Source organism: Planococcus lenghuensis (assembly GCF_001999905.1).
GTDB lineage: Bacteria > Bacillota > Bacilli > Bacillales_A > Planococcaceae > Indiicoccus > Indiicoccus lenghuensis.
Map to the genome: position 1 here is coordinate 515,001 of NZ_CP019640.1, position 56,977 is coordinate 571,977.

Genomic DNA, 56,977 nt, shown 5'->3' on the forward strand with positions numbered 1-56,977 from the left:
ACCGTATCACGCGAGTGATGCACGTGATTCTTTTTAATTTGAGGTTAAGTTAGAAAGGGCGCACGGTGGATGCCTTGGCACTAGGAGCCGAAGAAGGACGGCACTAACACCGATATGCTTCGGGGAGCTGTACGTAAGCGACGATCCGGAGATTTCCGAATGGGGAAACCCCCCGCCTGTAATGGGGCGGGATCCATGCGTGAATTCATAGCGCATGAGAAGGCAGACCCGGGGAACTGAAACATCTAAGTACCCGGAGGAAGAGAAAGCAAATGCGATTCCCCAAGTAGCGGCGAGCGAAACGGGAACAGCCCAAACCAAGAGGCTTGCCTCTTGGGGTTGTAGGACACTCAACAGTGGAGTGATAAAAGAAGCGCATAGCTGAAGCGGCCTGGAACGGCCCGCGATACGCGGTAACAGCCCCGTAGGCGAAATGCGCTTCTCTCCCGAGTGGATCCTGAGTACGGCGGAACACGTGGAATTCCGTCGGAATCCGGGAGGACCATCTCCCAAGGCTAAATACTCCCTAGTGACCGATAGTGTACCAGTACCGTGAGGGAAAGGTGAAAAGCACCCCGGAAGGGGAGTGAAACAGATCCTGAAACCGTGTGCCTACAAGTAGTCAGAGCCCGTTAATGGGTGATGGCGTGCCTTTTGTAGAATGAACCGGCGAGTTGCGATTCCTTGCAAGGTTAAGCCGAGAAGGCGGAGCCGCAGCGAAAGCGAGTCTGAATAGGGCGAATGAGTAAGGGGGCGCAGACCCGAAACCAGGTGATCTACCCATGTCCAGGGTGAAGGTGAGGTAACACTCACTGGAGGCCCGAACCCACGCACGTTGAAAAGTGCGGGGATGAGGTGTGGGTAGCGGAGAAATTCCAATCGAACCTGGAGATAGCTGGTTCTCTCCGAAATAGCTTTAGGGCTAGCCTCAAGCGAAAGAGTCCTGGAGGTAGAGCACTGTTTGGATGAGGGGCCCATCCCGGGTTACCGAGTTCAGACAAACTCCGAATGCCAGTGACTTGTGCTTGGGAGTCAGACGGCGAGTGATAAGATCCGTCGTCAAGAGGGAAACAGCCCAGACCGCCAGCTAAGGTCCCCAAATATCCGTTAAGTGGAAAAGGATGTGGCGTTGCTTAGACAACCAGGATGTTGGCTTAGAAGCAGCCATCATTTAAAGAGTGCGTAATAGCTCACTGGTCGAGTGACACTGCGCCGAAAATGTACCGGGGCTAAACGGATTACCGAAGCTGCGGACTGTTCGTATGAACAGTGGTAGGAGAGCGTTCTAAGCCGCGTTGAAGCCGGACCGGAAGGACCGGTGGAGTGCTTAGAAGTGAGAATGCCGGTATGAGTAGCGAAAGAAGGGTGAGAATCCCTTCCACCGAATGCCTAAGGTTTCCTGAGGAAGGCTCGTCCGCTCAGGGTTAGTCGGGACCTAAGTCGAGGCCGAACGGCGTAGACGATGGACAACAGGTTGATATTCCTGTACCACCTCCCCGCCATTTGAGCAATGGGGGGACGCAGGAGGATAGGGTGAGCGTGCCGTTGGTTGCGCACGTCCAAGCAGTGAGGTGGGGAACGAGGCAAATCCCGTTCCCACAACCACCAGGCTGTGATGGCGAGGGGAAGTATCCCCGGAGTCCCTGATTTCACACTGCCAAGAAAAGCCTCTAGCGAGGCGGGAGGTGCCCGTACCGCAAACCGACACAGGTAGGCGAGGAGAGAATCCTAAGGTGTGCGAGAGAACTCTCGTTAAGGAACTCGGCAAAATGACCCCGTAACTTCGGGAGAAGGGGTGCTCTTTTGGGTGAACAGCCCGAGAGAGCCGCAGTGAATAGGCCCAGGCGACTGTTTAGCAAAAACACAGGTCTCTGCAAAACCGTAAGGTGACGTATAGGGGCTGACGCCTGCCCGGTGCTGGAAGGTTAAGGGGAGCGCTTAGCGCAAGCGAAGGTGCGAACCGAAGCCCCAGTAAACGGCGGCCGTAACTATAACGGTCCTAAGGTAGCGAAATTCCTTGTCGGGTAAGTTCCGACCCGCACGAAAGGCGTAACGATCTGGGCACTGTCTCAACGAGAGACTCGGTGAAATTATAGTACCTGTGAAGATGCAGGTTACCCGCGACAGGACGGAAAGACCCCGTGGAGCTTTACTGCAGCCTGCTATTGAAGTTGGATACAGCCTGTACAGGATAGGTAGGAGCCGAAGAAGCGTGAGCGCCAGCTTACGCAGAGGCAATGGTGGGATACTACCCTGGCTGTATTGGACTTCTAACCCGCCGGCCTTATCGGCCGGGGAGACAGTGGCAGGCAGGCAGTTTGACTGGGGCGGTCGCCTCCTAAAGAGTAACGGAGGCGCCCAACGGTTCCCTCAGAATGGTTGGAAATCATTCGCAGAGTGCAAAGGCAGAAGGGAGCTTGACTGCGAGACAGACACGTCGAGCAGGGTCGAAAGACGGGCTTAGTGATCCGGTGGTTCCGCATGGAAGGGCCATCGCTCAACGGATAAAAGCTACCCCGGGGATAACAGGCTTATCTCCCCCAAGAGTTCACATCGACGGGGAGGTTTGGCACCTCGATGTCGGCTCATCGCATCCTGGGGCTGTAGTCGGTCCCAAGGGTTGGGCTGTTCGCCCATTAAAGCGGTACGCGAGCTGGGTTCAGAACGTCGTGAGACAGTTCGGTCCCTATCCGTCGCGGGCGCAGGAAATTTGAGAGGCGCTGTCCTTAGTACGAGAGGACCGGGATGGACACACCGCTGGTGTACCAGTTGTCTTGCCAAAGGCATCGCTGGGTAGCTATGTGTGGCCGGGATAAGTGCTGAAAGCATCTAAGCATGAAGCCCCCCTCAAGATGAGATTTCCCATTACGTTTACGTAAGTAAGATCCCTCAAAGACGATGAGGTGGATAGGTTCGGGGTGGACGCATGGCGACATGTGGAGCTGACGAATACTAATCGATCGAGGACTTAACCAAAGAAAAGCGCAGGTGGCCACGCAAGGCCCGACCGGCGTAGAGACGGCCCATGGCGGAAATCCTGATTTCCAGAATGGGACGGCTTACGACCCGAGGGCCTGGCCACCGAGCTAGACACCACAGCATTTCAATGTCGGTTATCTAGTTTTGAGTGAACAAGCACTCAACCAAATAAGTCCAGTGATGATGGCAGAGAGGCCACACCCGTTCCCATCCCGAACACGGCAGTTAAGCTCTCTTGCGCCGATGGTAGTTGGGGGCTTCCCCCTGTGAGAGTAGGACGTCGCTGGGCAATTAAAAGCAGACCCGAAAGCATTTCGCTTTCGGGTCTGCTTTTTTGTTTTTTGAATGCAGAAAAAGATAGCCTGCTAAATTTTTAAGCGGCCTGATGGTAATGACTAATCTCATTTTTTCTTCAGTTTCCCGTTAGTTTCTGCGGCGCTCGGTTCAGTACAATATTCACTGCGTTTGATGGAGACCTGACTATTGCCGGGGTGTTGCCATGAAAAGAAACGGCTGGCTTTATGCATGCTGTTTTTACGATGCCGGATTATCGGCGCCAAGGACATGTTGCCAGTACAATTCATCAAAGCTTCATTTGCTTTCGGGAATGTAGGCATGCTCACGTTGCACTTAATATCTTTACGGAAAATTGGCCTGCCCACCGTGTATGTGAAAGCTTAAGTTTTCGCCAAGTGAAAGAGACATGGATGCTCGGAGAAGAGTGAGAGGAAAGTTGAATTCCTTCCTACTTTTCATGAAAAGCCTTGCAGAATTATACGGAAATGATATAATTAGATTTGTCGCTTACATGCAATGAAGCAGTAAGATATGAGAGGTCCCGTGGTGTAGCGGTTAACATGCCTGCCTGTCACGCAGGAGATCGCGGGTTCGATTCCCGTCGGGACCGCCATTTATAAGAAGAGATTGACACAGCGCAGATGCTGTGTTTATTTTTTTGAAAAATTTTTGAATCCCGGAGGAAACTCCGCTACACTATGAACAGAATCGCTAAAGGGGTTTTGTGAAATGATTTATACGCTGAACGTACATTCGCCGGAAGAAACAAAAGCAATGGCTGTGAAGCTCGCTTCATTTCTCAGCCCGAAGGATTTGATTACTCTAGAGGGCGATCTAGGTGCCGGCAAGACCACGTTTACAAAAGGGCTGGCACAAGGACTCGGCATTAGCCGCAACGTCAATAGCCCGACATTCACTATTCTGAAGCAGTATGAGGGGCGGCTGAAGCTGAATCACATTGACGCTTATCGTTTGGAAGACAGTGATGAAGATATTGGCTTTGATGAACTGTTTGAAGAAAATGCGGTAATTGTCGTGGAGTGGGCGCAATTCATTGAAGAATATCTGCCGGCAAAGCGACTGGAGATCCGGATTGCCCGTGAAGCAGGCGATACCCGCCGCTTCTCGTTTCATCCGTTCGGTGAGCGATATGAATTTCTCTGCAAGGAGTTAATGAAATGATTTATCTTGGCATTGACACATCCAATTCACCGCTGACTGTCGCGCTGGTGAAAGATGGTATAACTTTAATAGAAGAAACTTCAAACCTGAAAGTCAATCACTCCCTGACTGCAATGCCGGTCATTGAAGAGTTGCTGAAGCGCGCTTCGCTTACTCCCGACGAATTGACGCATATTGCCGTTGCAGAAGGCCCCGGCTCGTATACAGGCGTCCGGATTGGCATGACGATTGCCAAAACGTTGGCTTGGACATTAGACATTCCGCTTGTTCCAGTATCGAGCTTGAAAGTGCTGGCAGCGAACGGTGAAAAGTTTGCGGGTATAATTTGTTCAGTTATCGATGCAAGGCGGGGGACTGTATTCGCCGGTCTGTACAAAGGAACAGATTTGCAGCCGGTTGCTGAAGAGCGCCATCAGGAGCTGGCTGATCTGCTGGCTGAATTACAAGAGCTGGATGAGCCGGTTCTATTTACCGGACCGGACATTGCTTTACATGAAGAAGCGATTCAGACAGTTCTGAACGGACAGGCGCACTTCATTGAGCTGGATCGCCGCCTTCCCCGGGCTTCTGTGCTTATTCGGCTTGCCCGGCAGGAAGCAGCAGTGGCGGCACATGAGGCAGTACCGGAATATCGTCGGCTGGCAGAAGCGGAAGCAAAGTACTTACAGGCTCAGAAGGGTTCAGCCAATGAGTGAAAATGTGATATACCGGGAAATGACAGCAAGGGATATCGGACAAGTGTATGCCATTGAGCTGCAGTCTTTTACTATTCCTTGGACGCGGGATGCCTTTTATCATGAAGTCTTCTATAACGATAATGCGCTGTATCTTGTTGCGGAAGCCGATAAACGGGTTGTCGGTTATTGCGGAATGTGGCTGATCCTGGATGAGGCCCATATAACGAATGTGGCGATTCTGCCGCAGGAACGCGGCAAAAAATTGGGGGAAGGCCTCATGCGCGCTGCCATCCAAGCAGCGAAAGAGCAAGGGGCCCGGCATATGACCCTTGAAGTCCGTGTCAGCAACGAAACAGCACAGAATCTATACAGGAAACTCGGATTCATTGAAGGCGGAGTCCGAAAGCGCTACTATACAGATAACTACGAGGATGCACTCGTGATGTGGGTGACTTTTAATGATTAATGATAGATATATACTTGGGATTGAAACCAGTTGTGATGAAACAGCGGCATCGGTTGTGAAAAATGGGACTGAAATTATTTCTAATGTGGTGTCGTCTCAAATCGACAGTCATAAACGCTTTGGCGGAGTTGTGCCGGAAATTGCTTCCCGTCATCATGTGGAACGCATCACAATGGTGATTGAAGAAGCCCTTACGCGAGCGGGCATGAAGCCGCGCGAACTGGACGCTGTGGCAGTCACGGAAGGACCTGGCCTCGTCGGCGCATTGCTGATTGGGGTAAATGCAGCAAAGGCGTTTGCGTTTGCCAATAGTCTGCCGATTATGGGTGTTCACCATATTGCCGGTCACATTTATGCCAACCGGCTAGTCCAGGAGATGGAGTTCCCGCTGCTAGCACTTGTTATTTCAGGAGGGCATACGGAACTTGTATATATGAAAGAACATGGCAGTTTCGAAGTGATCGGTGAAACCCGGGACGATGCGGCGGGGGAAGCGTATGACAAAGTCGCGCGGTCTCTGAACTTGGCTTATCCAGGCGGACCGCATGTAGACCGGCTTGCACAGGAAAGTGCAGAAGCGGTACAGTTTCCGCGGGTCTGGCTGGAGGATGGTTCGTATGACTTCAGTTTCAGCGGACTGAAATCAGCTGTACTGAATCATCTCCATAATACCGCTCAGCGGGGGAAGAAGTAAATCCGGCGGCAGTGGCCTGCGGTTTCCAGGAAAGTGTTGTGGAAGTCGTAACGGCTAAGACAGTGCGGGCTGCCGAACACTATAATGTTAAACAGGTAATTGCAGCCGGCGGCGTTGCGGCCAATAAAGGACTTCGTTCCGCGCTGACTGAGCAGTTCAGCAGTAAAGGCATCCCGTTTTATATCCCGCCGCTGCCGCTCTGTACGGATAATGCGGCAATGATTGCAGCAGCTGGTGCAGTGATGTTTGATAAAGGCATCCGCAGCACTATGGCGATGAACGGCCGGCCGGGACTGATTCTAACTTCGTGGCAATAGAACGGATTTTCCATTTACATTCAGTAAACGGAAAATCCGTTTTTTTCACTTCCGTTATGTATTCTATTAATAGAGAACATTTGTACTTATACACATTTTGTGAATAACTTGTGAATAACTTTTAAGCCTTTATGCCTAAATTCTATATATTGTGTCAAGCATTTTCTGAAAAAATGTGTATAACCCTATCTTTTCCTGTGGATAATGTGGAAAACTCTGTTGATAGCTGATTTTATAACAAGTTGCCTGTGGATAACTTTTCGGCAATAAAAAATTTTTGAAAAGGTCTTGACCCATATATTGAGGTGGTGTCTTGGCAAGTAGTGATTGGTGGGGGAGGAAGGGCCGATTTGTACGGAAATAAGTAGCTTGAGGGAAGAAAAAAGATGGATTTTGAGCAGAATGGGGGTATTGACGGTGAAAACCATCAAAAAAACTGCATGCTGGGTGCATGCAGTCAGTCTGTAAATTGTTCCAATTCTTCCTGAAGTTCCACCCAGCGCTCTGTCTGCTCGTCGTGTGTAGTTTTCAGCTGTTCAAGTTCCTGCTGCAGCGGCAGCACGCGCTCATGATCCTGAAACACTTCAGGCTCACAGAGCTGGAGTTCCACAGCAGCAATCTGACTATCGAGTTCTTCGATTTCAGCTTCGATGGCTGTCAGCTGCCGGCTTAGCTGCCGCTCCCGTTTCTGCTGCTCTTTGTCGAGACGGCGGGACGTGGCGGCTGGAGCGGTGGCAGTCTGCATAGTTTCCTCTTCCAATGCCAGAAGTTCTGCTGCTTCTTGCTTTTTCTCCAAATAATAATCGTAATCCCCGAGAAATTCTTCTGTTCCTTCAGGAGACAATTCCACGACTTTAGTGGCAATGCGGTTCATGAAATAGCGGTCGTGTGACACAAACAAAAGCGTACCCGGATAATCGATCAATGCCGCCTCAAGCACTTCTTTGCTGTCGAGATCCAAGTGGTTGGTCGGTTCATCAAGAATCAGCACATTCGCTTTTTGCATCATGAGTTTAGCAAGCGCCACCCGGGCTTTTTCACCCCCGGATAGCGAAGCGACAGACTTCAACACGTCGTCACCGGTAAACAGGAAACTGCCGAGAATCGTCCGGATGTCTTTTTCGGGCGTCTGCGGATAATCATCCCATAACTCATTCAGCACCGTTTTATTGCCTGCTAAATTGGCCTGTTCCTGTTCATAGTAGCCGATTTTCACGCCGGTGCCGAACTGAACAGAACCATTGAGCAGCGTATCATCACCGACCAATGCCTTCAATAGCGTCGACTTGCCGACCCCGTTCGGGCCCACCAGTGCGAGGCTGTCCCCGCGATACAGCTTCAGCGAGACATCTTGAGTCACCGGTTTGCCTTCATAGCCGACAGCAGCATCGTTGACCACCAGGACGTCATTGCCGCTCTGTCTGGCAATCGTGAAGCCGAAGCGGGCTGATTTTTCATCGCCTTCCGGTGCATCCATCCAATCGGTCTTCTCGAGCACTTTGCGCCGGCTCTGGGCCAATTTTGTCGTGGAAGCCCGCACAATATTGCGCTGCACGAAATCCTCCAATTTGGCCTTTTCTTCCTGCTGCTTATCGAATTGCTTGCGGTCCAGCTCATACTGCTTCGCTTTTTCCGCTAAGTAGCGGCTGTAATTGCCGGTGAATTTCTTTGTGCGGCGCCTGGATACCTCATAGACAATTGTGACGACCTGGTCGAGGAAATAGCGGTCGTGCGATACGATCAGCAAGGCACCCGGATAGCTTTTCAAATACGATTCGAGCCAGCGGAGCGTTTCGATATCCAAATGGTTCGTCGGCTCATCAAGGATGAGCAGCTGGGGCTTTGCGAGCAAATGCTTTGCGAGCATCAGCCGGGTTTTCTGACCGCCGGACAGGGAAGCGACCGGCTTGTCATAGTCTTCCGGGTAAAACTTCATGCCATGGAGCACAGCGCGGGTATCCGCTTCATACTGATAGCCGCCTGCATCCTTGAAGGCATGCTGCAGGGCATCATATTCAGCCATGACTTTGCTGTTTTGCACCGGATCCCCGTAGATATCCGGGTCTGCCATCTGCATTTCAAGTTTCCGCAGCTGGGCTTCCTGACCGCGAAAATGCTCAAACACAGTAATCATTTCATCCCATACGGACAATTTGGAATCAATACCTGAATGCTGTTCGAGATAGCCGATGGATAGATCTTTCGGTATGATCAGTTCACCGCTGTCATATGACAATTCACCGGCAATGATTTTCAATAATGTCGATTTTCCGGCACCGTTCCGGCCGACGAGTGCAACGCGGTCCCGGTGCTGAACTTCCAATTTGGCGCTGGCGAGAATTTCTTCCGCGCCGAATGATTTCTGGATGTTATTCACTTGTAAAACGATCATCCGGTTCACCTCGATTCTTTTTCAAGTTTAGCCGAAGTATTGCCGGTCTGCAACGGAGCGGCTTTACAGAACAGGGTGTGTCGGGTAAGATAGTAACGATTTGAACCAACCGCAGGAGGGTGTTTTCCTTGTATGAAGTTCCAAAAATCCCACAGGCGACTGCAAAGCGCCTGCCGCTGTATTACCGGTTTCTTCAGAACTTTTCGAATGCCGGCAAAATCCGTGTATCCTCCCGTGAACTGAGTGAAGCAATGAAAATCGACTCGGCGACGATCCGCCGGGACTTTTCACAATTTGGTGCATTCGGGAAAAAAGGGTACGGCTATGATGTGCAAGAGCTGCTGCAGTTTTTCCGGAGCATTCTGGACCGGGATGAAGCCACGAATGTCGCGCTGATCGGGGTCGGAAGTTTAGGCAGCGCCTTTTTAAAATATAATTTCCATCGCAATCACAATACGAAGATTGTGCTCGCATTCGATACAGGAAGCCCCCATGCAGGGGAGAAACGGAGCGGTATTTTCAGTTTTCATCCGGATGTCCTTGAGGAAAAACTGATTGAACACAGCATCGAACTGGTCATTCTGACGGTGCCGGCAAAAGCCGCACAGCCGCTCGCAGACCGGCTTGCCGGTACGGATATTAAAGGGATTCTCAACTTCACACCGGTGCGGCTTGATGTGCCGGACCGAATCCGGATTCATACAATCGATTTGTCTGTCGAACTGCAGACATTAATTTATTTTATCCACCAGCAAGAGACGTGACATCCTCTCGGCACTGAAGTACCGAGCTTCCAGTGGAAACACCTGAACAGGTGTGGGGGCGGCTCACTCGGGCGGAGCGCCTGTCTCGCGACAGTCGCCGTGTTGGTCCATTTCTGACCCGCCGTCGTCATGACCGCCGTACCTCGTGCCATGCGAGGCTCCCATGTCGGATCGTACCGCATGGGCACCTGGTCTATCACGAAGGACACGATTCTTCGCTACACCGCCAGGCTCGTGCGTGCTGCGATGTTCGCCGCGGCGTTCAAGTCCGCGTGGTTCGTGTGGCCGCATTGCCGGCAGCTGAATTTTTCCTTCTGCCGATTCGCCTTTTCTGCGTGGCCGCACCGGAAACAGGCCTGACTTGTTTGGTACGGGTCGATGTCCACGACGGGAATCCCGAACTTCGCCGCCCGTTCCTTGATAAACTGCTTCAGCTGATAAAACGCCCAGGAATGGATCGTTCGGTCCGCGCGTTTCTGGCTGCGGCACGTCGTGCGGATCGCGTCCAATTGTTCCAGTTTGATCAGCGGCGAATCGAATTGCCGGGCGAAATCGACGATGTCGTTTGCGAGCTTTCGGTTGTAGTCGTTCATCCAGCGGCTTTCTTTTTTACCTGTGCGTTCGATGGCACGCGGTGCCTTTTTCTGACCGAGAGAACGGCGCAGGGAACGAAAGTGACGGCGGATGTATCCGATCTCTTTGCCCGAAAAGAATTGGCGTTTTCCGCTGATGGGTTCCGAGAGAACAGCCACATGGCGAAGGCCCAAATCAACACCGACGGATGTGCAGTCGGCTTCGATGATCGTCTTATCCTGCAGATCGGAACTTGTCTGGATCGGGATGGCGGCATACCAGTCCCTGCCTTTGCGGAGCAGCGCCATCGTTCCGCGGAATTCCCGGTTGTCCTTTGTGAGGAACGGGAAGAACGTCTTCACGTCGGCGCTTTCATGTACAGGCAACGCTTTTTTGCCGGTGTTGCTCGTGAAGGCGATGTGCCAGCGGCCGTTCTTTTCGACGCTGTTCCAGTTCTGGTTATTGATGCTGATCCCGAGCGAGCTTCGGAATGTCGGCAGTTTCTTCGCCGCCCCGTTCTTGAAGTCCGCGACCGCTTTCCTGGCGCGTCGGATGGCTTCATTCCGGATGGCGGATTTCAAATCGGCCGTCACGTTGGCGGATGATAGTTTTTCGCCGTTATGGAGCCGCCCGACGCATTCGTTCACGCAGGAAGGAAGCATAGGCTTTCTGCTCGTCGATGAATTGCTTGTGCTTTCGTTTTGTCAGGGTCTTCAGCCGAACCAGAATCGTTTTTGTGGCCATATTGTTTTTCACCTCCCTGCTTCCAATATACCAAACATATGTTCTAAAAATCAGCAACAAGCGATAGTTCCACAAAGAACCGTTGGCATTCATCACGTCAGTGAAATAACGTGCATTCTGCCAATTTATTCGTAAAAACGTCACATTTGCCAAACCGCTGCAAATAGCCAAAGCTGCCCGTATACGGTAGAATGAAACCATACTGTTAGGAGGTGTCCGTTATGATGCCAGGCCCGCTTAGTTTGATTATTATTGCGATTGTTGCCCTGATCATCTTCGGTCCAAAGAAACTGCCTGAATTCGGAAAAGCATTCGGTTCATCGCTGCGTGAGTTCAAGAATGCCACCAAAGGGCTGATTGACGACGAAGACGAACCAGTGAAGAAGAAAGACGACCAAAAAGAAGTAAAGTAAGGATGTCATGTTAATGAAGCAAAACGATATGACGCTGGTCGAACACATAGAGGAATTGCGAAAACGGCTAGCGATCATAGTCGTTTTCTTTCTGTTGGCGCTTGTCGGCAGTTTTTTCCTGGCAGGTCCGCTGATCGAATTCCTGCAGTTCAACGACCATGCGGAAAATCTGGAGCTGAACGCGTTCAAGATCACCGATCCGCTCCGGATTTACCTTCAAGTCATGATGGTGCTCTCTCTCATTATAACGTCCCCGGTCATTCTGTATCAGCTGTGGGCATTTGTCAGCCCGGGGCTCCTGGATCAGGAACGGCGGGCGACACTGAGCTACATTCCATTTTCCGTTCTGCTGTTTCTCGGCGGAATCGCTTTTGGCTATTTTATCTTGTTTCCGTACGCCATCGGGTTCATGCTGCAGATTTCAGACAGCATGGACATCGTGGAAACGATCGGCATCACCGAATACTTTACGTTTCTGTTCCAGATGACCTTGCCGTTCGGTGTGGTATTCCAGCTGCCCGTGCTGATGCTGTTCCTGACGCGACTCGGCATCCTGACGCCGATGCAGATGGTGAAGTCACGCAAGTACGCGTATTTCATTCTTGTTGTCGTTGCGGCGTTCATCACACCGCCGGATATCTTTTCGCATCTCATGGTCACCGTGCCACTCATCCTGCTGTATGAAATGAGCATTGTGATCGCCCGGGCCGGCTACCGCAAATTCCTGCGGGCCGAACAGCAGCAAGTAATCGAAGAACAACAGGAAGAGGCTGTCCTCAAACGCGGATAAACGCGTGAGGGACAGCCTCTTTTTTCATTATTGCAGCCGCTGAATTTCCTCCAGCTGCCGCATGAAATTTTCAATCCGGTCAATGTTCAGCTGAATGAGCATAACATAACTGTTTAAGAGCACATGTGCAATGATCGGCGTCAGGAGCCGCTTTGTCTTCTGATACAGGAATGCCAGAATCAGACCGGTGGTGAAATACAGCAGCAGGTGAACGAATTCCATATGGACGGCAGCGAAGGCGAGTGCACTGATCGCTGTGGCGAGCCAGAAATTCATCGTCTGATTCAAGGAGCCGAAAATGACACGCCGGAAAATCAATTCTTCCAGAATCGGGCCGAACAGCACGACGGCGATGATCATGATGGGTGCAGCCGCCGCAACCATTGCAATACTGGCTGTATTTTCAGAGCCGGGTTCAATGCCGAAAGCCACTTCAATGATAGCGGCAAGCGACTGACCGACAAGGAGCAGGAAAAAGCCGAGCACACCCCAGCCGATGGCAGCCCAGATACTGGATTCTTTACCTTGCCAAATATCAAAGAAACGCTTATCGCGGAAAATCAGGAAAATGATGACGAGCAGACCAAGCCCGAACGTGATGAATGTGACCCAGCCGGCTGCTGCAAACCGGGCAGCTTCCGCGCTCAATTCCTGGCCAAGAAAATAATTGTGGAGCGGGATAATCAGGAAGATTCCCGAAAGCTGGGCGATGAAATAAACAAGCAAAACATACAGCGCCGTGCGCCGTTTCCGTCTGGGAGAATATTGTTTAGCCATGTGTGATTCCTTTCCTGTCTAAAGTTCTTTTCTTTCATTGTAGAGGTTTCACAAGAGAGCCGCAAAGATAAAAAATTTTTCAGCTTCCCGCTTGCAAATGGAGAATGAAATCAGTAAACTGATAATTGGATTAGCACTCACGACTAAAGAGTGCTAACAAACTTACATTCATTAATTTTGAGGAGGGTGTTTCAATTGTTAAAACCATTGGGAGATCGTGTTGTCATCGAGCTCGTCGAAGCGGAAGAGAAAACTTCCAGCGGAATTGTCCTGCCGGGTTCAGCCCAGGAAAAGCCGCAAGAAGGAAAAGTCATCGCAGTCGGAGCCGGTGCGTTGCTGGATAACGGACAGCGCGGTGAAATGGAAGTTAAAGAAGGCGACCGGATCATCTTCTCGAAGTATGCAGGAACTGAAGTGAAATCTGACGGCAATGAATATTTAATCTTACGCGAAAGTGATATTCTCGCAGTACTCGGTTAAGAATACGAACCAAGACAGGAGGAATTGAACATGGCAAAAGAAATTAAATTCTCAGAAGACGCACGCAGCCTGATGGCGCGCGGTGTGGATCAGCTCGCAAACGCAGTGAAAGTGACACTCGGACCAAAAGGCCGCAACGTCGTGCTTGAAAAGAAATTCGGTTCACCGCTTATCACAAATGACGGGGTGACGATCGCGAAAGAAATCGAGCTTGAAGATGCATTTGAAAACATGGGTGCGAAGCTTGTAGCGGAAGTTGCATCGAAAACAAATGATATCGCCGGTGACGGTACGACAACAGCAACAGTTCTGGCACAGGCGATGATCCGTGAAGGGCTGAAAAACGTAACAGCAGGTGCGAACCCTGTCGGCATCCGTCGGGGAATTGAACTTGCAGTCGAACGCGCGCTTGGCGAACTGAAAGACATTTCAAAGCCGATCCAGGGCAAAGAAGAAATCGCGCAGGTCGCGGCTATTTCATCCGGTGACAACGAAGTCGGCCAGCTGATTGCTGAAGCGATGGAACGCGTCGGCAACGACGGCGTTATCACGATCGAAGAATCGCGTGGTTTCACGACTGAACTGGATGTCGTGGAAGGTATGCAATTCGACCGCGGCTATGCATCTCCTTATATGGTAACAGATTCTGATAAAATGGAAGCTGTTCTTGAAAACCCGTATATCCTTATCACAGATAAAAAAATCGGTAACATCCAGGAAGTGCTGCCGGTCCTTGAACAAGTTGTCCAGCAAGGCAGACCGCTTCTGCTCATCGCGGAAGATGTGGAAGGCGAAGCGCTTGCGACACTCGTCGTGAACAAGCTCCGCGGCACATTTAACGCAGTGGCAGTCAAAGCACCTGGCTTCGGCGATCGCCGTAAAGCAATGCTCGAAGATATCGCAGCCCTCACAGGCGGCGAACTGATCACGGAAGACCTTGGACTTGATCTGAAGTCTGCGGATGTATCGCAGCTTGGACGCGCAGCGAAAGTTGTTGTAACGAAAGAAACAACAACGATCGTGGAAGGTGCCGGCGAGTCCGATAAAATCGCAGCCCGCGTCAACCAGATCCGCGGCCAGCTGGAAGATACGTCTTCTGAATTCGACAAAGAAAAACTGCAGGAGCGTCTGGCGAAACTGGCCGGCGGTGTTGCGGTCATCAAAGTCGGAGCAGCGACTGAGACTGAACTGAAAGAACGTAAATTGCGCATTGAAGACGCCCTCAACTCAACACGCGCAGCGGTTGAAGAAGGAATCGTCTCCGGTGGCGGTACCGCCCTCATTAACGTGTATAACAGCGTGAATGAGCTGGCAGAAGCACAGGAAGGCGACGTGGCAACAGGCGTGAAAATCGTTCTGCGTGCCCTTGAAGAGCCAGTGCGCCAGATCGCAGACAACGCAGGTCTTGAAGGCTCCATCATCGTGGACCGCCTGAAGCGCGAAGAAGTCGGAACAGGCTTCAACGCAGCGAACGGCGAATGGGTCAACATGATCGACGCCGGTATCGTCGATCCGACGAAAGTTACGCGTTCTGCACTGCAAAACGCAGCATCTGTTGCAGCGATGTTCCTCACAACTGAGGCAGTCGTCGCAGACATTCCGGAAGAAAATGCAGGCGGCGGTATGCCTGACATGGGCGGAATGGGCGGCATGATGTAAGCCATTCTTTAAAATTTAAAAGCGTCAATTCCACGATCAGTGGAGTTGACGCTTTTTTTGCATAAGGAAACAAATCGTTTAGCCGGCGGCATATGAAAGAGACGGCCGAAAAGTAACAAAACGAATTAGAGTTGTACAGCTGAAACGTGTTCAGAGCCCGCCGCTTTTCATAAACGCGGGACTCATGTAAACTGTATAAGGTTAAGAAATAATGAAATGCTGTTACAAAGCTATTGAATAATTCTGCGTTCCAATATAGAGATAACAAGAAAGTCCGGATGAAGACCTGGCCTTGCATCCTCTAATGAAAGGATAAGATTTCGACTATGAAAGAGAATTTTTGGCGTGATCTGCCGCGTCCGTTTTTTGTGTTGGCACCGATGGAAGATGTGACGAATGTTGTATTCCGTCATGTAGTGGCTGCAGCAGCGCGGCCGGATGTGTTTTTTACGGAGTTTACGAATACGGAAAGCTATTGTCACCCGGAAGGAATCTTCAGTGTGCGGGGACGACTGACGTTTACAGAAGACGAGCAGCCGATGGTGGCGCATATATGGGGCAATAAACCAGAGCATTTCCGGGACATGAGTATCGGCATGGCGAAGCAAGGCTTCAAAGGTGTCGACATCAATATGGGCTGTCCGGTTCCGAATGTGGCTTCAAAAGGAAAAGGCAGCGGGTTGATCAATTATCCGGATAATGCTGCTGATATCATCCAGGCAGCGAAAGCGGGCGGCTTGCCGGTCAGTGTGAAGACGCGTCTCGGCTATACCGACGTGGATGAATGGCGCGGCTGGCTGCGGCACGTATTGGAGCAAGACGTCGCCAATCTGTCGATTCACCTGCGTACCCGAAAAGAAATGAGCGCCGTTCCTGCGCATTGGGAACTGATTCCGGAAATCATGGAACTTCGGGATGAAGTGGCGCCGGATACACTGATCACAATTAATGGAGATATTCCTGATCGCCAGACCGGCCTGGAACTGGCCAATAAATACGGCGTCGATGGCGTCATGATCGGCCGGGGGATTTTCCATAATCCGTTCGCTTTTGAAAAAGAGCCGAAAGAGCACAGTCCCGAGGAGTTGTTTGATCTCCTGCGGCTGCATCTTGATCTGCATGACAAGTATTCCACAGACATCGAGCCGATTGCATTCAAACCGCTCCGCCGCTTCTTTAAAATTTATGTCCGTGGCATCCGAGGAGCCGGGGAATTGCGGAATCAATTGATGCATACCGAGTCGACGGATGAAGTCCGGGCATTGCTGCAGGAATTCGAAGCTCTAAGCAGCGTATAAAGCGTGGCTGAAGTGACAGGAGAATAAGAGAGACTATCCATGGATTCATGAAATCCAAGGGTGGTCTTTTTTGCGTTAATTGGAAGTGGGGTTATCATGAAGCAGGAAATCTTTTACCAAGTGTCGAAAGGGGAGTGGGAGGTGATGCACAATGACGAGGACAGATAACACCGTGGGAACCATGCTTCAAATTGCAGGAATTTTGATTGTGATCATTAATGCATTCAGAGCGCTGTTTGCCTTCAGCGTCTTCGGAGGCACCGTCGCTTTCGAGATATTTTTACAGGGAGTCATGTTTGGCGTACTCTTCATCGGTTTCGGAGAAGCCCTGAAGCTTCTGCAGGGATTATTCAATCAAGGGGAACCGGAACCCCCGCAAGTGGTGAAACCGCTGGCGGAAGGTGAAAGACTGGTACATAAAACGGATGAAAACGAAGTATCGGCAGCTGTGAAAAACCGAGTCACGGAGTTTTACGCGAAGCGGGGATTAGCCGTTGATGAAGTCGAAGGGACGCCATATGAAGGATATGTAATCGTCCACCGGGAGGGGAACCGGGATATCGTCGACCTGAACGGTTTCAAACCGGAAATCTTAGCTGCTTCAGAAGTAGAGCGACATCCCGATTTAAAAGAGCTCTGACAGTCGCGTAAATAGTATACTTATATTGTTTCCACATTCCGGCATCCTCTTTTTTGGAATGTGGATTTTTTTGGTAATTTCGAGGTGTTCGAGTATCAATAATTCTTTCTTAGTCCGTCAAGCAGTATTCCTTGCCTCCCCGCTGCATTACCACTATAATACGAGAGGCCGAACCCCTTCAGTAAAGAAGAGGGGCTTTATTTTTTGTTCAAAAATGATGGCGCATTGTGTACTCCGTGTTGACTGAATGCTTGGGTTTAGAAAGACCCGTTTTGAAATAAAAGTTTGAACGCAGTCATTTTGTAACCAGAAACATATGGAAGATGGGAGCGGTAAAGTGAATAAAGCACGTAATTTAGCGATCATTTTCGCTGCAGCGATTCTCCTCGGTGTGGCGTTTAACTTATTTTTACTGCCGCACGAGATTTTGGCGGGCGGCATCACTGGGATCGCGATGATTTTCAGTTTGCTGACACCGATCAACGGGGGGTTCTGGCTCATCGTCCTGAACATCCCGATTCTCATCCTCGGCTGGATGAAGCTCGGTAAAGCGTTTATTGGCTACAGTGTCTTTTCAGTTGCTGTGACATCTATTGCGATGTTGTATATCCCGGTAATGAAGATAACGGACGACGTTCTGTTATCATCCGTTTTCGGCGGTGTTCTGGTCGGTGTCGCAGCTGGTGTCATCGTTCGATTCGGCGGCTCGACAGGCGGCTTCGATATCGTTGGTCTTTTATTGACAATGAAGCGGGATCTTCCGCTCGGCGCGCTTGTGTTCGTGCTGAACAGCGGCGTGGTCTTCATTTCCGGTTTTATCTTTTCGTGGGAACTTGCCATGTATACGATGGCTTCGATTTATATTTCCGGCCTGGTTGTTGACCGGATCCACACACGCCATATCAAACTCACACTGATGGTTGTGACATATAAGGGCGAAGCGGTCAAAAAGGAATTGCTCGATAATCTGTATCGCGGAATCACAGTGGTGGACGGAGAAGGCGCTTATTCAGCAGCAAAGCTAAAAGTGCTGTACAGTGTCATCAGCCGCTATGAGCTTTCTTATGTCCGCCCGTTAATCAAAAACATCGACCCGCATGCATTTGTCAGTGTCAGTGAGACGATGGAAGTTATGGGGAATTTCAGAAGAGACAGTAACTTTCAGAAGAAACAAATCAGTTAAAAGAAGCTGCGTCAGAATTTTTCTGGCGCAGCTTTTTCCGTGGTGTAGACCGGTAAGTGCAAACTGACGTTCACCGGCAACAATTCAGAAGCCGGTGCGTCATCATTCAGGCATTTTCACGGGTCGGACAATGACAAAACGACATCTCCCGAATAAGTAAAAAGGAGCCATGCGTCAGTATCAAACTGACGCATGGCTTTCTTTTCTACTTTTTATTGTTAAATTTCTATGCTTTTAATGGTTATTGAACTCTTACTTCTGAACCGATTTGAAGCGTGTACGGATCGATGCCAGGGTTCAAATCATATAATTCATCGAGTGTCAGGTTCTTGTGCAGGTTGGCAATGCTGTACAGCGTTTCACCTGGCTCTACGGTGTGGTACATTTCCGTACTGTCAGGCGTGCCGCTGACTCTTACTTCTGAGCCGATCTGAAGATTGTACGGATCGATGCCAGGGTTCAAATCATATAATTCATCGAGTGTCAGGTTCTCGTGCAGATTGGCAATGCTGTACAGCGTTTCACCCGGCTGAACCGTGTGGAATGTTTCCGTGCTGTCAGGAGTGCCGCTGACTCTTACTTCTGAGCCGATCTGCAGATTGTACGGATCGATGCCCGGATTCAGTTCATACAATTCATCGAGTGTCAGGTTCTTGTGCAGGTTGGCAATGCTGTACAGCGTTTCACCCGGCTCTACTGTATGGAACGTTTCTCTTGTGCTGCCAGGAGTGCTGCTAATAATCACTTCTGAACCGATTTGCAGGTTATAAGCGTCAATTCCCGGATTAAGGGCATATAAGTCATCTACGGTGATATCTGGACGCTCTTGGGTAATGCCCCATAATGTATCTCCGGCTTCAATTGTAAATGTGTGACTGTTGGCTAATGCTCCGCTTCCGCCGGCAAGCATTCCTAAAGCGAGGGCAGGTGCTAAGACTTTTGAAACTTTCTTCATCTTAAGATCTCCTCCTTTTTTAGGTCTCTATTCAACGTATACCTCTCATTCTCTGTATAAAACATAAATCGGTATAATAAATAGTTCTAAATAAATGGTTTAATTTTCTATTAAGTAGTACAATAATACTTATTAAACTATTTGGAATTATTTTATTATAACAATTGCGTTAAGTTTGGTAAAATACCCGAAAAGAAAGGAAGTGTGCAGAATGGCAACAGAAAAGCAGTACCGGGTCATTTATCATTTAGGTGGGGAAGTGAAAGCCGTCGATCTCGTGAAGGCGGATACTGCTAAAGAAGCAGCTTGCAATTTGGATTGCGGTGAAACGAAAACATTTATCGGTGAAAACAATGTATTTTATAAATTTCGTATGGAAGACGTAAAAATGATCAGCGTCGAAAAACTTGAAGACGATAATTCTGTTGGCAATAAAGCATTTCTATAGAATGGATGCTGAACCGGGAACTGCTATGAGGATGTCCTGCCGATTGGCAGAGGCGATTGAAAAGAAGGGATACGCTCCTTGAAAAACCGTTTATCGGAAAATAGCTTGTGCTGTACCATGAACTGGGTGTTCATGGTATTTTTTTATGCGTATTTCTACGCGTCTAACGGTGAATGCATCAGCGTCTCATCATGTCTTGCGCCGCCTGGCAGTAAATTCAACCATCTTTAATCGGTTTAAGCAAGAACCGGCACCTATCGGATGGAATAAAGCATAGAATTAACGAAATATGATGAAGAATGCTAAAACTCCTTCTTTTCGGGCTTATATTGTCCCTTCTAATTTGTTACTATTGTCATAACACGGAATAAAAATTAAAAAATTCAAAAATTATCGGGGGGATTCAATGGCAACCAGTTATGTCCTCACAGGATCATATGCCTCTAAAGAAGAAGCGGGAATCAAATTATGGCAATTCGAGGAATCTGACGGCACATTGACAGAACTTCAAGGAATTGAAGGAGTGGAGCGGCCATCATTCATCGCTGTCCATCCAAACAGGATGAGCTTTGTTACTGCGAGTGAAACAGCTGATGGAGAGCTGGTTGCCTTTCGCTTGTATGGTTTTGAAAATGAAGTGTCGGAAATCAACCGGCAAAAGACAGGCGGCGATCATCCGGCACACGTCTGTATTGATGAAGCCGGCGAATGGGTGCTGTCGGTCAATTACTCCGGTGCGACGGTCAATGTCTTCCCGCTCCACGGAAACGGATCGATCGGTGAAATGACTGACGCCGTCATACATAAAGGACAAGGACCGGATAAAGAGCGGCAGGACGCGGCACATCCGCATTCCGTCCGGCAAATTCCAAAGACCAATCTCTTTTTGGTGGCGGATCTTGGAACAGATCGCATCATGTCTTACCGTCTTGACCGGACGAATGGGAAATTATCCTTGGTTTCCCGAAACCGGACAGCGCCGGGCGCCGGGCCTCGGCATATGGCGTTTCATCCGTTTGAATCGATTGTATACGCACTCGGCGAATTAGATTCAACACTCACGGTTTATAAATGGGACAGAGAAGGCGTGCTGAATAACCTGCAGGCAGTTCCGCTATTGCCGGCCGATTATCAAGGCGACAATACAAGTGCTGAAGTGACTGTGTCGAAAGACGGGAAGTTTGTCTATGCATCCAACCGGGGGCACGACAGTATCGCGGCTTTCACCGTGCAGGAAAATGGAACGCTCACACCATTGGCTTTCACAGCAAGCGGCGGAGCTGGTCCGCGTCATTTCACGCTCATCCCGGGGCAGCCCTGGCTGATCGCAGCCAACGAAAAGTCCGATTCACTTGCCGTGCTCCGGATTGACCCGTCCGGTGTGCCGCAGCCTGCAACGCTTGCTGTTTCAACAAAGGCGCCTGTCTGTGTCCGGGTAGTCGGCTGAATGGCATGGGAGGACCATGATGTGACTTGTCGAGTATGTCGGTACAGGGAAGGACTTTCCAACGCTTGATAGAAGTAAGTAAAGAGAAATGGCAGGTGACGGAGGTGAGAGCGCTGAACAAACGGGAACATTCATTGACTAAGAAAAAACTGGAAGAGTTCCATGATGGAAAGATGCTGGATGCTTATTTGTATTTTGGTGCATACGTCAGCGGTAACGCAACATCATTCACAGTCTGGGTGCCGGATGTGCGGAATGTCAGTGTCATCTGCACTGCGCCTGATGAAGGGCGTGAACAGCACGTTCCAATGGAGCAGCTGCCGGAGGACCCGACGATTTGGCGGGTTGAGATCGACCGGCAGCTGTCCGGGTTCACCTATGAATATGAAATTGAAACGAATGAAGGCGAACGGCTGCGAAAAACGGATCCGTTTGCCCGGGCAGCGGAGTACCGGCCGCAAACCCGGTCTATCGTGAGGGGAGCGCCGGAACACCGATGGTCTGAAGCGGCACTCAGGCAGAAGGAAATACAGAATGACAATCATCTGGAAAAACCGATGGCCATTTATGAAGTGCATATCGGGACATGGAAACGGAAGGCGAATGGTGACTTCCTGACATATAAAGAATTGGTGGATGAGCTGATTCCCTACGTCAAAGAACAGGGATTCACGCATATCGAGATTATGCCAATCACTGAGCACCCGCTGGATGAATCGTGGGGCTATCAGACAACCGGTTTTTTTGCCGCCACAAGCCGTTTCGGAACCGAAGATGAATTGAAATACTTCATCGATAAATGCGCCCAGCATGGCGTCGGTTTATTTCTGGATTGGGTGCCCGGTCATTTTTGTGTGGACGCTCACGCATTGGCAAACTTCAATGGCTCCCTGCTGTACGAGGAACCGCGGCCGGCCCGCCGGATGAATCCGGATTGGGGGACGCTGAACTTTGACGTGCAGAAAGGGGAAGTGATCAGTTTCATTTTCTCAAGCGCCCATTACTGGCTGGAGGAATTCAAATTCGATGGCGTCCGGATGGATGCGGTTGTGAATCTGCTGTTCATCCCGAATGTCCGGGACAGGCCGCATAACGATGAAGGAGCCGACTTTCTCCGAAAGTTGACTACCGCATTGCGTGAACGGCATCCGGATAAGCTGCTGATCGCGGAAGATGCCTGGCATTTTCCCGGAGTGACAAAAGATGTGGCGGAAGGCGGTCTCGGGTTTCATTATAAATGGAATTTCGGCTGGATGAATGATGTTCAGCGCTATATGGAAGCGCCGCCTGAAAAACGTCCGTCGCTGCATGAGAAGATCAATTTCTCGCTGATGTACCATTACGAAGCCCGGTATATCTCCACGCTTTCCCATGATGAAGTCAGTGCCGGGAAAGGTTCGCTGCTGCACAAGATGGCCGGCACATTCGAGGAACAGCTGCAGCAGCTGCGCCTCCTGTACGGGTTCTGGATCACGCATCCGGGCAAGAAACTATTGTTCATGGGCCAGGAATTCGGTGAACCGGGCGGCTGGGAAGGCCGGAAGCCGCTGGACTGGGAAGCGCTCGAACAGCCGGAATTCCAGCAGATGGCGGCTTTTATAAGAGAATTGCTGGCGTTCTACAAAACGGAACCTGCGCTGTTCGAGCTGGATGATGAACGGCGGGGATTTCAATGGCTGGACGCAGATAACGCAGAACAAAGTGTCGCTTCTTTCATTCGCCGCGGCCATAACGAACCGGATGACTGCATTGTCATCTGCAATTTTTCCAACCAGGACTATCCGGATTTTCCGGTGGGACTGCCGGCTTCCGGGACTTATGAGGAAGTGTTCTCTACCACCAGACTGATTTCTGAAGGAAACGAAAGCCGAGGGATGAATAAGACGCACGCTAAAAAAATTCCGATGCACGACCAGGCTTACTCCATGGTAATTGATCTTCCGGCATTATCCATGAGCGTCTGGAAACGGCAACAGGACGGGAGTGAACGCAATTGACAAGCAAAATGGTCGCAATGCTGCTGGCCGGCGGGCAAGGAAGCCGGCTGAAATCCCTGACGTACGATGTGGCAAAACCCGCAATCCCATTCGGCGGGAAATACCGGATCATCGACTTTCCGCTATCGAATTGCACCAATTCCGGCATCGAGACAGTGGGCGTGCTGACACAGTACGAACCGCATCTTCTCCATGCGTATATCGGTCTCGGAACTCCCTGGGATTTGGACCGCCGCCACGGCGGTGTCACCATCCTGCCGCCTTATGCGGAGATTGAGGGCAATAAATGGTATGCCGGCACGGCGAGCGCCATTTATCAGAACCTCAAGTTTCTGGATGCGGCGGACCCTGATTATGTGCTGATTTTGTCAGGCGATCATATTTACAAGATGGATTATGATCTGATGCTCGATTTTCATAAAGAGACACAGGCGGAAGTGACGCTGTCTGTACTGGAAGTACCGTGGACTGATACCCACCGTTTTGGTGTCATCAATACGGATGAGCAGATGAACGTACTCGAATTCCAGGAAAAGCCGAAGCAGGCGAAAAGCAATCTCGCATCGATGGGTGTATATATTTTCAATTGGCGGACGCTCAGAGAATGTCTGATCGAGGACAGCAAAAAAGAGGAATCCTCCCATGATTTCGGCAAGGACATCCTGCCGGTTCTGTTGAAAAACGGCTCGAAGATGATGGCTTATCCGTATAAAGGCTACTGGAAAGATGTCGGAACTGTCGAGAGCCTGTGGGAAGCGAATATGGACCTCCTCGATTCTCATTCCGGACTGAATTTGAATGATCCGGCATGGCGTATCTATTCGTCGAATGTTCAAATGCCGCCGCACATCGTTACGGATACAGCGCTGCTCCAGGATTCCGTCGTGAATGAGGGGTGTGTCATTGCAGGCGAAATAAACCGATCCATCATTTTCCGGGACGTCAAAGTACAAGAAGGGGCGGTCCTGTCGGAATGTGTCCTCATGAATGGCACGGTCATCGGCAAAGGAGCCAAACTGAACAAAGTCATTGTGCCGCCTAACTTGAATGTACCGGATCATTTTGAGATCAGTGACCAGCAGGACGAAGTCATTTTGATGACCCAGGAACGGATCGATGAGTGGAAAGGAAGTGGCGGAAAATGAGCATGATGGCAGTAATTGACGCATCGGTTAAACTGTCCGGGATGGATGACTTGGCAATGAATCGGACAATCGCTTCAGTTCCGTTTGCCGGGCGTTACCGGCTGGTTGATTTCCCATTATCCAATCTGGTGAATTCGAATATTACGTCTGTCGGCGTTTTTGCTTCTTATCCGTTTACATCGCTGATGGATCATATTGAAATGGGCAAGAGTTGGGACCTTGACCGCAGACGGGATGGGCTGCGGCTGCTGCCGACTGTCCAGCACGGCGCCGGCATCATGAGTGTCGGGGCATTTGCCTCTTTTGAAGAACATATCCAATTTTTCAACAAAAGCAAGCGGGATTATGTCGTGATTACGAATCCATTTACCGTTTGCCAGCTTGACTATGAAGATATGCTGTCGGTGCATAAGCAGTCGGGTGCGGATATTACGGAAGCAGTGAGTGACGGCGTTCAATTGAAGAGCTATATTTTATCCAAGCCATTGTTCCTTGAATTGATAAGCAGTTATAAGGATAAGCGGGTCATCAGCATCGAAGATATCGTAAAACTGAAGAAAAAGCCATATACGTATGGACAGTATCATTACAAGGGCTTTTTCGCTGTCATCGATTCGGTTGAGCGTTATTTTGAAGTGTCAATGGCGCTGCTTGATGAAGAAAACTGGCGTTTGCTGTTCCGGGCGGATCGGCCGGTGTACACGAAAGTGAAAGATGAACCGCCGACGCGCTATATCAAAGGCTCAGACGTGAAGCGCTCGCTCGTTGCCAATGGCAGCACGATCCGGGGTGACGTAAAAGGCAGTATCATCAGCCGGGCGGTGATCATCCGGGAAAACACGAAACTGCAAAGCTGCATCATCATGCAGAAATCCTTGATCAGCGAAAATTGTGACTTGGCATTCGTTATTGCCGACAAGGAAGTGATCATTGAAGAAGGGGTCTCTCTTCATGGAACGGCTGAGCAGCCGATCGTTCTCCGTAAAGGCGACCGGGTGACAAAGGAGGATTCCCGATGAATATCGTCATGGCAGTGGCGGAATGCGTCCCTTTTGTGAAGACCGGGGGACTTGCCGATGTGGCAGGAGCACTGCCGAAAGCATTGGCCAGGCTCGGCCACAACGTAACAGTCATTCTGCCGAAATACAGCCTGATTCCTGATGAACTGCAGCAGCAATTCACGAAACAAGATGAAGTGAAATTCGAATTTAAAGGGAAGCAGGCAAGTGCTGGCATATTTGCATATGAATCAGAAGGTGTTGGATACCTGCTGCTGGAAAATGATGAGTATTTTGCACGGGAAGGAATCTATGGACAGCCGGATGATGCCGAACGGTTCGCTTTTTTAAACCGGGGGGTGCTGGCAGTACTGCATTCCTTGCCGCTTCCGGCGGATATTGTGCACGTCCATGACTGGCATACAGCAATGATTCCGTTTTTACTGCAGGAAGATCAGCAGTATGCCGGGCTGAACGAAGGTCTTCAGACGGTGCTTACGATCCATAATCTGCAGTTTCAGGGAAATTTCCCGCCGGAGACCTTTACCGCAATTTATGGAATGGACAGCCAATACCTGAATGACGATGCGGTGTTGTGGCATGGGAATTTATCCATGCTGAAAACGGGGATTCAATATGCGGATAAAGTAACGGCGGTCAGCCCGACATACCGCGATGAAATTCTGACGGACCAGTACGGGGAAGGGTTGCAGCAAGTACTTCGAGCGCGGCAGGATGACCTGCTGGGTATTGTGAACGGTCTTGATACCGATGCGTATGATCCGGCAGCGGATCCGGCGATTGAACAGACATATGATGCATCATCCGTTTCAGCGGGCAAAGCGGCGAACAAGCAGGCGCTGCAGCGCCGGTTCGGACTACCGGAACAGCCGGACACGCCGCTGATCGTCATGGTCTCAAGGCTATCCGGACAGAAAGGGATCGATGTGCTGGAAGATACGCTGCCCGAGTTAGTGGAAAAAGAGGATTTGCAAGTGATCATCCTGGGTACAGGAGAAGAACGATATGAGCGGTTTCTGCGTGGGTTGGCGGCAGATCACCCGGATAAAGTGTATGCTTATATTGGGTTTGATGAAGCGCTTGCGCATCTATTGTATGCCGGTGCGGATATCTTTCTGATGCCATCCCATTTCGAGCCATGCGGTCTGAGTCAGCTCATATCGATGCGATACGGAACTGTGCCGGTTGCCAATAAGACCGGGGGACTGCAGGATACCGTGACCGAATACGATGAAGGAATGCAGACCGGGAATGGATTTTTGAGCGATTTTTCCCGTGGCCGGACATTCAGCGGAACGCTAAAGCGGTGTCTGTCGTTCTACAAGCAGCCGGAAGATTGGCGAATGATCCAGCTGAATGGCATGCGGGGAAATTACTCGTGGCCGCGTTCCGCTGAGCAGTACGCGAAGCTCTACGAACGCATAAAACAGACAGAGGAGTGACCGAATGTTCGGTTCGAAAGAAGAATTCAAGGAACATTTCATGAGGCGGTTCGAACAGCAGACAGAAGAGCAGTCGCCACAAACGGCATATGCTGTATTGGGTGACATGCTGCGTGAACACATACAGGAAGATTGGGAACGGACGAATACACGCTATGCGGAACACAAGGACAAGCAATTGTATTATTTTTCAATCGAGTTTTTGATCGGGCGACTGCTCGGCCAGAACCTGCTGAATCTGGCGTGCTATGATCTGGTCAAAGAAGGACTGGACGAGCTTGGATATGATTTGTCGGAGATCGAAGAATTTGAACCGGAACCGGGTCTTGGAAATGGCGGACTCGGCAGGCTGGCGGCCGGCTTTCTGGATTCGCTCGCTTCCCTGCAGATGCCCGGCCATGGCTGTGGCATCCGGTATAAAGGCGGCTTGTTCACCCAGCACATTAAAGATGGTTTTCAGACGGAGCAGCCAACCGACTGGATCCGGGAAACCGGCAGTCTCGACGTCAGACGGGAAGACCTGGCGCTGGACATTCCATTTTTCGGGCAAGCCGGAACTGCAGAGAATGCAGAGTGGGTAAAAGCCGTACCATACGACATGCCCGTTGTAGGTGCAAATGGCCGTACAATCAATACACTTCGTCTGTGGCAGGCGGAACCATCAGATCGCCCGATACCATCGACTAAAACGATGCAAATATATGAACGGGAAACAGCTGCCATTTCCGACCGGCTGTATCCGGATGATTCGCTGGACGAAGGAAAGATCCTTCGGCTGAAACAGCAGTACTTTTTGTGCAGCGCATCGATCAGAACCATCTTAAAAGAGCGTCAGTTTGAGATCCGGGAATTGCCGGATCGGGTAGCGATTCAAGTGAATGACACACATCCGGCGATGGCAGTGCCGGAATTGATGCGCGTGCTGCTCGATGAAGAGGGACTGGACTGGGATGAGGCATGGGCGATCACGACCCGGACCATCTCCTATACGAATCATACAATCCTTGAAGAAGCGATGGAAAAATGGGACAGTTACTTGATTGAAACACTGCTCCCGCGAATCTATCAGATTATCGAAGAAATCGACCGGCGCTTTAAGGCAAAACTGGCCACCCAGCAATTGAGCACCCATGACCGGCATAAATTATCGATCATCGAAAATGACCGGGTCAAAATGGCGGTACTTGCGGTTGTCGGCAGTTATAAAGTGAATGGCGTCGCCAAACTGCATACGGAAATTCTGAAGCAGCGGGAAATGAAAGAACTGCACGAGCAATTTCCGGATAAATTTCATAATAAAACGAATGGAATCAGCCATCGCCGCTGGCTCATGAAGGCCAACCCGGAACTGGCGTCGCTGATTACCGAATCGATCGGATCCGGCTGGGTCACCGAGCCTGAGCGGCTGCGGGAATTGGACCGGTTCGCAAAGGACCAGTCCTTCCATGCGTCATTCGAGGCAGTGAAACGGCAGAAAAAAGAGCAGCTGATCCGGCACGTTGAGCATATTTCCGACAGTCCGATTGATCCCGATTCGATCTTTGATATCCACATCAAGCGGATTCATGGTTATAAGCGGCAGCTGATGAACATTCTGCACATCCAGATGCTGTATGACCGCATCCGTCAGGATTCCTCGTTCCGTCCGTATCCGCGCACCTTCTTTTTTGGCGGGAAAGCCGCACCGACTTACGATTTTGCCAAGCAGGTTATCAAGACGATCAATACAGTGGCACATAAAGTGAACAGCGATCCGCTCGTCAGGCAGCATGTGCATGTGGTGTTCGTGGAAAATTATAACGTGAGTAAGGCGGAGCAATTGATCCCTGCGGCAAACGTCAGTGAACAGATCTCCACCGCTTCCAAAGAAGCATCCGGCACCGGCAATATGAAATTCATGATGAACGGAGCACTGACATTAGGTACGGTTGACGGGGCCAATGTCGAGATTTTCGAGCAAGTGGGTGAGGAGAACGCTTTTCCGTTCGGATTGCTCGCAGAACAAGTAATGCAGTTTGAGAAGGACGGGACATACGATCCGCAGGAAATCATCCGACACGATCCGGAAATCCGGCAAGTCATGGCTGAATTGACGGGAGGTCAGCTGACAGACGGTATTGAAAACAGCAATTATATCATCCGGCAGCTCATTGACCGGCGTGATCCTTTTTTCGTACTGAAAGATTTAAGAAGTTATATGGCCGTGCATGATCAAATGCTGATGGCTTACACAGAACAGACCCGATGGACCGAAATGGCCATCAAAAATGTTGCGGCGTCCGGCTATTTCTCAAGTGATCGGACCATCCGTCAATATGCTGAGGAAGTTTGGCATTTGGACCGCCGGAGTTGAATTTCGAAAGGACGGGAAACATGGCGCGTGAAGCTTTTTCCAATACCGATCTGAAAGACTATAAGGCAAGCGGAACGCTTGCCGGGAAAGTGGCGATTGTAACAGGCGGCAGCAGCGGAATCGGACAGGCTGTCGCCATTGCCTATGCAAAAGAAGGGGCGAAAGTGGTCATCGGCTATTTGGACGATGAGGAAGGTGCGGATGAAACCATCAAGATCATCGGGCAATATGGCGGTGAGGCCAGGGCATTGAATGGTGATTTGGGTAAATCAGGGAATTGCGACAAACTGGTGCAATTTGCAATCGATGAATTCGGTCAGCTTGATATTGTTGTCAATAATGCCGGTTATCAATACCCGCAAACGACCCCCCTTGATATTACAGATGAGCAATTGCTGAAAACATTCGAAATTAAAGCGTTCGCCATGTTTTATATGACACGGGCTGCCCTTCCTCATTTGAAAAAGGGGGCGCGAATCATCAATACAGCGTCCATTAATGCTTACCGGGGCCATTCCGATTTAATCGACTATGCAGGCGCGAATGGTGCCATGGTGGCGATGACCCGCTCGCTCGCCCGGCGGCTGGTGCGGGAAGAGATTGCCGTGAATGGCATCGCGCCCGGGCCCATCTGGACCCCGCTTATTCCAAAAACGTTCGGTCACTTGAATCCGGACGTGGCGGATGATTTCGGGGAAGACGTGCCGGCAGGCCGGCCGGGTCAGCCTTATGAGCTGGTGAAGGCATTCGTTTTCTTGGCGGATCCGCAGAACTCATACATGACCGGCCAATTCCTGCACATGAACGGCGGCGACTATATGTCGACGTGATGAAAGAGGCCTCCAGTTGTCATCTGGAGGCCTTCTTGAGATAGATGCAATTTCCTTTATTTAGCAAAGTGTGCTATGATAGGCTCATCACCGAAACGTGGGGTTGTGTAAGTGAAAGTTGATTGAACGTAAAAATTAGAAAAAAAGCGAAAACCCCGTTATCGTAATTGTTGACTAGACAAACCACGATAGGAGTTTTCGCTTTGTGCACCCAGTTTATCAAATCCCTGATTCCATTGCCAGCCTTTTTTACCGTCTCTCCGCCATCCGATGAAGCGCCGGCTGTTTTCCCAGTCGATCCGCCGGCCCACTGTATCCGCTGTCCGATTTGTGGCGGAAGAACCCATCGCCATGATCGGAAAATCCGCCGCTTTCGCCATGGGTATGCCTGGCATATTGGTACCCTGTGGATTGAACTAGCCGTTCCCAGACAGCGCTGCTTGGGTTGTGCCTACACGTTCACCTACGATTACGGGCTTGGGCTCATCCGTTATTCCACCGCTGCCTACCGTCGCGAAATCGTCCGTCGCTGCCATGGCCGCGCCCTTTCGGACGTGGCCTCCGAGTATCAGCTGCCATATACCACGGTGGAACGGTGGTTTTACCGGTATGCGCCAGAACAGGCAAAAGAAGAAAAAGCGGAACGGATCTGTGTCGATGAGTTCGCTTTCCGTAAAGGCCATTCCTATGCGACCAGTGTGCTGAATGCCGATACCGGAAGCGTGCTGGCTGTCGCCCGCGGACGGGACGAGGAGGCGATCAAAACTGTCCTGGCAAAGGTGAAGGGATCTGTGAAAGTGGTGGTGAGCGATCTGGCACCCGCCATGGCCAAGGCAATCCAAGCCACCTTTCCGTCCGCCGGCCACATCCTGGACCGTTTCCATATCATTCAATTCTTTACGGAGGCGCTCAAAAGGAGGCGCCGGTATTTGATCGAGGCGAAAAAGCATCACACGGTCCGCTTTATCGACCGTTGCCTGGCGTGTGAGCCGGCGGCTCTTACTGAAGGAGAGCGTGCCTATGTATTCCGCTGGCTGGAGGAAGACAGCCACCTATGCCATCTCTATCAGGCTTTACAGCACATCCGGTATGTCTTCAAAGCGACAACACCTACACAGGCAGGGCGACGGCTTTCCGACTGGATGAAGCGCTATCAGTTCCATGGATGCCGGGCAGCAGCTAAAATCGCAAAGAGCCTGATCGTTAGGGAAACCGCATTACTGGAAACCATTCTGTCCCCTTTATCAAACGGCATTATGGAAGGAACGAACAATAAGATCAAACTTATCAAAAGACGGGGATACGGCTACCGGAACGATGCCCATCTTTTCCTGCGAATCCGCTTGGAGACCGGGTGAACGCCTGTCACCCCCGACTTTTGGTGATGAGCCCTATGATAAGGATAATGTGAATATGTGGATCCTATCAGACTTTTCTTAGTCCCTTTCCATGCATATGGAAAGGAGGAATCTCAGTGAATCTGGAACATATCCAAGAGACCCTTAAAACAGTCCAGTATTACCATAATGTCAATATCGTTCAGACGTTTGAGAAAGAAGACGGAACCTCCATCAGAGTGAAGTGCATAGAAAACACCCGCACCCTGGAAGTCAGTTACTCGGCCAGCGAAACGATTGAGCGGTATGAAACAATCGAAGAAGCGGCAGTGGCAATCGAACAGTATTTGAATCTGGAAATAACAACTTAAGTTCGCTGGCCCTGCCGGCGGATTTTTTACATGGAAGAACTGGATATGCAGCTGTTATACCATGCGTTTTGTACGCATGGTATTTTTTGCGTTTAGGGAGAGCTAAGTCTACGGGCTGGCGGCTTAATGTGAATTCAACAGGCTTTAACATGAACTCAGCTTTTCTTAAAAGGCGTTCAAGTGAACTTAAAGTGACTTCGCTGCATCTTAATCACAATTCAGCCTTGTTTTTCCCGTAACGGTAAAATCTTTAAAATCATCTAGTGAAAGAAAAGCGGAAGCTCCCTCGAGGGGCTGGGTGCTGGAGTCTGGACAAAAGAAAAGCGGAGAGAGCCTTATTGAGAATGGCAATTAAAAAAAGACTCCTTCTTAAACAGGAAGGAGTCTCCAGAACCCCGCTGGTTACACAGACAGGGAATGGACCATATTGCTGAAGTAATTGTAGACGGATACGAGGCCGTTATGCGCTTTGTATTCTTTTTTGCGGCGGGCGCATCGCTTCAGGAATTTCCGGACATGTTGGTACCGGACGTTTTTCATTTCTCCGAAGGGGATGAACCGGTCGTATACATAGAATAATGCCGTTAAGTCATGGATTTTTTTATTCGACAGCTTTTTCTTGCGGGCAGTCGGTCTGGTTTCATGAAAGGATCTGGAGAATGCCGCGACCGGCGGTGAAACCGGTTCGGTCAGCTGGCCGGTCGCCACAATGTCCATGATCAGCGGATTGTTATGCGCTGCGGCATTGCGGATATTCCGGACATATTTCAGCACGTCGCATAATTCCGCGTACTCTTCATTGCCTCGCGTTGTGTAATAAAACTCAACAAAGTTTGCAAGCGCTCCGAAGGGGATGAACTCGAAATACACCCAGACCGGCATATCTTCCTGATACCGGGTGTACATATTGAAATTGTATTGGGAATCTTCGCTGACGGTGTACATATAATGCTTCTTCGGCACGCCGCCGTGTGTGCAGAATTCCTCCACGATGCTGAAGCCGTCTTCGTTCGGATCGTTCGTAATATCCGTCAGCAGCATCGTTTTGATGGCATGTTCGATATCGAGGCACATTTGCAGCACCAGATAGCGCAGCTGCACATCGATTTCTGCCAGATCAGCAAGATAGGCAAAATCCAAGTTCACATACTTGCCGTGCTGGTTCTTCAGGAAGTTCCGCCGGTAAGAGGAAATTTTATAATAATAATGCATATTCATCAGTGTCTTTTTTGCTGTTTTCTTCGACATAATGTTGAACTGGATGCCTTTTGCTTCCAAATGATCAATCATTTCATCGAACGTCAATTTACTTTTTAACTGCAATTCCGCCGTGGTTGTTCCATCAGCCATCGTCATCATCCTTACCAGAACTTTCAAATTTGTTGCTATTATAACATTTTTAGTAGGTTATTAAGCATTTATTTTAAGAATCCAAAAAGGAAAGGCAGAATCATTGCCTTCCCTCTTCCGGTTTATAAGGTTTCTTTAAACTGATCGTAGCCCTGTTCTTCCATTTCAGCTTCCGGAATAAACCGCAGGGCAGCACTGTTGATGCAATAGCGAAGACCGCCTCTGTCGGCAGGGCCGTCTTCGAATACGTGTCCCAGGTGGCTGTCACCCGCCCGGCTCCGGATTTCCGTCCGCATGCCCAAAAAACCGGGATCCTCATGTTCGGTCACGACTTCCGGTGCAATCGGTTTTGTGAAGCTCGGCCAGCCTGTGCCTGAATAGAATTTATCGGCTGACGAAAAGAGCGGCTCGCCGGTCACGATATCCACATAAATCCCGCTTTCTTCATTGTCCCAATAGGCATTGGAAAAGGGGATTTCCGTCCCGTTTTCCCGCGTCACATAATATTGATCATCTGACAGTTTTTCTTTCAGTTCTGCATCACTCGGTTTCGGGTACAGGGAAGGGTCAATCACTAATGTTTGTTCAGGGGGACTGTCCAGTTCTGAAGCTGCATCCGCTGGTTCTGTCATCAGCTCGACTTCAGCCGGTTCAGCAACGGTTGTTTCTGTGGAAGCCGGCTGTGATTCAGATTGTGTTGCAGGCGCCGCTTCATCAACCGCACAGCCGCTTACCGCCAATAAAATAAGGAAAGAGCCAAATCGCAGTGATTTCATTTTGGATTAACCACCTTTTTGCTCGTTTTGTTAATTATGTGATTCCCTCTTCAATAGCGGAATGAAACAACTAGGCACAAAAAGCCGCAATCTCCAAAAAGGGAGACTGCGGCTTTATAAATCGTATGTTCGGTTTCTATTCCAACTTGAGTGCTCCCAGCGCGAGATCGGCGAGTACTTCCTGACCGGCAACGGTAGGATGGATGTCTCCCATGATGACATATTCGGCTTGGTTGCCATCGAAAGCGGAATAGGCATCTACTATGTAGATATCATCGAATCCACTAACAGAAGCAGCGAGCGCTGGATTTACGCCGGGGAAAGTGCCAGGAATCCCGGTTAAGAGCAGGTCCGCTGTACCATATAGCGGATCTCCCGTCTGGTATGGATTATAGACGTTATACAGGACAATCGGTGCGTCGGTAAGTTCACGAATTTCTGTAATAATAGCATTGAGGTTTAAGAAAGCATCATCTGTCAGAAGCTTCTGAAGGACCAGTTGCTGGAACGAATCAGGATTCTTTGCGCTCTCTACACCAGCTTCTCTCAAAATTTCTAATAAATCATTATTAATAATCGACAAGGTCACATAATCAGCGTGTTTCACAACTTGACGATATTTCTGGCTGGTCTGCAAATCACTCAGCAATCCTTCCGTCTGTTCACCGGGAACAGCCAGATTTCGTACGCGCAAATCAGCTTCCTCGCCAATAATGGATGGATAGCCAGCTTTTGATGGATGCTGGTTGTTCACACCAAGGTTGTAACCAAACGGAATGGAATCACCCAGCGCAACAAGGGAATCCCGCGCATTTTCATTTTTCGCCAGGGCAGCAGGAGACAGCAGGGAACCGGCGACGAGCAGCACAGCAAGGAGCTTCAAAATTTTACTCAAAAAAACACATCCTCTCTTCAGTCTGAATTAATTATAGAATATTCAATAACTTTTGTCTGTATTAATTTTACCAAGAAAACCGGTTTATTTTTCAGGAAGTTAAAAAAAGGGAAATGGACATCTGAAGCGAACTTCATACTACTGAAGGGGGATGTAAATTATGGAGTTCCAAACAAGAGATGAAAAATTGCCGGCACAACTGGAGCGAGTGAAAAGCGCAATTGAAGAAGATTTACTGAAGGATGAACGCGTGCTGGCGGTGTTTTATGGCGGTTCCATCGGCGAGGGAAACACCGACCGGTATTCGGATATCGATTTGCGGGTTGTGGTGGGCGCCGAAGAAATCCAGGAGTTTATAGCTGAAAAGCGGAAACGGCCGCATCTGTGGGGAAATGTCTCATTTTTCGAAGATGCGAACCCGGTTTCATCGTATGTCGTCACTCATTATGAAAACTTCATTAAAGTGGACTCGTTTTATTATCAGCCCGCAGACCTGAAACCTTCTGTTTGGCTGCAGCATATCACAATTGTGAAAGATGCAAATGGACTTATGGCGCAAATCCAACAGGTATCCCAAACGCTTTCCTACGAGCCCTCTTTTGCTGAAGTGGAGGGGTGGCGCACCAAATTCTTCGCTTATTTGCATGAAACGTATCGAAGAACCAAACGGCAGGAATATTATTATGCTTTGCGGTGCCTCGATAATATGCGACTTTCTGTGGCCGGTGCTTGGTATATGTATAGAGGCAAAAAGCCGAACGCATTCGGCGACTGGGCTCATTATGAAGGGGAGAAAAGTAAGCTGACAACGTTTCAGCAGGCAATGCTTGCAGGCTGGGACTGTTCCCGGAATACGGCGGATATTTTAAAAACAGCGAAAAGCATCACTGCTGAATTTACAGCAGTTCATAATTCTTTATGCGATAAGATCGGGATGGAAAAAGAAGAAGAGCGGATGCACCGAATCTTTAACCGGGTCTTCAGTGAAGTGCATTGAATATGCAAGATCTTCTTCACATCAGGCAAAAAGAAAAAGCCGCCGAAGCAAGCTGGCTTTACCAAAGAAGATTCTATTTCTGCTTGGCTTCGAGGACTAATACGGTATAGCCGATATTATTGACGAAATCCCAGTTTACAAAGCTGTCTGCGATTTTTCGCTTTAGGATCGGTTCCAAGTCTGCTTCGTCTATCAATTTATATTCCATCGGCCGTTTCGTCAGCTGAAGCTGTTCTGTATAGCCGTTTCGGATCAATTCCTTTTCAATTCGTACGAGCACACCTGTGCGTAACACCAGAATCGTCCGATCGTTCAGCCAGTAAATATGCGTGGATTCCGGCAGCTTCTGGCCTTTTTTGCTGATTCTGTCGATTTCTTCTATGAACGCTTGCTTATCCACATCACCAGGCCAGTCAAATAAACTTTCAACCAATGTTTCGTCCATAACACCTAAAATTAGGCCGGTCTCTTTGTCGAAATCCCAGTCTGTATAGATGTCTTTGATATCTAATTTCGTCAGTTTCCAAAGGTTGCGCTGAATCTCTGTGCGGATATCATTCATTAATAAATCCCGCACTTCTGCAACTTTCTGATGTTCCTGCTTCTTGATCAGAACCGACTCGGTCGGTGACAGGAAGCCCCTGATATGAATCGTGATAAACGGGCGCTTAATATTGATGAACACCGAAGACGGTCCTTTTCCGAAGTGCTCGCGCAATACAGTGGAGATATAGCCGCTCACTTGTGATTCAAGCGTTTTTTCTTTGGACATTGAAATTTCCCTTCTAACGGAAGAAGAGTCATTCCGTGTGCATCCAGTATAGAGAAGTTGAGTGTAAATAGATACCAAAGCCGTTTATGGCTCTCCTAAGACAATGTTTCACGTTATCTGTCCGGCGTATTGATTCGCGGCCGCTTTTTCATGACAATGAAGGTAATGAACAGGTACAGAAGAACAGGGGGAGCCGTCATGATCGAAGTCCGGCATTACTCGCAATCGTTCGGAAAGAAACAAGTACTGCAGAATGTGAATTTTTCCATAAACAAAGGAGAAATTGCCGGACTGATCGGTCCGAGCGGATTAGGCAAGACGACACTGATCAAATCGGTCATCGGCATGCAGGCACCAACGGAAGGGACACTTCATGTCATGGGAGAGAAGCAGCCGACACTCGCCGTGTCAAAAGATATCGGGTATATGGCGCAGGCGGATGCCTTGTACGGCGATCTCACACCGAGAGGGAATCTGCGGTATTTCGGCAAATTGTATGGACTGAAAAACAAGCGGTTGACGGAGCGGGTTGAGGATGTGCTGCGCTTTACGGATTTGACGGCGGATGCCGGCCGGCCTGTCCATTTGTTCTCGGGCGGGATGAAACGCAGACTGAGTTTAGCAATTGCGCTAATTCATGAACCGCCACTCCTTTTGCTGGATGAGCCGACTGTCGGAATCGACCCGAAATTGAAGCGGGCATTTTGGAAGGAATTCGAACAGCTCCGTGCCCAAGGCGTAACCATCCTGCTGACGACGCACATCATGGATGAAGCAGCTCGCTGCGACCGGCTGCTTCTCATCCGGGATGGCCGGCTGATGGCTGGCGGGACACCGAAAGAACTTGAAGAACGCTTCGGATCAATCGAAGATGCGTTTATGCAGAAGGAGCAAATGTGATGCAGGCGCTCATTGTCGCAGAACGGGTCATCGCGCAAATTGTGAAAGATAAGCGGACGATCGGGCTCATGCTTGTGGTTCCATTATTCGTCCTGTTCCTGATGTGTACGATTCTGGGATCAGCATCGGATGAAGTGACAATCGGAATCGTCGATTTGCCGGATGCCTTTGAAGAAGTGCTGATTGAAGAGACAGATACGGCCGCTTTCGCTTCGGTCGAAGAGGCGATAGCAGCGCTCGAAGCGCTTGAAATCGAAGCGCTGATTTACATGGAAGATGACGTGCCGCATATTGTCGTGGAAGGTGGCGGTGTCTCAAAAAGCGGTCAGGCACTCGGGATCATTCAGCAGGCGCTGACCCGGCTTGCGGTGACGCAGAGCCAGGAAGCGACCGGACAGCTGACGGACGTGATCGGACAGCTGCAGAGCCGGCTTGCGCAATTGACTGGTGAAGAAGCCCAGTTGAACATACCGGAAGCGCCTGCTGAAACGGAACCGGAAATCGAATTTTTGCATGGCAGTGAAGACGCTGAGTTATTTGATCAGCTGGCGCCGGCATTGATGGGCTTTTTCATCTTCTTTTTTGTGTTCATCATCGCAGGGGTCAGTTTTCTTCGGGAACGGTCGACCGGCACGCTCGAACGGACACTTGCGACGCCTTTGAAACGTTCAAGCATCGTATTCGGTTACTTTCTCGGGTTCTTTCTGTTCGTCACCATTCAGACGGTGCTTATTCAATTATTCATCGTCAATGTGCTCGATGTGCCGCAGGCCGGCAATTACTTCTTACTGCTTTTCGTGAATTTATTGACGGCCAGCGTTGCATTGGCATTGGGCTTATAGCTGTCGAGCTTTTCGCGGACCGAATTCCAGCTATTCCAGTTCATCCCGATCGTCATCGTGCCGCAGATTTTCTTCAGCGGCATTTTCGATTTGTCTGACGCACCGGGATGGGTGGAAGTGATCAACCGGCTTATGCCTCTCACCTACGCGGCACACGCCCTGCAGAATATCATGATCCGGGGGGGTTGACGGTCTGCTGGATATGGCGGTGCTCGCCGGCTTCGTTATCGTGTTCGTGCTCCTGAACATGCGGGTTCTCCGCAAACAGCGGCCGGTGTGAGGCAAAGGGGTTTATTGCAGCGGGAAAATGCGCTACTCTTGTGGAATGAACAGGAGGTACGGATGATGAACAGACCGACGTGGCGCGAAGATGAGACCGTGGAAGTGCGGTTCGATGAGACGAAAACCTATCGCTATTTGCTCGCTTGTTCATGGGAACAAGGGGAAGGAACCGTTACATTCGTCATGCTCAATCCAAGCATCGGCGATGAAGAACGGTGCAACCCGACCATGAAGCGATGCGTCGATTTTGCCCGGGACTGGGGCTATCGCAGCATGCAAGTCGTGAACCTCTTTTCATACATCTCCGTGAAGCCGACGGGGCTTCTGGAAGTTGACGACCCGGTCGGTGCGGAAAATGATGCGCATATTGTGGAGGCTGCTGCCGGGTCGGACCTTGTCGTGTTTGCGTGGGGTGCGAAATACGGGGATATCAGCGGCCGGGACCGGGAAGTGGCCAGGCTGTTGGCGGAATATCCGCTTCATTGCATTGGAAAGACGAAGCAAGGGCACCCGCGGCATCCGCTGTATTTGAAGAAGGACTTGAAGCCAATTGTTTTTAATTAGAGATGAGACCCTGCAAGCCCTTTGTTCAGCGGGCTTGCAGGGTTTTTGTGTGGAGAGGATGGGGCTATTCGCCAAAATCGGGAGTCTATTCGCCAAACTCAGGGGTCTATTCGCCAAAGTCAGTTTTTCAGCTTCCCAAAATACATCAGTGCTTCTAGCGTAAATTCCTCATTAAACCCGGCATATTGACTGATCCGCACTGCCCATTCTTCCAGGGAGACTGTGTCTGGATCGGGAAATAATCCTTCATTTGTACTTAAAAAACTCCGCCATTTGCCGGCCGGCTGGTGGTACTGAATCTCGACGTGCTGACCGGCTGCTGTCACGGCAACGCGGGCTGCGGGGTAAAAACCGGACAATGGTTCAGGTGTGAAGGTTTCGCTTGTGTTATCCACCAAGATCGGGCTTACCCATTGATCACCCAGGTCACATAAATAACGGTATCCATTTTCATCTAGCGCAATGACGGCGGCGTGCATCCGGTCCGCGTCCGGAGCCGTCTCCGATCGAATATGCTTCGACACCGGCTTTCTGAAACTCATCCAACAGCCAAATCGCCAAGTCAAAGCAATTGCCGGAAGCACCGAATTGCGCCTGGTGTTCCTTCATCAATGCAACCGGTCGTTGTTTCACTTCACCGCTTTTAGCGAAATACCACGCTTTCGTCAACGTCTCCATCGGGAAATCGCTGAATTGATTCCAGGCAGTTAAGATCTCTTCAGGCGGTCTCATGGCACACACCTTCTTTCTGCCTGTTTATTTCCACAGCCCGCGCGGATTCCTGTTGAATCCCGATATTTGGAATGTACCGATCCGACCTTCTATAATGAAACATGGAACGAATATACAGAAAAGAGGCGAGGCAGTATGAGTACAGAGACAATGAAAGCGATTGGCTTCTATAAACCGGGAGACGTGAAGGAACCGATGGATTTGGAAGTAGTGGAAATGGAGCGGCCGAAACCGGCAGGGCGCGACTTGCTTGTGCAGGTCAAAGCGGTATCGGTGAATCCGACTGATCTGCGGACCCGCGATGCAAAAAAAGATGGAGACGAATCGTTCACGGTTGTCGGACGTGACGCGGCAGGCATCGTTGCAGAAGTGGGCGAGGACTGTTCGCTGTTCAAGCCGGGCGATGAAGTATGGTACGCCGGCACGAATAACCGGCCGGGCAGTCAGAGTGAGTTCCAGCTTGTCGATGAGCGCATTGTCGGGAAGAAACCGAAAAGCCTTGATTTTGCACAGGCTGCAGCGCTTCCGCTGACAAGCCTGACGGCATATGAAGCGATGTTCGACCGGCTCGGCATCTCGGAAAATGCGGCCGATAATAAAGGCAAAAGCATCTTGATCATCGGTGCAGCGGGCGGCGTCGGTTCCATCGCTACGCAAATCGCCAAGCAGGCAGGTCTGACGGTTATCGGAACCGCATCCCGTCCGCAGACGGTGGAATGGGCAAAAGAACACGGGGCTGATTACACGATCAACCACCGGGAGCCATTGGAGCCGCAGCTGAAAGAACTGGGCTTCGATAATGTGCCTTATATCTTCTGCCTGTCAGCAACGGATGAGCATATGACGGACATGACGACCGTCATTGCGCCGCAAGGGAAAATCTGCTCGATCCTGCCGGCATTCAAGCCGCTCGATCCGCGCCTGTTTGCGAAAAGTGTCACGTTCGCATACGAATTGATGTACACACGCTCCGTGTTCCAGACAGAAGACATGATCCGCCAGCATGAATTGCTCGACCGGCTTGCGGACGATGTCGACGCCGGTGAACTGGAGACGACGAAAACTGAACACTTTACACCGATCAGCCCGTCTGCATTGAAAGAAGCTTACAGCAACCTGCTGACCGGGCGCACTATCGGGAAGATTGTGGTGGAAGGACCGTTTGAAGAATAAAGGCGGTATTGTCTGATGCTTGGGGAGAAAGTTTGTGGAACTCAGCGTCGGATTAGTGGAATTCAATGCGAGGTTAGTGGAATTCAGCATTAGTTTTCTTATTGTCCATGTCTCGAATTCATAAAAGGCCGGCTCCCGCGGGAGTCGGCCTTTTATCCGTTCATCAGTCCGTTCCAGAAGAAGGCCACGATCTTTTCCGCCGCTTCTTCCGGGGAGTGGAAAATCCCTTCGCTTCCCGCATTGCGGTAATTGCCGATCTTCACAAGCGAAATGTAAGCATGAGCAGCGAAACGCGGATCTATATTCCCGATTTCACCGGCTGCCACCGCTTCGGTGAATGCTTCTTCCAGCACGGTGTATAGCTCTTCTTCTGCCTGCTGCATTTTCTGTACCTGCTGTGCGGTCAATACGTTTTTTGTTTCGCGCATGAAGCCGTCCATGTCAATATCAACGGTCGCCCGCAATTGGGCATCCGCCACATTCATCAGACGGACACGCAGCGGAACATCTTCCTGAAGCATGGCCTGCATGCGTTCCCGGATCCGGTCCATCATCTGGATCATCGTTTCCGTGAACAGTGCCGCTTTATTGCCGAAATAATAATAGACAGTCGCTTTTGTGACATCGCATTTATCCGCCACGTCATCGACGGACACATCCTGATAACCATTGGACAGGAAGAGACCGGTTGCAGCACGCAGGATCAATTCCTTTGTCGGTGTCTGCTGGCCGTCGATGCGCGGTCTGCCTGGAGGCCGTTTTTGTCTGGGGGTCACACTCATTTTCCTCACTCTCCAATAGGTTTAGTATAACATTTCCGTTCATCTGTTGAATATTAACCCGTTAGTATATTATAATGGAATCAGTCAAATTAAGCACGGAATATTGGAGGAAAAATAAAATGGGTCAGTTTTTGGAGAAATGGGGCAATGCAGTTGCCGGTCCGAAAAGCCGATGGGTGACTGTGGTAGTCTGGGTGCTTATCGTCGCCGTCTTATCAGCGGTGTGGCCGCAAGTGAATGAAGAAGAAGCGGGCGGCAATGATTTGCTGCCGGCGGACGCGATGTCATCGGAAGCGGCAGCGATTTCAGAAGAACAATTTTCAAATGGTGCCGGTGTCCCGTTGCTCGTTGTCTGGCACCGGCCCGGCGGATTGACGGAAGCGGATGCGGCCGCGGTGCAGGAATTGTATGCCGACCTGCAGGACCGGCCGCTCGCAGAGCAGTCACTTGTACCGGATTTCGCATCACTGCCGCTGCCTGCACTTTTTGAAGCCGCATCGGCAGACAGAGAAGCGCTGACAACGCCGGTGTTTTTTGATGCGGAAGCGATGACGGAAGAGCTGCAGCCGGCACTTGAAGACTTGGAGTCCCGTATTGCGACGCTGACATCCGATGAAGTGTTCACGGAAGACATTGATGAAGCGGGGCTTCATGTCCGCTTTACAGGTCCTGTCGGCATTCAGCGGGATGCGACTGAATTGTTCAGCCAGGCGGATGTCACGCTGCTGCTGGCAACCGTCGCTCTCGTGCTTGTTCTCCTCGTTCTCTTATACCGGTCGCCGATCCTGGCGCTCGTACCGCTTGTCGGCGTCGGGTTCGCCTACGGGGTCATTTCGCCGCTGCTCGGTTTTCTGGCGGACCGCGGCTGGATCACGGTCGATGCGCAAGCCGTATCGATTATGACTGTGCTCTTGTTCGGAGCCGGGACGGATTATTGCCTGTTTCTCGTTTCCCGTTACCGGGATGAACTGCGGACCGAACGCGATAAATACATGGCATTAAAACTGGCCATCGTCAATTCCGGCGGTGCGATCGCTGTCAGTGCATTGACGACAGCGGCCGGCCTGCTGACGCTCGGCCTTGCGTATTATGCTTCGTATGACCGGTTCGCTGTGCCGTTCAGCACCGCCATTATCATTATGGGCATTGCCGTGCTGACGTTATTGCCGGCGCTTCTGGCCATCCTCGGCCGCTCGGCGTTCTTTCCGTTTGTGCCGCGGACCGAAGAGATGACCCGGGAACGGGAAGAGCAGAAAGGGAAAAAAGTCCGCCGGCTGCGGACCCGGAGCCGGATCAGCGAAGCTGCCGGCCGGCTCGTGACAAAGAAGCCGTGGCCGGTCATCCTGATTTGTCTGATTGTGCTGGGCGGCCTGGCATTGGCCGCATTGCGCATTGAAACAACGTACGGCGTACTCGATTCATTCCCCGAAGACATGCCCTCGCGCGAAGGATTCGCGCTTATTGCCGACCATTACCCGCCCGGGGAGATCGCACCGGCGAGCGTCATCGTCGATACACAAGGCACGGAGGTTTCATTGGACGAAACACTCCTTAATATTGACGGAGTGGAATCGATCAGCGGACCGCGCACCGGGGAAGAGAACCCGGACATCATCCGCTATGACGTCACCTTCGACGTCGATCCGTACTCGGCTGAGGCGGTTGCCCTTGTGCCGGAATTGCAGAATGCCGTACAAGAGACGTTGCAGGAAGCCGGCGCGGACGGCGCGGAAGTTTGGATCGGCGGAGAAACAGCGGTGCTGTATGACACCGAACAGATCACAAGCCGCGATCAGGCAGTCATCATTCCGGTCATATTAACGATTATCGCTTTGCTGCTGCTCGTGTACTTACGGTCGGTCACCGCGATGCTCTATTTGCTGGCGACAGTCGTGCTGTCCTACTTCTCGGCGCTCGGCCTCGGCTGGCTCGTCATCCATTACGGCATGAGTGAACCTGCGCTGCAGGGACTCATCCCGCTGTATGCATTCGTGTTCCTCGTCGCACTCGGCGGCGACTACAACATCTTCATGATTTCGAGCATCTGGAAGAACCGGGAACGCATGCCGTTGAAAGAAGCGATCGCGGAAGGTGTGAGCGAGACGAGCAGCGTCATCACATCGGCCGGTCTCATCCTCGCAGGCACGTTCGCGGTGCTCGCTGTCCTGCCGCTGCAGGTGCTTGTCCAGTTTGGAACCGTTACGGCGATCGGCATCCTGCTCGATACGTTCGTCGTGCGGCCGCTCCTCGTGCCGGCGATCACAATGGTCTGCGGCAAGTATGCCTTCTGGCCGGGCAAGCTGTGGAAAAAATAATCGTGAGACTAAATGCCTTTCCGAAATCGGGAGGCATTTTTTTAGTGCCGGCGGGTAAAGGAACAGCAAGAGGTGACAGACATGAACGTGAAAATAATCGTTACATACGAAATGCCGAAAAAGGCGAAGACCGTTTTTACATCAGATGAAATGAGGGCGGGTGAGGCGCTGCTGCTTGCCGAGGATTTCAATAAAACCGGAAGGGCGAAGCACATCGAATTCGTCGACCGGCATGACAGCTCCTGGACGGTAAAAGAATTGAAAGGCTACGTGCAGGGAATTCAGACAGAACCGCATAATGTGGTCGTCTATTTCGATGGCGGCTTTGACGTCCAGACGAAGCGGGCGGGGCTTGGCATTGCGATTTATTATAATCAGAACGGCAAGTCGTACCGGCTGCGGAAAAACGCACCGGCGGATGAACTCGATTCAAATAACGAAGCTGAGTATGCCGCATTCTACTTCGCTTTGCAGGAATTGGAACTTCTCGGCGTGCACCATTTGCCCGTCGAATTCATCGGCGACTCCCAAGTTGTGATCAGCCAGCTGACCGGGCTGTGGCCGACGCTTGAACGGCAGCTGAACCGATGGGCCGACCGGATTGAACAGAAACTGGACCAGCTTGGCATTCAACCCGATTACCAGCAAGTGTCCCGCAAAAAGAACGCGGAAGCGGACCAGCTGGCTTCACAGGCCATGAGGGGAATCGACATATCCGGAACCATCGAACTCATTCGAAAAGAGTGAGTTTTTTATTTTTATTCAAAATATAGAATAAAAATAAAGGAAAAATAAAATGTGCGTAGAATTAAAAAGAATGCATAATTCGATTTATGCAAATATGTGTATAAAGAGGGGGCGAGGGTATGCACCTGCATATGATGGAGCAGCCGAAAATAGCCGGATTGGATGAATTACAATTAATCGTGAATGAGTTGAAAGCGGCGCGCTGGGTTTACGGACCGGACAAAGAGGATATGGAAGAAGACGATGAAGCGTGGCTCTTGCTGACGGTGATTGACAGCCATCAGCCGGAAGCGGCCGAACAGCCCGTCGACACCATCCGGCTCCTCGTCCATTTCCTGTCCGAGTATGGCTGGCATGATGATGAAGAAATGCAACTGCATTTGGAGCAACTTCTTAGCCGGGCAAGCGCATTTCTGCCGAAACACAAGCGCTATCGCCGGACATTCCGCAATTGGCTCCGAACAGCAGCGGGTTACAGCCATAACCGGAACTTGGCAATCTAAACCAGCATAGCAGTCCCATTTACAGGTCATCGCCAAGGAAACAGGAACGATGGCCCGGGTTGAATTTCATAAAAATTCATACAATTAAACGTTTTCGTGGTAAAATAGAAGAAAGTATAGATGGAACCGCTATCTGTACAGGAATGGGGGAAACCTGCATGCTGTTGAACATGACGGGATACGAAGAGCACGAACCGACCTTAGAGGAATTGCAGCAGCTGTACCGTGAATTGACAGAAGCGCGTGGCACGTTCGCGCCGAAACCCGAAGAACTGGAAGAAGATGACGAAGCGGCACTCCTGCTTGAAAGCATTGCGCAATGCACGCCGACGGATCTGGAAAGCTACGCGGAAGCTGTCGAATTGCTCGTGTTTTTGCTGACGGAATCCGGCTGGCACGAAGACGAACTGGAACAGCTGCGGCTTGAGAACCTGCTCAGCAGAGCCAATGCTGCCATCCCGGACAAGAAACGGACGCGCCGGGCGATGCTCATCCAAATTAAGCGAATCGAAGACGAAACAGCAGATGAAGAACTGGCAGGCTGAATGAGCGGCTGCCGGTTTCAAAAACGATCAGTTAAACAAGAGAACCCCATGCTATTCCGGCTAGTCACATGCGGAAAAGGCTTGGGATTTTTTGTTTTTTAGGGTGGTGTGTGGGCTTAAAATGCATTCAAGTTTTTTTAAAGGGTACTCAATTTGTTTTAAAGTTCATTCAGCCAGTCTTAAAACGCACTCGCCGTCGCTTAAAACGCACTCGCCCGATCTTAATCGTCACTCAGTCTTACTTTTAATAAAAATCACAAAAGGCTGACCGATTTTCCGACTCCAGTTTGTGAGATTTTATTGGAGAGGTCAGGCTGTCGTATTGGAAGCAATAGATTTTCTTAAAGCGCGTTCAGACTGCTTTAAAGCGCACTCGCCCGATCTTAATCGTCACTCAGCCAATCTTAAAACGCACTCGCCGTCGCTTAAAACGCACTCGCCCGATCTTAATCGTCACTCAGTCTTACTTTTAATAAAAATCACAAAAGGCTGACCGATTTTCCGACTCCAGTTTGTGAGATTTTATTGGAGAGGTCAGGCTGTCGTATTGGAAGCAATGGATTTTCTTAAAGCGCACTCAGATTGCTTTAAAGCGCACTCGCCCGATTTTAATCGTCACTTAGCCAATCTTAATACGCACTCGCCGGCGCTTAAAGTATATTCAGCAGTTTTTAATCGTCAATTCATCTTATTCTCACCATAAAACAAAAAAAGCTGACATCGAAAAATCGACATCAGCTTTTACCACACCTTATTTAACTTCCTGCATGACACCAATATTAAAGAATCGCTTCCGCAATAAGTTTGTCGAGCTTACGGATATCGATTTTCTTATCAAGATTCAATTTGAACTTGCCGGCTTTCGTCCAGAACTCGAGTTCCGCGTTGAAGTCGAATGTGCCGCCATTTTCCGACGAATACATGATGATGGATTTGAACGGAATCGTATAGATCTCGACTTTTTTGCCGGTAAGCCCTTGCCGGTCGGCGATGATGAGCCGCTTACTCGTCACAACCGCGACATCCCGCACGGTCTTATACGCCACATGCGCTTCCTCGCCTGCGATGAGCATATCTGTCACTGTATCCGGCACCGCTGTTTCCTGAATGAATGTCCATGTCATTAATGCACCTAAATCCGCCATATGACCAACTCCTTTTCTTGTTATTCCCAGTATACCGGACATCCCAAATCACAAAAAGCCGACACCGAAAAATCGACATCAGCTTTTACATAACCTCTTCTACTTTCTACACGAAAACACAAGAAACAACGGGATCCGCTGCCGGCGATGAAACTCCCCGCGCGTAGAAAAATGCATCAATTGCGGCGCGCATTCTTTCAGGCTTTCCACCGCAAATCCGGCTTCCGTCAGGGCAGTAAAATAATCGTCCGTCGTCCGGTGGTATTTGACGACTTCTTCGTCGATCCACGGTTCGACCCGCCGGCCGGTCTTGAAATAATCGTCGACGAGCCAGGAACCGCGCCGGCCTGATTCCTCCGCACTTTCCGGTGAAGACGTCAGCACGGGATGCTGCACGCTGAAAACGAATTGACCGCCTGCACTGAGCGAGGCATAGATGTCTTTGAACAGCTGCCGGACATCCGGCAAGTAATGAAACACCATGCGCGACACGATCAGGTCGTAGGCCTCATCGGAAGCTGTCCAGTCTTCCAGGTTTATCTGGCGGACAGTGCTCGCCGTTCCGTACAATGTTTCAATCGCCATTTTCACCATATTGGCTGAGCCATCGATGCCGTCATAATGCCGGCAGCCCCTCTCAAACAAGGTGCTCCCGAACCGGCCGTCACCGCAGCCCAAGTCAAGCACCCGCTGGCCGGTAACATCTCCGATCAGGTCGAGGATCACGGGTTCTTCCATGGTATTATTCGGGCTTTCCTCCCGGCTCCGGCGCGACAGAAAAGCCGTGAAAAATTCATCTTTTTCATAAAACGATGACCCGTTCCCAGACATCCTGATTCCTCCTTCTCTAAGTGGATGCTGCCCAAAAGAGCCGCCGGTCCACATGAACAGACGGCGCAGATGTACATCCGTTCCTATGTACTTGCATGAAGAACACATTTACAGATTTCATTCAGCCGTTATCATTCCCGGCGGTTTGCCGATGAATGATGGCTGGCTGGCTCTGATGAATGATCTCCACGAGCTGCTCTGCCATATAATCAGCGCTGTAATCAAACCCGCTGTTGATCCATTCGACAATCAGACCGAAAATGGCATAGGCGTAGAAACCGGCAAGCAATTGCGGATTCACGTTCGGGCTGGCTGTGCGGTTCAATAAATCCTGGAGGGCCAGATCCCGCAGCAATGCACACGTCTGATGCTGCAAGCCGGCAAGCTCCCCGGGTCTGACGATCAGCTGGTAGAAATCCGCATAGGCGGCAACATGATCGAACACCTTGACTGCGGAAGCGGACAGACTGCCGACGTCGAACCGGTGCCGGTTCCGGTACGGTTCCCGGTAGGCGCGCACAAGATCCGCTTCGGCATCACGGATGATTTCCGCCAGCAATTCTTCCTTCACTTGGTAATGCTTATAGAACGTGCCGCGATTCAGATCCGCCTGCTCGACAATGGATGTGACGGAAATATCCTTTAATTCATCCTGAAGCAATAAGGTCAGCAATGCTTCTTTCAGCGCTGCTTTTGACTTCCTGATTCTTCTGTCATGAAATTCCTTGTTAATAGACATAACAGCCCTCCAGTGTTGATTAATGAACAAAGCGTTCTGAATTTGGCGATTGTGATGCAGTCTTTTGGCTTATTATACTATAGATAGAAGACAGAGGAGGATGAATGATGAGACTTCAGGATAAAGTAGCGGTTGTCACCGGTGCAGCATCAGGCATGGGTAAGGAAATCGCAGTTCTCTACGCACAGGAAGGCGCGAAAGTCATCGTATCGGACATCAACGGTGAAGGGGCGAATGCGGTAGCCGATCAGATCAACGGAGCCGGCGGACAGGCGACAGCTGTCTCTGCAAACGTGGCAGTGGAAGAAGACATCCGGAATTTGATCGACACAGCGGTCAATACATACGGCACGCTGGATATTCTCGTGAACAACGCAGGCATCATGGACAGTTTCGAACCGGCCGGGGAAATCGAAGACGAGAAATGGGAGCGGGTCTTTGCGGTCAATACGACAAGCGTCATGCGCGCCACCCGTAAAGTATTGCCGATTTTCCTTGAAAAAGAAAGCGGCGTGATCATCAATATCGCTTCAGTCGGCGGATTGTACGGATCCCGGGCAGGCGCGGCATACACGGCTTCCAAGCATGCCGTCGTCGGTTTCACAAAAAACACCGGTTTCATGTATGCGCAAAAAGGCATCCGCTGCAATGCGATCGCACCAGGCGGCGTCGAGACGAATATCGGAGCATCCATGGGAAATGTCAGTGAATTCGGCATGGGCCGCGCGCAGGTCGGATTCGCTTCGAACCCACGCACCGGAAAAGCGGAAGAAGTCGCAAAAGTGGCCCTGTTCCTTGCAAGCGATGAATCCAGTTTCGTCAACGGTACAGTGATTACGGCAGATGCCGGCTGGACGGCGATTTAAGTGTGAACAGGCAGTCGCTTTCACAAGCGGCTGCCTGATTTTATCTGAAGAATAACGGATTGAAAAAAACACCCGATTATGATAATCTGTTAACCGTCATGGAGATGTACCCAAGAGGCTGAAGGGGGCTGACTCGAAATCAGCTAGGGCGTGCAAGCGCCGCGGGGGTTCAAATCCTCTCATCTCCGCTTAAGTAAAACGAAACCGCCATACCCGGTAATCGGGCATGGCGGTTTTTTGCGGATTTTCATCCAGCGGCATCCGGTGATTTGCATTAAGCCCGGCCGCACAGCATCCGATTGCCGCCTACATCCGGTACACAGCGTCCGGTGAACTCCACGTTTCCACGTGCTCATCGCGGCCGATATTATCCACATAATCCTGGACAGTATGCCATTGCACGTCATAGCGGTTTCCGCTCAAATCCTTCGCGTGCGCCCGCATGATGGGCTGTTCCAGTGAATCATCTAAATACGGCTGTTCGGTCAGCTCCAGCTCCTTGCCTTCCCACATGATGATCATAGTCATCCCTCCCATTTAATAAACGGCTTAGTATAGGTTTAGCCCATTACCGGCAGAGTGTAAACGTCTTTCCGCAAAGAGAAGTCGACAGTGGCCGAAATGAGCGAAAAATCGGTTTGTTTGCGCTTACTGTATCTGTAAATTTACCGACAATTTAGACCTATTTGCTCATATATAGAAGCGTTCATCACAGGATTGTGATATGATAATTCAGGCTTGGCACAAATTCGGGAAAATTATTATCATATTACTTGAGAGGTGAAGCATGCAAAAAGCAACGTTAGTATTTTGGATTTCATTAGCTATTTCGTTGATTGTCGTCATATGGGGATCGTTCGCACCTGGGAATCTTGAAACGTTCACAGGGGAGTTGACCGGTCAAATTTACGGGAAGTTCGGCTGGTTCTACCTGCTGCTCGTTCTCGCTGTTCTGCTGTTCTGTATTTACATGATGTTCTCGCGCTTTGGAAACGTGAAGCTCGGAAAGAAAAACGAAGAACCCGAATTCAGCCGCGCTTCATGGTTCGCGATGCTATTCAGTGCCGGTATGGGGATGGGCCTCGTGTTCTGGTCGACCGCCGAGCCGATTTCACACGCGTTCAAGAGCAGTCCGGTTTCACCGGAAGGCTCGGAACAAGCGATTAAAGAAGCATTGAAGTTCTCCTTTTTCCATTGGGGAATCCATGCCTGGGCTATTTACGGTATCGTTGGACTCGTCCTGGCTTATTTCAAATTCCATAAAGGGGCACCCGGTTTGATCAGTGCGACGCTTGTGCCGCTGTTCGGCGAAAAGCTGATGCAGGGCTTACTCGGGAAGCTGATCGATTCGCTTGCGGTATTCGCGACGATTGTCGGAGTCGCGGCGACGCTCGGATTCGGTTCCGCACAGATCGCCGGTGGTCTCTCGTTCCTGTTTGAAGGAATTCCGGATTCATTTTTTGTCCAGCTGATTGTGCTGGCGGTTGCCACTGCCTTGTTCATCTGGTCCGCCTGGTCGGGGCTTGGACGCGGCATCAAGTACTTGAGTAACATTAATATGGCGCTTGCCGCTGTCCTGATGCTCCTGCTGTTTATCGTCGGACCGACGCTGTATATCCTGAACATGTTCACGAATGCGCTCGGTCAATATGTGGCGGATTTCTTCGAACTAAGCTTGCGGCTCGCACCGCTTGATGAAGAGAACCGGGCATGGATCAACGGCTGGACGATTTTCTACTGGGCATGGTGGGTATCGTGGGCACCGTTCGTCGGCATCTTCATCGCCCGGATTTCACGGGGACGGACGATCAAGGAATTCCTGGTGGGTGTACTTGTCGTGCCGTCGCTGCTAAGCTTTGTCTTCTTCGCCGTCTTTGGCGTTTCGGCGCTGAATGTCGAACAGCTCGGCCTTGCCGAAATCTCGGCACTGTCGCTTGAGACATCGACATTCGGGGTGCTGGCCGAATATCCGCTCGGCTACGTCATGTCACTTATCACGATTTTCGTCATCGCGATTTTCTTCATCACGTCTGCCGATTCGGCGACATTCGTCCTCGGGATGCTGACGACGAACGGATTGCTGAATCCGCCGAACTCCGTGAAAATCACATGGGGTCTGATCCAGTCATCAGTGGCTGCCGTCATCGTCTACTTCGGCGGGACGCAAGGACTGCAGAATATGCTGATCATCGCAGCATTGCCGTTCGCCGTCATCATTATCCTGATGGGCTGGTCAATGCTGAAAGACGTTTCGAATGAAGCGAAAATGACTAAAACTAAACGGGACTAATTCCGATCCTGTTCAATTGAAAACACCGCTCTCTGAAAAGGGAAGCGGTGTTTTTTATGGTTGCGAGTAGTGGGCCGGTTTAAAGTGGATTCAAAGGGTCTTAAAGTGAACTCAGCTGCTCTTAAAACGCGTTCGCCGGCTCTTAAAGTGCACTCGCTGGCTCTTAAAGTGACTTCAATCAATCTTAATCGCAACTCAGCCGCATTCTCATTAAGAATAGCAAAAAGCTGCCACCGACTTCACGGCATCAGCTTTCTTGAATTCATTTGAAAGATAAAGGCCGCAACTTGATAACAGCCAAGGCTTCACAATGCGTTCAGCCGACCCTGATCGCAACCCGGCCGCACCTAAACAAGAAACTCCCCCGGCGTTCAACGCGCCGGGGAAGTTTCCGTATCAATAAGCTGCTTCTGCTTCTTTTTCCTGCACGCGTGTCTCGCGTCTGTCTTCCGTCTCCGCGACATACAAGGCACACGCTGCATCACCCGTGATATTCACAGCGGTCCGGGTCATATCAAGGAGCCGGTCGATCCCAAGCACGAGTCCGATACCGGCAACCGGCAGATCAACACTTGTCAGCACCATCGCGAGCATGATGAGCCCGACCCCTGGCACGCCGGCAGTTCCGATACTGGCAAGCACGGCTGTCAGCACGACTGTTATAAGTGCGGCCATCGACAGATCCGAACCGTATGCCTGCGCGATGAACAGTGTCGCAACCCCTTGCATGATCGCGGTGCCGTCCATGTTGATCGTAGCGCCGAGCGGCTGGACGAATGAACTGATCGGCTTCGGCACACCGAGTTTCTTCTGTGCGACATCCATCGACACAGGCAGCGTCGCACTGGAGCTCGACGTACTGAATGCGATGCTCATCGCCGGTGCGAACGTTTTAAAGAACCAGATCGGGTTCTTCTTCGCCAAGAACGCCACCGTGCCGCCGTACGTGAACGCCGCGTGGATGAGCAGCCCGAGCACGACGACAAACATATAGGCGCCCATCGCTTTGATTGCTGACAGTCCTTGTGAACCGATCGCCGTCGCGATCAGCGCGAACGTGCCGTACGGAGCAAAACGCATGACAAGACTCACCAAATAAATCATGACGTCATTGCCCTGCTCCACCAGATTCAAAATGCCTTGCGTCCGTTCCCGGAGCGCCGCCAGAGCGAGTCCGACAAACACCGCAAACACGATGATCTGCAGCATATTGCCGTCCGTCAGCGCGGCGAGCGGGTTGCGCGGGATAATGCCGAGCAGCGTATCCGCCACCGGAGGCGCTTCTGCTGCTTCGTACGTCGCCCCTTCCAGATCAAACTCCCCGGCTTCACCCGGTTGGATCAACGCGGCGAGTCCGAGCGCGATCGTAATCGCAATCGTCGTCGTCACGAGAAAAAACAAAATCGTCTTGATGCCGATGCGGCCTAGCTTCGACGGATCGCCGAGCCCTGCTGTCCCGAGAATGATCGAGATGAACACCAGCGGCACGACCAGCATGCTGATCAGCGCGATGAAAATCTGCCCGACCGGCACGAACACATATGTATTGAGGACCTCAAACACGTCCGGCGCGAACAAGTTCAGCAGCAACCCGACAATAGCCCCGAGCAGCAAGGCGATGATAACCTTCTTTGTTAAATTATTCGTCTGCATAAATTCTCCTCTTCCATCATTGTATAAAATAGGCAACTAAGCGTTATTTTACAGACTAGAGCTTGTCTTAAGCAAGCAAAGCCTTCTTCCGGCAATTTTGCGACAACCTAAAAAGCCGCCGGGCAAGCCCAAGCGGCTGAAGAGAGGCGGTCAGTCGGCAGTATCCGGCGCCGTCTCCGGTTTATGATATTTACCGATCACATAATAGATACCAGCCAGCACTGCAGCGAGCATCAATGACGTGATCCACGACATGCTGGAAAGGGCGTGGCCGAACGCTGTATACAAAATAGCCGGAGCGACCAGCCCTGCAAGGGTATAGCTGGCATACTGCCTGAATGATTTCGTCATTTCCATCACATAGACATTCAACAGATTAAAATGGACAAACGGCATGACACGCAGCACAAGCACTTGTCCGAGCGACAGTGTCCGGCCGTGGCCGAACCGCTCCTTCAAGCGGTCAAGCCGGGCTTTGAACCCGGGAAAACGATTGACGAGCACATACATTTCAAAGCTCATGAGCGACAGGCCGATAAACGACAGAATCGCACCCGGCACGAATCCGAACAGCACACCGCCGAGGATGCAGACGACAAGCACCGGAATCAGCAACAGCGGACGGAGCATGTGCAGAAGGATGAACAGCACCGGCGCAAACCAGCCGGCACTTTCAATGTAAGTGGTGACCGTTTCTTGCAATTGGTTCATAGGAAACTCCTCCATTCCGGAACCACATTATTACACTATACCCGTTTTCGGCGAATTGCAATGAGCATGAAAATAGAGGGAAAACTGGCGGGACTGTGGAAAAAGAATCAGGAACAAGTGACGGAGAGAGGGACGGGACAGGATGAAACAAATTGACGTGCTCATCATCGGAGCAGGCCAGGCAGGGCTTGCTGCCGCTTATTACCTGCAGAAAACAGATAAAACGTTCGTGCTGCTCGACGGCGCCGGCCGGATCGGGGACAGCTGGCGCAACCGCTATGATTCGCTCGTGCTGTTCAGCCCGCGGCGCTACAGCCGGCTGCCGGGACTGGCGATGACGGGAGATCCGGAAGGCTACCCGGGGAAGGATGAATTCGCTGCTTACCTGGAACGGTACGCGGGCCATTTCGGATTTCCCGTGGCACTCGGCGTCCGGGTGGAGAAAATGGAGCGGTGGGCGGACGGGTACCGGGTCGTGACGACTGCAGGTGATTATGTTGCTGCACACGTGATCATAGCGACCGGTCCGTTCCAGCGGCCGCACATCCCGGTGCTGCCCGGGGGAGTGCCGGAAACGCTCACCCAGCTGCATTCAGCGGAATACCGGTCACCTGATCAGTTGCCGGATGGACCGGTCGCTGTCATCGGCGGCGGCAATTCGGGTGCGCAGATCGCAGTCGAATTGGCCGAAAGCCGACAGGTCATGTTGGCGACCGGGCATGAATTGGTCTTCATTCCACAGCGGATTTTCGGAAAAAGCCTGTTTTTCTGGCTCGGAATATCCGGCATTTCGCGCATTTCGCCGGATTCCCGGCTGTCGACACGTTTGAAAAAAGGGGAGCCGGTCATCGGCACTGCGCTGAAACCGCTGATTGCAGCAAGCCGTGTGCAGATTGCAGAAAGAGCCGTCGCATTCTGCGGCGGCTCCCTGGTCTTTCAGGATGGATCGGAATTCACACCGCGCAGCATCGTCTGGGCAACGGGTTTCCGGTTTGATTACAATTGGCTGAATGTGGCAGGCACGCTCAATGAGCAAGGCCAGCCGGTTCACCGTCGCGGCCATTCGCCGGTTTCGGGTCTTTATTTTCTCGGACTTCCGTGGCTGTCCGGGGTGTGTTCCGGCCGCATCAACGGCGTCGGGCGGGACGCGAAAAAGCTCGTTCGCCAAATCGTCAATCCAGCTTGATCAGTTTAATGGCTTCCCGGATTTCCTCGTCAGCGGACGGATTCGTCCATTCATGCGGATAATAGCCGAGCGGCCGGCACAGCACTTCAATGCCGTCGTGCTGCTCGTGATACCGCGTGTGGATATGGCCGAAAATGTACTTTTTCACGCCGTACTTCTTGGCGAGTGCGCCATAGCGGCTGCTGCCCATCATGGAATTGAAGAAATCCCAGCTTGGATCATTTTTTACATGTACGAGATGCATGAACGGAACGACGTGCGTCACGAGAATGATTTTTTTATGCTGATGCAGTTCAAGCTGCTGTTCGAGTTTATCGGCATAATACTTGCTGCGCTCGATATCGCTTTGCCCCCAATGAGCATGCAATTTATCGGGCCATGTGAAGTCGCCGTACGTTCCGCGGGAAAACTCTTCTTCGGTAAAGCCGTCGACGCCGAATGAATAATCGTACCAGCCGCCATCGCCGATTGCGACCCAGTCGCGGCCGAGCTCAATGGGGCCGTTGCCGAGGTTGCCGGGAAAGCGGAGCAGCGTGTCGTACGCTTCATTGGCGTCATCGGCATAGACGTCATGATTGCCATGGACGAAAAGCACTTTCATCGCAGGGAATTCCGCCTGCAGACTGTCCAGCAGCTTCCGGCTTTTTTCCGGACCTGCCGTCATGTCACCGCTGATGATGAATACATCCGGCGTGTGTTGGCAGATCCAGTCAGCCAGCGCCTTCATAATGGAAGTTTGGGTGTTCTTGCGGTTCAGCCCTTCGTGGATATCGGATAACACAGCGACTCTCAACTGGAATTCCTCCTTCATGACACAGATGGCTGCCCGCTGCGCTTCGCCGGTTTCATGCTGCGGACGAGCCGGGTGAGGAACAGTCCGAGCAAGATGGAGGCAATGATGAGCACAGCTGCATTGGGCAGCGCTTTTTCATAAATATCGGCAGGTTCCAGCAAGGCGAGCGCCTCCGGAAACGTCGGGGCCACATACGCAGCCAGCACAGCCAATGAATTATTGAAGATATGCAGCATGACCGGCACAAGCAGGTTGCGCGTCTTGATGAACAGAAGCGATGTGATCACACCGAACATGAAGGCGCCGAGAACATCGGCATGCAGAACGCCGAACAAAATGCTCGAGATTAGAATGCCGCCCCACATCGACGTTTTGCGGATCATCCGGTTCAGCAGAACGCCGCGGAACATAAACTCTTCGGCGATCGGCCCGATCACTGCGAGGAAGAGGATCTCCAGAACGAGAAAACCGGGGGACGTCGTCATCGGCACCGGTTCCATAAACAGCTCCACGAGCCACGGAGCAATCGGCATGAGCGCAGCCAATTGCAGCCAAAACACGCTCAGTGAAAACGCGATCAGTATGAACACGAGAACAGCCAGGCGCGGAATCCATTCCTTCATGCCGGCCGTAAACAGGATACCTTGCACCGGCCGGTTCTGTTTGCGGAAGTAATAGCCGAAATACAGAACGGGCACGATAATATACAGAATGGCCATGAAGATTGTATTGACGGCATCATCACTTACGGTAAATAAATAACTGTCGATAAAGAGCAAGGCGACGACCATCACGATGATGGCCAGAATATTGTATAAAATGAGGTAGCGCGTCTTCATTTCCCAGAACATGCAGTCACTCCCTTTCAGTTAGCTATACGGAAATGGAAGAAATTAGTTTCAGTATTACTGTTTATTAT

Annotated in this window: 53 protein-coding genes, 2 tRNA genes, 2 rRNA genes and 3 pseudogenes; 39 read left to right on the forward strand and 21 right to left on the reverse strand. The window is 50.8% G+C overall.

Annotated elements, in window-relative coordinates; all coding sequences use genetic code 11:
- Positions 1–42: 42 nt before the first annotated feature.
- The 8 genes and pseudogenes from B0X71_RS02810 to tsaD all read left to right on the forward strand — a co-directional run bounded on the left by B0X71_RS02810 (position 43) and on the right by tsaD (position 6,612).
- A 23S ribosomal RNA gene (locus B0X71_RS02810) occupies positions 43–2,976 on the forward strand.
- Positions 2,977–3,152: 176 nt separating this feature from the next.
- A 5S ribosomal RNA gene (rrf, locus tag B0X71_RS02815) occupies positions 3,153–3,268 on the forward strand.
- 232 nt (positions 3,269–3,500) lie between these two features.
- Entirely contained in the window at positions 3,501–3,704 is a 204-nt protein-coding gene (locus B0X71_RS21715) for a GNAT family N-acetyltransferase (RefSeq protein ID WP_156889782.1), read from the forward strand.
- Between the two features lie 109 nt (positions 3,705–3,813).
- Positions 3,814–3,889: transfer RNA gene (locus B0X71_RS02825), tRNA-Asp, on the forward strand.
- 116 nt (positions 3,890–4,005) lie between these two features.
- Positions 4,006–4,458: a tRNA (adenosine(37)-N6)-threonylcarbamoyltransferase complex ATPase subunit type 1 TsaE gene (tsaE, locus tag B0X71_RS02830; protein ID WP_077588025.1), complete on the forward strand. Its 453-nt coding sequence runs from the start codon at positions 4,006–4,008 to the stop codon at positions 4,456–4,458.
- Positions 4,455–5,153, forward strand: coding sequence for a tRNA (adenosine(37)-N6)-threonylcarbamoyltransferase complex dimerization subunit type 1 TsaB (tsaB, locus tag B0X71_RS02835; protein WP_077588026.1), 699 nt, complete (start codon positions 4,455–4,457; stop codon positions 5,151–5,153). The genes tsaE and tsaB overlap by 4 nt, the downstream gene beginning before the upstream one ends.
- Positions 5,146–5,601, forward strand: coding sequence for a ribosomal protein S18-alanine N-acetyltransferase (gene rimI, locus B0X71_RS02840; RefSeq protein WP_077588027.1), 456 nt, complete (start codon positions 5,146–5,148; stop codon positions 5,599–5,601). The genes tsaB and rimI overlap by 8 nt, the downstream gene beginning before the upstream one ends.
- A pseudogene (tsaD, locus tag B0X71_RS02845) lies at positions 5,594–6,612 on the forward strand (tRNA (adenosine(37)-N6)-threonylcarbamoyltransferase complex transferase subunit TsaD). The gene rimI and the pseudogene tsaD overlap by 8 nt, the downstream one beginning before the upstream one ends.
- Positions 6,613–7,069: 457 nt before the next feature.
- Here tsaD and B0X71_RS02850 read toward each other — a convergent pair.
- Positions 7,070–9,004 (reverse strand): ABC-F family ATP-binding cassette domain-containing protein, encoded by a 1,935-nt coding sequence (locus B0X71_RS02850; protein WP_077588028.1) that lies wholly within the window; start codon positions 9,002–9,004, stop codon positions 7,070–7,072.
- 128 nt (positions 9,005–9,132) lie between these two features.
- Between B0X71_RS02850 and B0X71_RS02855 the strand changes: the two genes are divergently transcribed.
- A complete protein-coding gene (locus B0X71_RS02855; RefSeq protein ID WP_077588029.1) occupies positions 9,133–9,768 on the forward strand; it encodes a redox-sensing transcriptional repressor Rex in 636 nt (211 codons plus the stop codon).
- Positions 9,769–9,986: 218 nt separating this feature from the next.
- Here B0X71_RS02855 and B0X71_RS02860 read toward each other — a convergent pair whose 3' ends face one another.
- Positions 9,987–11,003 (reverse strand): RNA-guided endonuclease TnpB family protein, encoded by a 1,017-nt coding sequence (locus tag B0X71_RS02860; RefSeq protein ID WP_077588030.1) that lies wholly within the window; start codon positions 11,001–11,003, stop codon positions 9,987–9,989.
- Positions 10,960–11,085, reverse strand: coding sequence for a hypothetical protein (locus tag B0X71_RS21515; protein ID WP_269750094.1), 126 nt, complete (start codon positions 11,083–11,085; stop codon positions 10,960–10,962). Before B0X71_RS21515 ends, B0X71_RS02860 begins: the two co-directional genes overlap by 44 nt.
- Positions 11,086–11,309: 224 nt before the next feature.
- Here B0X71_RS21515 and tatA point away from each other — a divergent pair, with 224 nt between their 5' ends.
- Both tatA and tatC read left to right on the forward strand, forming a co-directional pair.
- Positions 11,310–11,498, forward strand: coding sequence for a twin-arginine translocase TatA/TatE family subunit (tatA, locus tag B0X71_RS02865; RefSeq protein WP_077590875.1), 189 nt, complete (start codon positions 11,310–11,312; stop codon positions 11,496–11,498).
- A gap of 13 nt (positions 11,499–11,511) precedes the next feature.
- On the forward strand, positions 11,512–12,288 hold the full coding sequence (gene tatC, locus B0X71_RS02870; RefSeq protein WP_077588031.1) for a twin-arginine translocase subunit TatC: 777 nt from the start codon (positions 11,512–11,514) through the stop codon (positions 12,286–12,288).
- A 27-nt stretch (positions 12,289–12,315) separates the two neighbouring features.
- Here the strand turns inward: tatC and B0X71_RS02875 are convergent, their stop codons facing one another.
- Positions 12,316–13,065: a CPBP family intramembrane glutamic endopeptidase gene (locus B0X71_RS02875; protein ID WP_077588032.1), complete on the reverse strand. Its 750-nt coding sequence runs from the start codon at positions 13,063–13,065 to the stop codon at positions 12,316–12,318.
- A gap of 195 nt (positions 13,066–13,260) precedes the next feature.
- Between B0X71_RS02875 and groES the strand changes: the two genes are divergently transcribed.
- From groES to B0X71_RS02900, 5 genes are all read left to right on the forward strand, one after another.
- The gene (groES, locus tag B0X71_RS02880; RefSeq protein ID WP_077588033.1) at positions 13,261–13,545 is read left to right on the forward strand and encodes a co-chaperone GroES; all 285 of its coding nucleotides are present in this window, start codon (positions 13,261–13,263) and stop codon (positions 13,543–13,545) included.
- Between the two features lie 30 nt (positions 13,546–13,575).
- Positions 13,576–15,204 (forward strand): chaperonin GroEL, encoded by a 1,629-nt coding sequence (gene groL / locus B0X71_RS02885; RefSeq protein WP_077588034.1) that lies wholly within the window; start codon positions 13,576–13,578, stop codon positions 15,202–15,204.
- A gap of 326 nt (positions 15,205–15,530) precedes the next feature.
- Complete coding sequence (locus tag B0X71_RS02890) at positions 15,531–16,502, forward strand: tRNA dihydrouridine synthase (RefSeq protein ID WP_077588035.1); 972 nt, start codon at positions 15,531–15,533, stop codon at positions 16,500–16,502.
- Positions 16,503–16,653: 151 nt separating this feature from the next.
- Positions 16,654–17,142, forward strand: coding sequence for a hypothetical protein (locus tag B0X71_RS02895; protein WP_077588036.1), 489 nt, complete (start codon positions 16,654–16,656; stop codon positions 17,140–17,142).
- A gap of 337 nt (positions 17,143–17,479) precedes the next feature.
- Positions 17,480–18,325, forward strand: coding sequence for a YitT family protein (locus tag B0X71_RS02900; RefSeq protein ID WP_077588037.1), 846 nt, complete (start codon positions 17,480–17,482; stop codon positions 18,323–18,325).
- Positions 18,326–18,566: 241 nt separating this feature from the next.
- Here B0X71_RS02900 and B0X71_RS02905 read toward each other — a convergent pair whose 3' ends face one another.
- Entirely contained in the window at positions 18,567–19,280 is a 714-nt protein-coding gene (locus B0X71_RS02905; protein ID WP_077588038.1) for a LysM peptidoglycan-binding domain-containing protein, read from the reverse strand.
- A 211-nt stretch (positions 19,281–19,491) separates the two neighbouring features.
- Here B0X71_RS02905 and B0X71_RS02910 point away from each other — a divergent pair, with 211 nt between their 5' ends.
- The 8 genes from B0X71_RS02910 (at position 19,492) to B0X71_RS02945 (ending at position 29,961) form a co-directional block, all read left to right on the forward strand.
- Positions 19,492–19,728 carry a hypothetical protein gene (locus B0X71_RS02910; RefSeq protein ID WP_077588039.1) on the forward strand — a complete coding sequence of 79 codons (237 nt, stop codon included), beginning with the start codon at positions 19,492–19,494 and terminating at the stop codon, positions 19,726–19,728.
- Positions 19,729–20,134: 406 nt separating this feature from the next.
- Positions 20,135–21,175, forward strand: a complete 1,041-nt coding sequence (locus B0X71_RS02915; RefSeq protein WP_077588040.1) for a lactonase family protein — start codon at positions 20,135–20,137, stop codon at positions 21,173–21,175.
- 95 nt (positions 21,176–21,270) lie between these two features.
- A complete protein-coding gene (gene glgB, locus B0X71_RS02920; protein ID WP_232336766.1) occupies positions 21,271–23,172 on the forward strand; it encodes a 1,4-alpha-glucan branching protein GlgB in 1,902 nt (633 codons plus the stop codon).
- Positions 23,169–24,317, forward strand: coding sequence for a glucose-1-phosphate adenylyltransferase (locus B0X71_RS02925; protein WP_269750095.1), 1,149 nt, complete (start codon positions 23,169–23,171; stop codon positions 24,315–24,317). Before glgB ends, B0X71_RS02925 begins: the two co-directional genes overlap by 4 nt.
- On the forward strand, positions 24,314–25,336 hold the full coding sequence (locus tag B0X71_RS02930) for a GlgC family sugar phosphate nucleotidyltransferase (RefSeq protein ID WP_077588041.1): 1,023 nt from the start codon (positions 24,314–24,316) through the stop codon (positions 25,334–25,336). The genes B0X71_RS02925 and B0X71_RS02930 overlap by 4 nt, the downstream gene beginning before the upstream one ends.
- Positions 25,333–26,778 (forward strand): glycogen synthase GlgA, encoded by a 1,446-nt coding sequence (gene glgA / locus B0X71_RS02935; protein ID WP_077588042.1) that lies wholly within the window; start codon positions 25,333–25,335, stop codon positions 26,776–26,778. The genes B0X71_RS02930 and glgA overlap by 4 nt, the downstream gene beginning before the upstream one ends.
- 4 nt (positions 26,779–26,782) lie before the next feature.
- Positions 26,783–29,131, forward strand: coding sequence for a glycogen/starch/alpha-glucan phosphorylase (locus B0X71_RS02940; RefSeq protein WP_077588043.1), 2,349 nt, complete (start codon positions 26,783–26,785; stop codon positions 29,129–29,131).
- Between the two features lie 20 nt (positions 29,132–29,151).
- Positions 29,152–29,961: an SDR family oxidoreductase gene (locus B0X71_RS02945; RefSeq protein WP_077590878.1), complete on the forward strand. Its 810-nt coding sequence runs from the start codon at positions 29,152–29,154 to the stop codon at positions 29,959–29,961.
- A 158-nt stretch (positions 29,962–30,119) separates the two neighbouring features.
- Here the strand turns inward: B0X71_RS02945 and B0X71_RS21330 are convergent, their stop codons facing one another.
- On the reverse strand, positions 30,120–30,356 hold the full coding sequence (locus tag B0X71_RS21330) for a hypothetical protein (protein ID WP_232336870.1): 237 nt from the start codon (positions 30,354–30,356) through the stop codon (positions 30,120–30,122).
- On the opposite strand from B0X71_RS21330, the gene B0X71_RS02950 reads away from it, so the two are divergent.
- Positions 30,288–31,319 carry an ISL3 family transposase gene (locus tag B0X71_RS02950; protein ID WP_232336831.1) on the forward strand — a complete coding sequence of 344 codons (1,032 nt, stop codon included), beginning with the start codon at positions 30,288–30,290 and terminating at the stop codon, positions 31,317–31,319. The genes B0X71_RS21330 and B0X71_RS02950 overlap by 69 nt on opposite strands.
- Before the next feature lie 116 nt (positions 31,320–31,435).
- Positions 31,436–31,669: a hypothetical protein gene (locus B0X71_RS02955; protein ID WP_077588045.1), complete on the forward strand. Its 234-nt coding sequence runs from the start codon at positions 31,436–31,438 to the stop codon at positions 31,667–31,669.
- Between the two features lie 402 nt (positions 31,670–32,071).
- Here B0X71_RS02955 and B0X71_RS02960 read toward each other — a convergent pair whose 3' ends face one another.
- The 3 genes and pseudogenes from B0X71_RS02960 to B0X71_RS02970 form a co-directional block, all read right to left on the reverse strand.
- Entirely contained in the window at positions 32,072–33,019 is a 948-nt protein-coding gene (locus B0X71_RS02960; RefSeq protein ID WP_198038675.1) for an Abi family protein, read from the reverse strand.
- 122 nt (positions 33,020–33,141) lie between these two features.
- Positions 33,142–33,594: pseudogene (gene msrB, locus B0X71_RS02965) on the reverse strand (peptide-methionine (R)-S-oxide reductase MsrB); the annotation flags it as partial.
- 337 nt (positions 33,595–33,931) lie between these two features.
- Positions 33,932–34,690 carry a GDSL-type esterase/lipase family protein gene (locus tag B0X71_RS02970; protein WP_077588048.1) on the reverse strand — a complete coding sequence of 253 codons (759 nt, stop codon included), beginning with the start codon at positions 34,688–34,690 and terminating at the stop codon, positions 33,932–33,934.
- A gap of 160 nt (positions 34,691–34,850) precedes the next feature.
- Between B0X71_RS02970 and B0X71_RS02975 the strand changes: the two genes are divergently transcribed.
- Positions 34,851–35,687 (forward strand): nucleotidyltransferase domain-containing protein, encoded by an 837-nt coding sequence (locus tag B0X71_RS02975; RefSeq protein ID WP_077588049.1) that lies wholly within the window; start codon positions 34,851–34,853, stop codon positions 35,685–35,687.
- 73 nt (positions 35,688–35,760) lie between these two features.
- On the opposite strand, the gene B0X71_RS02980 is transcribed toward B0X71_RS02975, so the two are convergent.
- Positions 35,761–36,459 carry a Na-translocating system protein MpsC family protein gene (locus B0X71_RS02980; RefSeq protein WP_077588050.1) on the reverse strand — a complete coding sequence of 233 codons (699 nt, stop codon included), beginning with the start codon at positions 36,457–36,459 and terminating at the stop codon, positions 35,761–35,763.
- Positions 36,460–36,657: 198 nt separating this feature from the next.
- Here B0X71_RS02980 and B0X71_RS02985 point away from each other — a divergent pair, with 198 nt between their 5' ends.
- From B0X71_RS02985 to B0X71_RS02995, 3 genes and pseudogenes are all read left to right on the forward strand, one after another.
- Positions 36,658–37,359 (forward strand): ABC transporter ATP-binding protein, encoded by a 702-nt coding sequence (locus B0X71_RS02985; protein ID WP_077588051.1) that lies wholly within the window; start codon positions 36,658–36,660, stop codon positions 37,357–37,359.
- A gap of 68 nt (positions 37,360–37,427) precedes the next feature.
- A pseudogene (locus B0X71_RS02990) lies at positions 37,428–38,390 on the forward strand (ABC transporter permease).
- Positions 38,391–38,546: 156 nt separating this feature from the next.
- Positions 38,547–39,047 (forward strand): DUF1643 domain-containing protein, encoded by a 501-nt coding sequence (locus B0X71_RS02995; RefSeq protein WP_198038676.1) that lies wholly within the window; start codon positions 38,547–38,549, stop codon positions 39,045–39,047.
- Positions 39,048–39,166: 119 nt separating this feature from the next.
- Here B0X71_RS02995 and B0X71_RS21335 read toward each other — a convergent pair whose 3' ends face one another.
- Both B0X71_RS21335 and B0X71_RS21340 read right to left on the reverse strand, forming a co-directional pair.
- A complete protein-coding gene (locus tag B0X71_RS21335; RefSeq protein ID WP_232336767.1) occupies positions 39,167–39,526 on the reverse strand; it encodes a hypothetical protein in 360 nt (119 codons plus the stop codon).
- The gene (locus tag B0X71_RS21340; RefSeq protein ID WP_232336768.1) at positions 39,498–39,779 is read right to left on the reverse strand and encodes a hypothetical protein; all 282 of its coding nucleotides are present in this window, start codon (positions 39,777–39,779) and stop codon (positions 39,498–39,500) included. The genes B0X71_RS21335 and B0X71_RS21340 overlap by 29 nt, the downstream gene beginning before the upstream one ends.
- A gap of 135 nt (positions 39,780–39,914) precedes the next feature.
- Here B0X71_RS21340 and B0X71_RS03005 point away from each other — a divergent pair, with 135 nt between their 5' ends.
- Entirely contained in the window at positions 39,915–40,952 is a 1,038-nt protein-coding gene (locus B0X71_RS03005) for a zinc-binding alcohol dehydrogenase family protein (RefSeq protein ID WP_077588053.1), read from the forward strand.
- Positions 40,953–41,104: 152 nt separating this feature from the next.
- Here B0X71_RS03005 and B0X71_RS03010 read toward each other — a convergent pair whose 3' ends face one another.
- Entirely contained in the window at positions 41,105–41,734 is a 630-nt protein-coding gene (locus B0X71_RS03010; RefSeq protein WP_232336769.1) for a TetR/AcrR family transcriptional regulator, read from the reverse strand.
- Between the two features lie 119 nt (positions 41,735–41,853).
- Between B0X71_RS03010 and B0X71_RS03015 the strand changes: the two genes are divergently transcribed.
- The 4 genes from B0X71_RS03015 (at position 41,854) to B0X71_RS03030 (ending at position 45,844) form a co-directional block, all read left to right on the forward strand.
- Positions 41,854–44,049, forward strand: a complete 2,196-nt coding sequence (locus tag B0X71_RS03015) for an MMPL family transporter (RefSeq protein WP_077588054.1) — start codon at positions 41,854–41,856, stop codon at positions 44,047–44,049.
- 81 nt (positions 44,050–44,130) lie between these two features.
- On the forward strand, positions 44,131–44,796 hold the full coding sequence (locus B0X71_RS03020) for a ribonuclease H family protein (RefSeq protein WP_077588055.1): 666 nt from the start codon (positions 44,131–44,133) through the stop codon (positions 44,794–44,796).
- A 119-nt stretch (positions 44,797–44,915) separates the two neighbouring features.
- Positions 44,916–45,299, forward strand: coding sequence for a hypothetical protein (locus B0X71_RS03025; RefSeq protein WP_077588056.1), 384 nt, complete (start codon positions 44,916–44,918; stop codon positions 45,297–45,299).
- A gap of 158 nt (positions 45,300–45,457) precedes the next feature.
- Positions 45,458–45,844, forward strand: a complete 387-nt coding sequence (locus B0X71_RS03030; protein ID WP_077588057.1) for a hypothetical protein — start codon at positions 45,458–45,460, stop codon at positions 45,842–45,844.
- 779 nt (positions 45,845–46,623) lie between these two features.
- Here the strand turns inward: B0X71_RS03030 and B0X71_RS03035 are convergent.
- The 3 genes from B0X71_RS03035 to B0X71_RS03045 all read right to left on the reverse strand — a co-directional run bounded on the left by B0X71_RS03035 (position 46,624) and on the right by B0X71_RS03045 (position 48,559).
- Complete coding sequence (locus B0X71_RS03035; protein ID WP_077588058.1) at positions 46,624–46,989, reverse strand: PH domain-containing protein; 366 nt, start codon at positions 46,987–46,989, stop codon at positions 46,624–46,626.
- 99 nt (positions 46,990–47,088) lie between these two features.
- Complete coding sequence (locus B0X71_RS03040; RefSeq protein ID WP_077588059.1) at positions 47,089–47,820, reverse strand: class I SAM-dependent DNA methyltransferase; 732 nt, start codon at positions 47,818–47,820, stop codon at positions 47,089–47,091.
- Positions 47,821–47,941: 121 nt separating this feature from the next.
- Positions 47,942–48,559, reverse strand: a complete 618-nt coding sequence (locus B0X71_RS03045; RefSeq protein ID WP_077588060.1) for a TetR/AcrR family transcriptional regulator C-terminal domain-containing protein — start codon at positions 48,557–48,559, stop codon at positions 47,942–47,944.
- 107 nt (positions 48,560–48,666) lie between these two features.
- Between B0X71_RS03045 and B0X71_RS03050 the strand changes: the two genes are divergently transcribed.
- Positions 48,667–49,425 carry an SDR family oxidoreductase gene (locus tag B0X71_RS03050; RefSeq protein ID WP_077588061.1) on the forward strand — a complete coding sequence of 253 codons (759 nt, stop codon included), beginning with the start codon at positions 48,667–48,669 and terminating at the stop codon, positions 49,423–49,425.
- 100 nt (positions 49,426–49,525) lie between these two features.
- Positions 49,526–49,613, forward strand: a tRNA-Ser gene (locus B0X71_RS03055).
- A 118-nt stretch (positions 49,614–49,731) separates the two neighbouring features.
- Here the strand turns inward: B0X71_RS03055 and B0X71_RS03060 are convergent.
- Positions 49,732–49,947: a hypothetical protein gene (locus B0X71_RS03060; RefSeq protein WP_077588062.1), complete on the reverse strand. Its 216-nt coding sequence runs from the start codon at positions 49,945–49,947 to the stop codon at positions 49,732–49,734.
- 265 nt (positions 49,948–50,212) lie between these two features.
- Between B0X71_RS03060 and B0X71_RS03065 the strand changes: the two genes are divergently transcribed.
- Entirely contained in the window at positions 50,213–51,715 is a 1,503-nt protein-coding gene (locus B0X71_RS03065) for a BCCT family transporter (protein ID WP_077588063.1), read from the forward strand.
- A gap of 396 nt (positions 51,716–52,111) precedes the next feature.
- On the opposite strand, the gene B0X71_RS03070 is transcribed toward B0X71_RS03065, so the two are convergent.
- Positions 52,112–53,368, reverse strand: a complete 1,257-nt coding sequence (locus B0X71_RS03070; protein ID WP_077588064.1) for a dicarboxylate/amino acid:cation symporter — start codon at positions 53,366–53,368, stop codon at positions 52,112–52,114.
- Between the two features lie 150 nt (positions 53,369–53,518).
- On the reverse strand, positions 53,519–54,079 hold the full coding sequence (locus B0X71_RS03075; RefSeq protein WP_077588065.1) for a TVP38/TMEM64 family protein: 561 nt from the start codon (positions 54,077–54,079) through the stop codon (positions 53,519–53,521).
- Positions 54,080–54,221: 142 nt separating this feature from the next.
- Between B0X71_RS03075 and B0X71_RS03080 the strand changes: the two genes are divergently transcribed.
- A complete protein-coding gene (locus B0X71_RS03080; RefSeq protein ID WP_077588066.1) occupies positions 54,222–55,265 on the forward strand; it encodes a flavin-containing monooxygenase in 1,044 nt (347 codons plus the stop codon).
- Here the strand turns inward: B0X71_RS03080 and B0X71_RS03085 are convergent.
- Together B0X71_RS03085 and B0X71_RS03090 are read right to left on the reverse strand one after the other, a co-directional pair.
- Positions 55,252–56,058 carry a metallophosphoesterase gene (locus B0X71_RS03085; RefSeq protein WP_077588067.1) on the reverse strand — a complete coding sequence of 269 codons (807 nt, stop codon included), beginning with the start codon at positions 56,056–56,058 and terminating at the stop codon, positions 55,252–55,254. The genes B0X71_RS03080 and B0X71_RS03085 overlap by 14 nt on opposite strands.
- A gap of 14 nt (positions 56,059–56,072) precedes the next feature.
- The gene (locus B0X71_RS03090) at positions 56,073–56,909 is read right to left on the reverse strand and encodes a CPBP family intramembrane glutamic endopeptidase (protein WP_077588068.1); all 837 of its coding nucleotides are present in this window, start codon (positions 56,907–56,909) and stop codon (positions 56,073–56,075) included.
- Positions 56,910–56,977: the final 68 nt, after the last annotated feature.

What these genes read in the sequence shown, in the direction of transcription:
- tsaE (WP_077588025.1), top strand. Translation starts at nt 4,006, where the DNA reads ATGATTTATACGCTGAACGTACATTCGCCGGAAGAAACAAAAGCAATG.
- B0X71_RS02860 (WP_077588030.1), bottom strand. Translation starts at nt 11,003, where the DNA reads ATGCTTCCTTCCTGCGTGAACGAATGCGTCGGGCGGCTCCATAACGGC.
- B0X71_RS03090 (WP_077588068.1), bottom strand. Translation starts at nt 56,909, where the DNA reads ATGTTCTGGGAAATGAAGACGCGCTACCTCATTTTATACAATATTCTG.
- B0X71_RS02980 (WP_077588050.1), bottom strand. Translation starts at nt 36,459, where the DNA reads ATGTCCAAAGAAAAAACGCTTGAATCACAAGTGAGCGGCTATATCTCC.
- B0X71_RS03050 (WP_077588061.1), top strand. Translation starts at nt 48,667, where the DNA reads ATGAGACTTCAGGATAAAGTAGCGGTTGTCACCGGTGCAGCATCAGGC.
- B0X71_RS02930 (WP_077588041.1), top strand. Translation starts at nt 24,314, where the DNA reads ATGAGCATGATGGCAGTAATTGACGCATCGGTTAAACTGTCCGGGATG.
- tatA (WP_077590875.1), top strand. Translation starts at nt 11,310, where the DNA reads ATGCCAGGCCCGCTTAGTTTGATTATTATTGCGATTGTTGCCCTGATC.
- B0X71_RS03035 (WP_077588058.1), bottom strand. Translation starts at nt 46,989, where the DNA reads ATGGCGGATTTAGGTGCATTAATGACATGGACATTCATTCAGGAAACA.
- groL (WP_077588034.1), top strand. Translation starts at nt 13,576, where the DNA reads ATGGCAAAAGAAATTAAATTCTCAGAAGACGCACGCAGCCTGATGGCG.
- B0X71_RS03020 (WP_077588055.1), top strand. Translation starts at nt 44,131, where the DNA reads ATGAACGTGAAAATAATCGTTACATACGAAATGCCGAAAAAGGCGAAG.
- B0X71_RS03030 (WP_077588057.1), top strand. Translation starts at nt 45,458, where the DNA reads ATGCTGTTGAACATGACGGGATACGAAGAGCACGAACCGACCTTAGAG.
- tsaB (WP_077588026.1), top strand. Translation starts at nt 4,455, where the DNA reads ATGATTTATCTTGGCATTGACACATCCAATTCACCGCTGACTGTCGCG.
- B0X71_RS02995 (WP_198038676.1), top strand. Translation starts at nt 38,547, where the DNA reads ATGAACAGACCGACGTGGCGCGAAGATGAGACCGTGGAAGTGCGGTTC.
- B0X71_RS02945 (WP_077590878.1), top strand. Translation starts at nt 29,152, where the DNA reads ATGGCGCGTGAAGCTTTTTCCAATACCGATCTGAAAGACTATAAGGCA.
- B0X71_RS03080 (WP_077588066.1), top strand. Translation starts at nt 54,222, where the DNA reads ATGAAACAAATTGACGTGCTCATCATCGGAGCAGGCCAGGCAGGGCTT.
- B0X71_RS03025 (WP_077588056.1), top strand. Translation starts at nt 44,916, where the DNA reads ATGCACCTGCATATGATGGAGCAGCCGAAAATAGCCGGATTGGATGAA.
- B0X71_RS02940 (WP_077588043.1), top strand. Translation starts at nt 26,783, where the DNA reads ATGTTCGGTTCGAAAGAAGAATTCAAGGAACATTTCATGAGGCGGTTC.
- rimI (WP_077588027.1), top strand. Translation starts at nt 5,146, where the DNA reads ATGAGTGAAAATGTGATATACCGGGAAATGACAGCAAGGGATATCGGA.
- B0X71_RS03060 (WP_077588062.1), bottom strand. Translation starts at nt 49,947, where the DNA reads ATGATCATCATGTGGGAAGGCAAGGAGCTGGAGCTGACCGAACAGCCG.
- B0X71_RS21330 (WP_232336870.1), bottom strand. Translation starts at nt 30,356, where the DNA reads ATGCCAGGCATACCCATGGCGAAAGCGGCGGATTTTCCGATCATGGCG.
- B0X71_RS02875 (WP_077588032.1), bottom strand. Translation starts at nt 13,065, where the DNA reads ATGGCTAAACAATATTCTCCCAGACGGAAACGGCGCACGGCGCTGTAT.
- B0X71_RS03070 (WP_077588064.1), bottom strand. Translation starts at nt 53,368, where the DNA reads ATGCAGACGAATAATTTAACAAAGAAGGTTATCATCGCCTTGCTGCTC.
- glgA (WP_077588042.1), top strand. Translation starts at nt 25,333, where the DNA reads ATGAATATCGTCATGGCAGTGGCGGAATGCGTCCCTTTTGTGAAGACC.
- B0X71_RS02975 (WP_077588049.1), top strand. Translation starts at nt 34,851, where the DNA reads ATGGAGTTCCAAACAAGAGATGAAAAATTGCCGGCACAACTGGAGCGA.
- B0X71_RS02850 (WP_077588028.1), bottom strand. Translation starts at nt 9,004, where the DNA reads ATGATCGTTTTACAAGTGAATAACATCCAGAAATCATTCGGCGCGGAA.
- tatC (WP_077588031.1), top strand. Translation starts at nt 11,512, where the DNA reads ATGAAGCAAAACGATATGACGCTGGTCGAACACATAGAGGAATTGCGA.
- B0X71_RS03015 (WP_077588054.1), top strand. Translation starts at nt 41,854, where the DNA reads ATGGGTCAGTTTTTGGAGAAATGGGGCAATGCAGTTGCCGGTCCGAAA.
- B0X71_RS02915 (WP_077588040.1), top strand. Translation starts at nt 20,135, where the DNA reads ATGGCAACCAGTTATGTCCTCACAGGATCATATGCCTCTAAAGAAGAA.
- B0X71_RS03045 (WP_077588060.1), bottom strand. Translation starts at nt 48,559, where the DNA reads ATGTCTATTAACAAGGAATTTCATGACAGAAGAATCAGGAAGTCAAAA.
- B0X71_RS03005 (WP_077588053.1), top strand. Translation starts at nt 39,915, where the DNA reads ATGAGTACAGAGACAATGAAAGCGATTGGCTTCTATAAACCGGGAGAC.
- B0X71_RS21335 (WP_232336767.1), bottom strand. Translation starts at nt 39,526, where the DNA reads ATGCACGCCGCCGTCATTGCGCTAGATGAAAATGGATACCGTTATTTA.
- B0X71_RS02890 (WP_077588035.1), top strand. Translation starts at nt 15,531, where the DNA reads ATGAAAGAGAATTTTTGGCGTGATCTGCCGCGTCCGTTTTTTGTGTTG.
- B0X71_RS03065 (WP_077588063.1), top strand. Translation starts at nt 50,213, where the DNA reads ATGCAAAAAGCAACGTTAGTATTTTGGATTTCATTAGCTATTTCGTTG.
- B0X71_RS02895 (WP_077588036.1), top strand. Translation starts at nt 16,654, where the DNA reads ATGACGAGGACAGATAACACCGTGGGAACCATGCTTCAAATTGCAGGA.
- B0X71_RS02910 (WP_077588039.1), top strand. Translation starts at nt 19,492, where the DNA reads ATGGCAACAGAAAAGCAGTACCGGGTCATTTATCATTTAGGTGGGGAA.
- B0X71_RS21715 (WP_156889782.1), top strand. Translation starts at nt 3,501, where the DNA reads ATGCATGCTGTTTTTACGATGCCGGATTATCGGCGCCAAGGACATGTT.
- B0X71_RS02960 (WP_198038675.1), bottom strand. Translation starts at nt 33,019, where the DNA reads ATGGCTGATGGAACAACCACGGCGGAATTGCAGTTAAAAAGTAAATTG.
- B0X71_RS21340 (WP_232336768.1), bottom strand. Translation starts at nt 39,779, where the DNA reads ATGAGACCGCCTGAAGAGATCTTAACTGCCTGGAATCAATTCAGCGAT.
- B0X71_RS03040 (WP_077588059.1), bottom strand. Translation starts at nt 47,820, where the DNA reads ATGTCTGGGAACGGGTCATCGTTTTATGAAAAAGATGAATTTTTCACG.
- B0X71_RS03010 (WP_232336769.1), bottom strand. Translation starts at nt 41,734, where the DNA reads ATGAGTGTGACCCCCAGACAAAAACGGCCTCCAGGCAGACCGCGCATC.
- B0X71_RS21515 (WP_269750094.1), bottom strand. Translation starts at nt 11,085, where the DNA reads ATGGCCACAAAAACGATTCTGGTTCGGCTGAAGACCCTGACAAAACGA.
- B0X71_RS03075 (WP_077588065.1), bottom strand. Translation starts at nt 54,079, where the DNA reads ATGAACCAATTGCAAGAAACGGTCACCACTTACATTGAAAGTGCCGGC.
- B0X71_RS02905 (WP_077588038.1), bottom strand. Translation starts at nt 19,280, where the DNA reads ATGAAGAAAGTTTCAAAAGTCTTAGCACCTGCCCTCGCTTTAGGAATG.
- B0X71_RS02985 (WP_077588051.1), top strand. Translation starts at nt 36,658, where the DNA reads ATGATCGAAGTCCGGCATTACTCGCAATCGTTCGGAAAGAAACAAGTA.